The sequence below is a fragment of the Mycobacterium sp. Soil_C_30 genome (genome assembly GCF_057656995.1).
Genome location: NZ_JBDGJH010000003.1, coordinates 340,313 through 396,602, shown reverse-complemented (window position 1 = coordinate 396,602; position 56,290 = coordinate 340,313). Strand labels below are relative to the sequence as shown.

Sequence of the window (56,290 nt, the reverse complement as noted above, 5' to 3'; positions counted from 1 at the left end):
GTGGGCGGTTTCACGTTCCAGGAGCTCAACCTCACCATCGACGACATCCGTGAGATCGGTGAAGCCGGCGCCGACCTCTCCTATGACTTCGTCAACCGGCCCGCCTATCACCACGCCCTGGCCACCGCGGACACCGAATTCCTGCGCCTGTGTCTGCGCACCACCCTCGAACTGGGCGTGGACCCGGCGTCACTGGTGCATGCACTGCAGAACCACGACGAGCTCACCTACGAGCTGCTGCACTGGTCGCACGGGCACCGCGACGACCACTTCACCTACAAGGGTTCGGAGATCACCGGCGAAGAGCTCGGTGCCTCCGTACGCGCCGATCTCACCCAGCACCTCACCGGTGAAAATGCCTCGTACAACCTGGTTTTCACCACCAACGGAATCGCCTGCACCACGGCCACCGTGATCGCGGCGGCCCTGGGTATCTCTGATCTGGACCGGATCGACGACCCCGTGGTGGTGGACCACGTCCGTCGGGCCCACCTGCTGCTGGCGATGTTCAACGCGTTGCAGCCGGGTGTTTTCGCACTGTCGGGCTGGGACATGTGCGGCATGCTCACGCTACCCACCTCCCAGGTCTCGCAGCTGCTGCAGGGCGGTGACACCCGGTGGATCAACCGCGCCGCGCACGATCTGATGGGTGTCAACCCCGACGCCACCCAGTCGTCGGCCGGAATGCCGCGCGGCAGAAGCCTTTACGGTTCCATCCCGGAGCAGCTGGCCGACGAGACCAGCTTCCTGCGCCAGCTGCAGGCCATCCTGCGGGTGCGTTCGCACTACGGCATCGCGACCAGCCGGCAGGTCGACATCCCGGAAGTGGCCCACCGCGGCATGCTCGTGCTGGTACACGAACTGGCCGGGGAGGGTCGCTATCAGCTGACGGTGCTCAACTTCGCCAACGAAGAGGTCTCTGGCTCGGTCCGTTCCGAGACGCTGCCGCCCGGTTCCACCGTGTCGGACATGTTCACCGGCAAGCACATCGCCAGTGTCGATGACCTGCACAGCTTCGCCGTGGAGATGCCCGCGCATCACGGGATGTCGCTTCTGGTCGAAGCTCCTGTCGAAGGGCCGGTGCTGGCATGACAGTTCAGCCGGGCACCGGCGTCATCCCGGTCACCCTCGATGACCGCTTCGCCCGCGAGCTGCCGGAAATGGCGGTTCGCTGGCAGGCTGAACCCGCACCGCACCCGCAGCTACTCGTGGTCAACGATGCCCTGGCCGTGGACCTGGGTCTGGATCCCGACTGGCTGCGCAGCCAGGACGGGCTGGGGTTTCTGGTGGGTGCCGCGGTGCCCTCGAACGCCGCGCCGGTGGCGCAGGCATACGCCGGCCACCAGTTCGGCAATCTGCAGCCACGGCTGGGGGACGGCCGGGCGCTGTTACTCGGGGAACTGCGCGGCCAGGACGACCGCGAGCGTGACCTTCATCTGAAGGGCTCGGGCCGCACGCCGTTCGCGCGCGGCGGCGACGGGTTGGCCGTGGTGGGTCCCATGCTGCGCGAGTACATCGTCAGTGAAGCCATGCACGCCTTGGGAATTCCGACCACCCGGTCGTTGGCGGTGGTGGCGACGGGCCGGCCGGTGCAACGGGAGACCGTGCAGCCCGGCGCGGTGCTGGCCCGGGTGGCGAGCAGTCACCTGCGGGTGGGCAGCTTTCAGTACGCGGCGTTGACCGGTGATCTCGGGCTGGTGCGCCGCCTCGCCGACCATGCGATCACCCGGCACCACCCGGCGGCCGCACAGGCCGACAACCCCTACCTGGCCTTGTTCGATGCGGTGATCGACGTTCAGGCCGCACTCGTGGCCCAGTGGATGATGGTCGGCTTCATCCACGGTGTGATGAACACCGACAACACCACCATCTCCGGCGAGACCATCGACTACGGCCCGTGCGCATTCATGGAGGCCTACGCCCCGGAGACGGTGTTCAGCTCGATCGATCAGTGGGGGCGCTACGCCTACGGCAATCAGCCGGCGATCATCGGCTGGAACCTGGCGCGGTTCGCCGAGACGCTGTTGCCGCTGCTGGCCGAGGAACCCGATGAGGCGATCACCATCGCCCAGAACTCCCTCACCGGTTTCCGGGCGCGCTACGAATCCGCGTGGTCGACGGGCATGCGTGCCAAACTCGGTCTGGCCGAGGGTCTTCCGGATGACCTCGTGGCAAGTCTCATCACCGATCTGCTCGCACAGCTGACGCAGAGTCGGGTCGACTTCACGTCGTTCTTCCGTCACCTGAGCGCCGCCGCCCGCGGCGACAACGAACCGTCCCGCGGCTTGTTCGTGGACTTGGCCACTGTCGATGCGTGGCTGGACCGCTGGCGCGCCCTGGGACCCGACGCCGAGTCGATGGATCGGGTCAACCCCCTCTACATCCCGCGCAATCATCTGGTCGAGGAGGCGCTGGCGGCGGCAACCGCAGGTGACACCGCACCGATGGAACGGTTGCTGGTCGCGCTCAGCGCACCCTACAACCAGCGGCCGGGACTGGAACGCTACGCCGAGCCGGCGCCGGATGATTTCGTGAACTACCGGACGTTCTGCGGCACTTGATCTTTCAGTCCGGTCGGACCGTACTCAGACAGAACGGGTGCCCCACCGGGTCGAGCAGTACCCGCCACTGCTCGGGTGCCGCCTGGACCTCGGCCTCGACCGCACCGATGGCTTTCGCCGCCGCCACCGCCTGTTCCAGGTCATCGACTGCGAGGTCGAGATGCATCTGCTTGTGCTGCGGCCCGTTCGGCCATGACGGCGCCTGGTACTCGTCGACCCGCATCAGGGTGACCATCGGACCAGCACCGGACAGTGAGATGACGCCCCGGTCCGGAGTGGCGAAAAACTCCTCCAGACCCAGTAAGTCGCAGTAAAACCGCACCAGGGCATCCGGATTCGGACAGTCGATGGATATCGACGCCAGGTATCCCACGGGAACGCTCATACCGTTCAGACTAACGTTCGCGGTAGCGCCGGGGCACCGACCAGGGACGGCCGAACACCTCGTCGAACGATTCGGGATCGAATGGGCTGTCCCCGCCCGCGGGGAAGCTGGTCAACTCACCGAAGACGACACGATTGTCTGCGCCGTCCGGAACCGCATACAGGTCGACGCGCACGAAATCGGTGTCTGCGCCCAATCGCTGCGCGATGTCGATCATCTCGGCCAGGCAGGCAGGCCGGGAAGGCTCCGGATCCGCCCACGGCAGGCCTCCCCTCAGCGGAAGATGCCGCCAGTCGGGCTGGAAGAAATCCTGGGTGCGCCGGCCGAACCGCCCACTGTCCACCTGCACGAAGGCGCACTTGCCGTGGAAGACGAAGAATTTGTAGTCGTCGGGGACCGTCCCGTCGGGTCCGGCGAGCATCTCCTCGACGATGATGCGGCGGGGAATCTGCCCGTACACCCATTCCCGGTTGGGGCCCTGGCCGTAGAGCTGGGTCACCCAGCCGCGCGCGATCCTGATGATGTCCTCCCGAGGCGCGAACTCGGGCCGGACATGCTGATACACCCAGCTTCCCGGCTCCCGGGACAACCGGGCCTGCGCATCGGCACGGTCGGACACCACGATGGCGGCTCCGCTGCCGTGGGTGGGCTTGACCACGTAGGACTCGGGCAGGTCCACCTCGCGCAGCGCCGCGGGATCATCGACGACGGCGTACACCCGCGGCAGGTAGTGCTCCCCGACGGCGGCGGCGACGTAGGCGCGCACCGCCGCTTTGTCCGCGAACGTCACCACCAGCTGCCGGCGGTCGCGGAGCATCTTGTAACGCACCTTCTCCCGAAACGTCCGTGGACGCCTGGTGCGCCACAGACGCAGGACACGGACCAGGGCACTTCGCTCACGCCAGCGGACACTCACCGGCACATGCTACGGTCTCGGCGATCAGGCGCAGGGTATGACGGGTCGCTACGGGATCGTGCGCGGTGCTCTGCTGTGAAAAGTGCTCCACAGCAAGGATGTCGACGAACGGTGAAGACACACCCTCGTCGAGGTCGTTTCTACCGACGACGGCGAGCACCGGCGTGGGGAAGGCCCGAGCGGCCACCGCGGCGGGCAATTTGCCGCACAGCGTCTGACCGTCCAGTCTCCCCTCCCCGGTGATCACCAGATCGGCATCCTCGCACAGGGTCTCGAAGCCCAGTAGGTCGAGGAAGAAGTGCGCCCCGGAGACGATCCGGGCGCCCAGCAGCGCTGCCGCGAAACCACATCCCCCGGCCGTACCCGCCCCGGACAGCTCCGCAACCGCCGCCGCGTCGGTCCAGCCCGAACGGTGAAACGCCTGAATCAGGGTGTCGTATCCGGTTTCGAGCGCGTCGATCTCGGCCTGGGAAGCCCCTTTCTGAGGGCCGTACACCGCGGCCGCACCGGACGGGCCGGACAGTGGGTTGATCACATCGCCGGCCACCACCAGCTCCACGGCGGGCCTGGCGCTCCCCCACCTGACGGTGTGGATGGCCGCCAGGTTGCGCGCCGAGGCCACCAGCACTTCCCCGCCGACGTTCAGGAATTCACATCCAAGCGCTGCCAGCATGCCGATACCGGCGTCACTGCTGGCGCTGCCGCCGAGTGCCAGCACGACCCGGTGCACGCCGAGTTCGATCGCGCTCCGAATCGCCTGCCCGAAGCCGCGACTCGAGGCATCCAGCGGTGCCAGTCGCCCCTGCGGCAGCGTTGCCAGCCCGCACGTGTTGGCCACCTCCACCACCGCGGTGTCACCGCGGACGGCGATGACACTGCGATGAGGGGTTCCGAGCGCGGACTCCACGATGACCTCGTGAGCGGCGAAACCGGCGGCCAGAGCGGCGGCGACGCTCCCGTCGCCGCCGTCTGCCAGTGGCAGGGTGAGGACGTCCATGCCGGCCGCGGCGAACCCTTCGGCCAGGGTGTCGGCGACCTCCGAGGCCGTCAGGCTGCCCTTGAACTTGTCCGGCGCGATCAGCACGGTGCTCACTTCGTGGTACTCGCCAACACCGGTGCGTTGTGAGGCGCGGTCACCTGCTGTGGGGCCGCAGGCTCAGTAGGGTCGCTGCGCAGCGGCGGAACGTCTTTGCCGGCGAACACCTTTCGCGCCCGGTCGATGTCGACCTCACCGTTCCACTTGGCGACGAACAGCGTCGCGACGGCGTTGCCGATGAAGTTGACCAGCGCACGGCACTCCGACATGAACTTGTCGATGCCGAACACCAGCATGATACCGATGGCCGGGATGGTGCCCAAGGTGCTCAATGTGGCTGTGAGAGCGATGAATCCACCACCGGCCACCCCGGCGGCACCCTTGGAGGTCAACAACATGACGGCGAGCAGACCGATCTGCTGGCCGATCGACAGATCGGTGTTGGTGGCCTGGGCGATGTACAGCGCTGCCAGCGACAGATAGATGGCTGCGCCGTCGAGGTTGAAGCTGTAGCCGGTGGGCACCACCAGGCCCACCGTCGGCTTGCTGACACCGGCGTGCTCGAGCTTGCGCATCAGGGCAGGCAGCGCCGGTTCGGCGGTGGAGGTCCCCAGGATCAGCAGCAGCTCCTCCTTGAGATACCGGAGCATGTGGAAGATGTTGAGCCGCAGGTACGCCATCACGGAGCCGAGCACCACGAACACGAACAGGGCGGAGGTCACGTAGAACAGCAGGATCAGGCTGCCCAGGCTGGTCAGTGTCGAGACTCCGTACTTGCCGATGGCGTAGGCCATGGCCCCGAACGCGCCCAGGGGAGCCAGTTTCATGATGTAGCCCAGCACCTTGAACACGATGGCCGTCAGCCGGTTCACCGCATCCAGCACGGGTCCACCGATCTGGCCGACGGCGTTCAGCGCCACACCGAAGATCACCGCCAGGAAGATCACCTGCAGGATGTCGCCCTCGACGAACGGACCGAACACACTGTCGGGCACCAGATGGGTGATGAACTCCCACCATTGTTTCTCTTCGCCCGCGGTGATGAGTTTCTGCGCGGATTCACTGGCCTCGATGGTGTCGGGGTTGGCGTTCACCCCGTCGCCGAGCCGGAACAGGTTGATGGCCACCAGACCGGTGACCATCGCGAGGATGGTGCCCACCTGGAAGTAGGTCAGCGCTTTGATACCAGTCATGCCAACCTTTTTCAGGTCGGCGACGCTGGCGATACCGCCGACGATCGTCAGGAAGACGATCGGGCAGATCAGCATCTTCATCGCCGTGATGAACGTGGTGCCGATGGGCTCCATGGCCTCGCCGGTGGATGGCGAGAGCCATCCGACCAGGACGCCGGCGACGATGGCGATCAGCACCCAGAAATACAGCTGCCGGTACCACCGCTTCTTCTCACGTGCCGGCGTATCCGCCGGGTCGATGTCGATCATGGTGTCAACCTTCCCGATCAGGCGTGCGTGAGGGCAGGAGTGAGGGCGGCGACAATGGCATCGGTCATGGTGTCGGTGTCGGCGGTGCCGCCGATGTCACGCGTCAACACCCCGTTGCCCGTGGCGATCTCGATGGCCGCCTCGACACGGCGGGCTTCGTCGTGCAGACCGAAGTGATCCAGCATCAGTGCGGCGCTGGCGATGGCGCCGACAGGGTTGCTCACGCCACGGCCGGCGATGTCGGGGGCTGACCCGTGAACGGGCTCGAACATGCTCGGGAAGCGGCGCTCGGGGTTGAGGTTCGCACTCGCGGCCACGCCGAGGCTGCCTGCCAGCGCCGAACCCAGGTCGGACAGGATGTCGGCGTTGAGGTTCGAGGCCACCACCACCGACAGTTCTTCGGGATGCAGGATGAACTTCGCGCTCATCGCGTCCACCAGGACGCTCTCGGTCTCGACGTCGGGGTAGTCGGCTGCCACCCTGGCGAATACCTCGTCCCAGAGCACCATGCCGTACTGCTGCGCGTTGGATTTGGTGACACTGGAGACCTTCTTGACGCGGCGGGTCCGGGCCAGGTCGAACGCGAACCGCATGATCCGCTCGCAGCCCTTTTCGGTGAACAGCGCGGTTTGCAGCGCCACCTCGTTGCCCGGTCCGCGCCCGCTGAGGTTGCGGCCACCGAGCCCGGCGTATTCGCCTTCGCTGTTCTCCCGGACGACCACCCAGTCGAGTTCGGTGTCATCGGCCTTGCGCAGCGGGGACACCACTCCGGGCAGGAACCTGACCGGGCGGACGTTGGCCCACTGGTCGAAGTTCTGGGTGATGTTCAGCCGCAGCCCCCACAGGCTGACGTGGTCGGGCACGTTGCGCCAGCCGACCGCACCGAAGTAGATGGCGTCGAAGGATTTCAGGGTGTCCAGCCCGTCGTCGGCCATCATCATGCCGGTCTGCGCGTAATACTCACAGCCCCAAGGGAATTCGGTCCATGCGAAGGCGAAGCGGCCCTGTGACTGGTCGGCCAGCGCGTCGAGCACGCGTCGCCCCGCGGCCACCACCTCTTTCCCCACGCCGTCGGCCGGAATCGCCGCGATGCTGAAAACCTGATCTGCCATCTGTTCTCTCCCTGAATCCATTGTTGTGCGCGTCACACAGCGCGTAGATCCCATTAGCAGTCACAGTGGGGGCGAGCGTCCAAGACCAAAGTGCGATCCGGGGTATAGGCTGGCCCTATCGACGCAGCTGAGAGGGTCTGCTCGTGGACGTTCGCCAACTCAAGTTCTTCCTCGCCGTGGTGGACCACGGTGGTTTCAGCAGGGCCGCGGAACAGCTGATGGTGGCGCAGCCGTCGCTGTCTCAGGCCATCGCCGGTTTCGAGCGCGAACTCGGTACCCCGCTGTTCCACCGGGTGGGACGCGGTGTGGTGCTCAGCGAGGCGGGCAAGGCGCTGGTGGGCCCGGCCCGCACGGTCCTGCGCGACGTCGACGAGGCCGATGCGGCGATCCGTGAACTCCGGGGGCTGCGCGGTGGCCGGGTGGACCTGATCACCATGCCGTCACCGGGCATGGAACCGCTGACCACCATCTTGACCGAGTTCGCGCGAGAGCATCCCGACGTGACCATCAACGCCGAAGCCGGCTTCACCCCGGAGGAGATCCTGGACAGCGTCCGCAGCGGAGCCTGTGAGATCGGTGTCCTGGGTTCCCCGGAACCCACCCGGGCCCCCGACTTGACCGTGATTGCGCTGGAAAGCCAGGCGCTGGTGCTGATTTCGGGCCCGGATGATCCTGTGAGCCCGGGGCCCACCGTGCGCCGCGACGAGCTCGACGGTTGCCGGCTGATCGTCTCGCAGCGCGGTTCGCTGATGCGTGCGCTGGTCGACGAGGTGATCGCCGAGGGCACCCGGATCACCATCGCCGCCGAGATCGCGCACCGCACCTCGATCCTGCCGATGGTGCTCAACGGTCTGGGCCGTGCGGTCATGCCGTCGGCCTGGACCGAATCCGCGCGCCGCGCCGGAGCCCGCGTACAACGCATCGTCCCGGAGTCCTATCTGCACGTGGCCGCTGTCAGCCGGGGCAGGCACCTCACCGCGCCGGCCGCCGCGCTGATGGAGCAGGCCCGTCGTTACTCACGCTCGCCGTACTCGTCGAACCAGTAGGCGAGCTTGCCCCGGCGGCTGACCGCCCTGAGGCGTCGCTCTGCGGCAGCCCGGGTCTTGCTGGTGGTGACGATCAGCAACTCGTCACCGGTCTCGATCCGCGTATCGGGGAGTGGCACGAACGTGTGCCCGTCGCGGATGATCAGCGTGATCACGCTGGGATCCGGCAGCCGCAGTTCGAGCACGGTGACGTTGTGCAGCCGCGATTCCGGCTGCACGGTCATGGTGAGCAGTTCGGCGTCCAACACGTCCAGCGGTGCCGCCTCCACCTGGATCTCCCGGGTGGAGACGCGGGAGATCAGGCCCAAGCCCTGCGCCACCGGGCGCAGGCTCGGGCCCTGGATCAGCGTGAACACCACCACCAGGACGAACACGATGTTGAGCAGCCGGTAACTGTCGGGCACGCCGGCGACGATGGGAAACGTCGTCAACACGATGGGGACGGCGCCGCGCAGACCGGCGCAGGACAAGAAGAACTGCTCGCGCCAGGGAATGGTGAACCCGAGCAGCGACACCACCACCGACACCGGTCGCGCCACGAACAGCAGCACCAGGCCGATCACGATCGCCGGAACGACGTCGGGCAGCAGTTCACTGGGATCGATCAGCAGGCCCAGGATCACGAACAGCCCGATCTGCGCCAGCCAACCGAGCCCTTCGGCGAAGGACCGGGTGGCCGACCGGTGCGGCAATCCGCTGTTGGCCAGCACCACCGCGGCCAGGTAGGCCGCCAGGAATCCGCTGGCGTGCAGGCTGCCCGCGGCGGCGAACGCCACCATGCCCAGCCCGAAGATCGCGATGGGATAGAGCCCGGACGCCGGCAGGGCGACGCGGCGGATCAGCGTGGCACCCACGGCACCGCACGCCAGCCCGACGGCAGCACCGGCACCCAGCTCGTACACCAGATCGAAGGCCGCCCCGTCGGGTTCGAAGACGAACGGCACGACGCTGAACATCAGCACCAGGATGACGGCGGGCGCGTCGTTGAAGCCGGACTCGGCTTCCAGCAGCCCGGCCACCCGGCTGGGCAGCGGGATCATCCGCAGCACCGAGAACACCGCCGCGGCGTCGGTCGAGGACACGATGGCGCCCAGCAGCAACGCCAGCTGCCAGTCCATCCGCAGCAACACATGTGCCCCGGTCGCGGTGATCACGGTACTGACCACCACCCCGACCGTCGCCAGCATTCCCGCCGGTGCCAGCACTCTGCGGATGTCGCTGAACCGGGTGGTCAAACCGCCTTCGACCAGGATGACCGCCAGCGCGACGGTTCCGACATTGCGGGCCAGCTCGGCGTTATCGAAGTCCAGGCCGAGGATGTCCTCGCCGAGCAGCACACCGACCAGCAGGAAGAACAGCAGGGCCGGAAAACCCACCCGGGTCGCCACCCGCGTACCGACGATGCTGAACAGCAGGACCAGCCCGCCGATCAGCAATGCCAGGTACAGCTGCTGCAAAGTCAATGTCAGTCCTGTCGGGCCGCTGTCAGATGGCGCTTCGATGCGTGCCCAGTAAATCAGCACAGGGACTGCGCGGCCGCGCGTGAAGTGCGCGAAGATAACCAGGTGGCAGCGCGGAAACTGCGGATCGCTGTTGCCGGGGCAGGCAACGTCGGTCGCTCCGTCGCGCGCGAACTCCTGGACTACGGCCACAAGGTGCTGTTGATCGAGAAGGAGCGCCGCCGGTTCGACCCGCCGGCAGTGGCGGCGGCCGAATGGCTCATGGGCGACGCGTGCGAGCTGTCCACTCTCGAGGAGGCCGGCGCGCAGACGTGCGACGTGCTGATCGCGGCCACCGGTGACGACAAAGCGAATCTGGTGGTCGGCCTACTGGCCAAGACCGAGTTCGGCGTGTCCCGGGTGGTGGCCCGGATCAACGAGGTCCGCAACGAATGGTTGTTCAGCCAGGCCTGGGGTATCGACGTGGCCGTATCCACTCCCGGGGCGCTGGTGGCGGGGGTGGAGGGTGCGATCGACGTCGGCCACCTGGTGCGCCTGATGGGTTTCCGCGAAGGCCAGGCCGAGCTGACCAAACTGACCCTGCCCGACGACAACCCGCTTGTCGGTGCCCGGGTTGGCATGCTGGAACTGCCGGAGAACACCGCCCTGGTCACGGTGCTGCGGGGCAGCGAGGTCATTCTTCCCGCGGCCGATTACGTGCTCGAAGCCGGTGACGAGATGGTGTTCGTGGCCGACAGCTCCGCAGAGGGCTCGGTCCGGGACGCCATCCACGGCGCCGAGCTCTTGCGCGCTCGTCCTCCCGGAGGCTCGGACAGCGGCCTTTGACGGGTAGCATCGTCGTCGCAATGAGCGAGAACGTCCCTGGTGTCCGGACGACCGCCGACGGGACGAATTTCAACCATGTCTCCGCCGAAGCGCGTCGTCGTCGGACCTTCGCAGTAATCAGCCACCCCGACGCGGGTAAGTCGACGCTGACCGAAGCGTTGGTGTTGCACGCCCGGATCATCACCGAGGCCGGCGCCATCCACGGCAAGGCCGGTCGCCGGTCCACCGTTTCCGACTGGATGGACATGGAGAAGGCCCGTGGCATCTCCATCACGTCCACGGCGCTGCAGTTCCCGTACTCCACCAACGGCCAGGACTGCGTGATCAACCTGCTGGACACCCCTGGTCACGCCGACTTCTCCGAGGACACCTACCGGGTGCTGTCGGCGGTGGACTGCGCGGTGATGCTCATCGACGCCGCCAAGGGCCTGGAGCCGCAGACCCTCAAACTGTTCCAGGTGTGCAAACACCGGGGCATCCCGATCATCACGGTCATCAACAAGTGGGACCGCCCGGGCCGGCACGCCCTGGAACTGATGGACGAGATCAACGAGCGCATCGGCCTGAAGACCACGCCGCTGACGTGGCCGGTCGGTATCGCCGGAGACTTCAAGGGCGTGCTCGACCGGCGCACCGGCAATTTCATCCGCTTCACCCGCACCGCCGGCGGTGCCACCGCCGCACCCGAGGAACACATCACACCGGACCGCGCACACGACGCCGCGGGCATCGACTGGGACACCGCGGTCGAGGAATCCGAACTGCTCGAGGCCGACGACGCCGACTACGACGAGGCGTCCTTCCTGGGCGGCAGCTCCACTCCGGTGCTGTTCACCTCCGCGGCCCTGAACTTCGGCGTCAACCAGCTGCTGGACGTGCTGGTGCAGCTGGCCCCGTCGCCGTCGGGTGCGCTGGACGTCGACGGCAACCGGCGTTCGCCGGAGTCCCCGTTCAGCGCCTTCGTGTTCAAGGTGCAGGCCGGCATGGACTCCGCCCACCGCGACCGCATCGCCTACGCGCGGGTGTGCTCGGGCACCTTCCAGCGCGGTGACGTGCTGACCCACGCCGCCACCGGCAAGCCGTTCGTCACCAAGTACGCCCAGTCGGTGTTCGGGCAGAACCGCTCCACGCTCGACAGTGCGTGGCCCGGTGACGTCATCGGGCTCGCGAACGCCGCGGCACTGCGCCCTGGTGACACGTTGTACCGCGATGTCCCGGTGCACTACCCGCCGATTCCCAGCTTCTCCCCCGAACACTTCGCGGTGGCCCGCGGCACGGACCCCAGCAAACACAAGCAGTTCCGCAAGGGTATCGAGCAGCTGGAGCAGGAGGGGGTGGTCCAGGTGCTGCGCTCCGACCGGCGCGGTGACCAGTCCCCTGTGCTGGCCGCGGTCGGACCCATGCAGTTCGAGGTGGCCACCCATCGGATGGCGACCGAGCTGTCCGCACCGATCGCGCTCGAACCGCTGCCGTATCAGGTGGCCCGCGCGGTCGACCCGGCCGATGCCGACTTCGTGAACAGACAACCGTCGGCCGAGGTACTCACCCGCAGCGACGGGGTGATGCTCGCACTGTTCTCCACCAAATGGCGGCTCGAAGGTTTCCAGCGCGACAACCCCAAGGTGACGCTGCAGTCGCTGGTCGCCGCCGGCGACGATTGACGACTACCGGCTAGCAGGTAGTCAGGTTGGCGGCTGGCGTTGACGACGCCGGGATGCTGACCGAGCAAGGTGGTCGGCATGCCTACCATCACTTCCTCCACCGTGAGAACACCTGACGGCATCGACATCTTCTACAAGGACTGGGGCACCGGCCAGCCCATCGTCTTCAGCCACGGCTGGCCGCTGTCCAGTGATGACTGGGACAACCAGATGCTGTTCTTCCTGTCCCAGGGTTACCGGGTGATCGCCCACGACCGCCGCGGGCACGGCCGCTCGACCCAGGGCGCCGACGGCCACGACCTCGATCACTACGCCGACGATCTGGCCGCCCTCACCTCCGCGCTCGACCTGCGCGACGCCATTCACATCGGCCACTCCACCGGCGGCGGTGAGGTGGTGCGTTACCTGGCCCGCCACGGCGAGGACCGGGTATCGAAAGCTGTTCTCATCAGCGCGGTTCCGCCCCTGATGGTGCAGACCGACGCCAACCCCGAAGGCCTGCCCAAGTCGGTGTTCGACGACCTGCAGGCACAGTTGGCCGCCAACCGTTCGGTGTTCTACCGAGCCCTGCCGACCGGGCCGTTCTACAACTTCAACGGTGAATCCTCTGACGAACACGAGGCGATCATCGCCAACTGGTGGCGCCAGGGCATGATGGGAGGCGCCAAAGCCCATTACGACGGCATCGTGGCGTTCTCGCAGACCGACTTCACCGAAGACCTGAAGCAGATCTCCGTGCCCACCCTGGTGATGCACAGTGAGGACGATCAGATCGTGCCGTACGTGGCCTCGGGCCCCAAGTCGGCGAAGCTGCTCCAGAACGGAATCCTCAAGACGTACCAGGGTTTACCGCATGGCATGCCCACGACGCACGCGGACGTCATCAACGCTGACGTGCTGTCCTTCCTGAAGGGTTGACAACGGTGATCGGAGAACCGATCGACCGCGTGGAGGGCAAGGCGAAGGTCACCGGCCACGCCCGCTACACAGCGGACACGCCGGTGGCCGGACTGACCTACGCCGTGCTGGTGCAGGCCGACGTGCCACGTGGTGTGGTCACCGCCGCGTCGCTTCGCGCCAGCTCCGGCCGCGCCGCAGCCGTCCCAGGTGTGCTGCACGTCCTCACCCCGCTGAATTGTCCTGCGCTGCACGAGCCACCGCGGGAGCTCACCTGGGACCTGCCCATCGAACGCAGGCCGCCGCTGTCGGATCTGACCGTGGTGCACGTCGGCCAGCACATGGCGATGGTGGTCGCCGACACCTGGGAGACGGCCACCTACGCCGCTTCCCTGTTCGACCTGCGTTACGGGCCGGGTACCGATGGCGACGACGGCCGGATCCGGCGCGACAGCTACCTACCGGATCACTTCGTCAAACTCGAGGACGAGAAGCTGCAGGACCAGCGCGGGGCTGCCCCCTCCGAGGCCGCGCACCGGGTCGCGTCGCACTACACGACACCGATCAACGCCCACTACCCGATCGAACTGTCGGCCACCATCGCGCAGTGGGACGGCGACCACCTCATCCTGCACGACACCACCCGGTGGATCACCGGCGAAAGACGCGTCCTCGCAGCCTATCTCGATATGCCCGAAGACCACATCCGCATTCTGTCGCCGTTGGTCGGTGGCGCGTTCGGCTCCAAGAGCTTCCTGTGGATGCACGTCGCCCTGACCGCCGTTGCGGCCCGCGAAGTCGGGCGGCCCGTCAAGCTGGTACTGACACGCAATCAGATGTTCTCCTCCACCGGGCACCGGCCGCGCACCGCGCAGGACCTGGTGTTGGCCGCCGATGCGGCCGGGCACATCCTGAGCACCGAACACCACACCGAGACGGAGACCTCCACCGTCGCGCACTTCTGCGAGCCGGCGGGGTTGTCGAGCCGATTCCTGTACCGGTCACCGCATCTGGTGGTGTCACACCGCACCCAGCCGATCAACGCGCCGACGCCGTGTTTCATGCGCGGGCCGGGCGAGGCACCGGGGCTGTTCGCCCTCGAGGTGGCCATGGACGAGTTGGCCGTCGAGGCCGGAGTCGATCCGCTGGCACTGCGCATCCGCAATCATGCCGACCACGACCAGACCACCGGCCAGAGGTGGTCGGGCGCCCACCTGCTCGACTGCTATCACGCGGGCGCCGCCCGCTTCGGCTGGCAGGATCGACCCCTGACATCGCGTGCGTTGCAGCGCAACGGCACCCAGGTCGGGTGGGGAATGGCCACCGCCACCTATCCCGGCCGCCGGATGCCGGCGTCGTGCCGGGTGAGCACGCTGGCCGATGGGCGGGTACGGTTCGCGTCGGCCACCCACGAAGTGGGCACCGGCGTACGCACCGTGATGACCCAGATCGCCGCCGACGCCACCGGGTTTGGGCTCGAACGCGTCGAATTCGTCTCCGGCGACTCGCATTTCCCGGATGCACCCTATAGCGGCGCCTCCCAGACCAGCGCCACTGTGGGTTCGGCGGTACTGCAGGCGGCGCAGGAATGGCGCAGGCGCGCCGAGGCCGGCGAGGAACTCGACTTCACCGTCACCAGCACACCCGACGGCGGCGCCGGCGGGGTCTCGCAGTCCTTCGGTGCACATTTCTGCGAGGTCGAAGTCGACGAGCAGCTCGGCCGTGCGACGGTGACCCGCTGGGTGGCCGTGATGGACTGCGGGCGGGTGCTCAACCCCAAGCTGGCACGCAATCAGGTGATGGGCGGCATCACGTTCGGTCTCGGCATGGCATTGCTGGAAAGCGTTCCCTACGACAAGAATTCGTCACAGCTCATCGGCGAGTACTACGTACCCACCCACGCCGACCGTCCCGACTTCGACATCACCTTCGTCGACACTCCCGACTACGGCCTCGACCCGGTGGGCGTGCGCGGTATCGGCGAGATCGGCGCCTGCGGTGTCCCCGCCGCGATAGCCAACGCAGTCTTTCACGCCACCGGAAAGCGGGTGCGTGACCTTCCGATCACACTGGAGGACCTGATGATTCCCTACCCATCCCCGGATGTCCGATGAACATCGAACTGACCGTGAACGGCCACAGACACGACCTTGCGGTCGACGTCCGCACCACCCTGCTGGACGTGCTGCGCGAGCGGCTCGCCTCGACGGGCACCAAGAAGGGCTGTGACCACGGGCTCTGCGGCGCCTGCACCGTCGCGGTGAACGGGGAGCGTGTGGTGAGCTGCCTGACGTTGGCGGTGTCCGTGGACGGAGCCGAGGTGGTGACCATCGAGGGACTCGCCGACGGTGACACGTTGCATCCGCTGCAGGAGGCGTTCCTGGAACAGGACGGATTCCAGTGCGGCTATTGCACTCCGGGGCAGATCATGTCGGCGCATGCGATGCTGCGTGAGCACGCCCGGGGCGACCTCAGCGTGGCCTCGTTCGAAGCATCCGGGTCCGCCGCCTTGACAGCCTGCGAGATCAGAGAACGCATGGCGGGCAACATCTGCCGGTGCGGTGCGTATGCCAATATCGTCGCCGCGATCAGCACGGTGGCCGAAAGCGGCCGGCAGTGAAGACCTTCGATTTCCAGCGCGCCACCTCACCCGAGGACGCTGTGCGCCGCGTCACCGAGACCGGTGGCCGCTACTACGCCGGTGGCACCAATCTCCTCGATCTGATGAAGAACGGGGTCGAGCAGCCCGACACTCTGGTGGACCTGCGGCAGCTGAACCTGTCCGCCATCACCGCCACCCCGGACGGCGGCGTCATCATCGAAGCGGGCGTCACCAACTCCGCCGTCGCCAACCATCGGCTGATCCGCACCCAGTACCCGATGCTGTCGCAGGCCATCCTGAGCGGGGCGACCACCCAGCTGCGCAACATGGCCACCGCCGGCGGCAACCTGACCCAGCGCACCCGGTGCCCGTACTTCATGGACCCCGCGTTCGCCGCCTGCAACAAACGCCGGCCCGGTTCCGGGTGCGCGGCGCTGCACGGGTTCAACCGTGAACACGCCATCTTCGGCGCCGGCGACGACTGTGTGGCGGTGCACCCCTCCGACATGGCCGTCGCCCTGGCCGCACTCGACGCCACCGTTCAGATTCACGGTGCCGACGGGCGACGGAACATTGCCATCGCAGACTTCTTCCGGCTCCCCGGCACCACCCCGCAGCGTGACAACACGTTGCGGCCCGGCGACTTGATCACCGGTATCGAGCTGGCGCCCTCGCCGTTCGCCGCGCACTCGTGGTATCTCAAGGTCCGTGATCGGCACAGTTACGCCTTCGCCCTGGTATCGGTGGCCGCGGGCCTGGTGATCGACGACGGTGTGATCCGCGCGGCCGCACTGGCTCTCGGTGGTGTCGCGGCCGGCCCGTGGCGCGTTCGCGACGCCGAAGACGCCTTGATCGGTCAGCCGCCGGGCCCCCAGGCTTTTCACGCTGCGGCCGAGGCGGCATTACGCGGGGCAAAACCCCTGAGCCAGAACGGCTTCAAGGTCGACCTGGGCAAGCACAGTGTGGTCAGGGCGTTGACGCTGGCCGCGCAGAAGCGCTGAAGCAGCGCACGGCTCGACGGGCATGGAACAATCTGGCGACACCGCTTCGATGCAGGAGGCCGCCATGAGTGACGTACGGGTCGTGATCGCCGACGACGACGTCCTGTTACGCGAGGGACTGGCCAGCCTGCTGGAACGGTCCGGCTTCGAGATCGTCGGGCAGGCCGGCGACAGCGATTCGCTGCTGTCGGTGGTCCGGGCACACAAACCCGACCTCGTGGTCACCGACATCCGGATGCCGCCCACGCACACCAGCGAAGGCCTCGATGCCGCGCAGGTGATTCGAGCCGAGTTCCCCGATACCGCAATTCTGGTGCTGTCCGCGCACGTCGATGTGGACCATGCGATGGAGCTGCTGGCCGGCGGACGCGCCATCGGTTACCTGTTGAAGACCCGGGTCACCGATGTGGCCGACTTCGTCGACACGGTGGGACGGATCGCCGGGGGCGCCTCGATCGTCGACCCTGCGCTGGTCCAGGAACTCGTCTCAGCCCGTCGGCGCGATGACCCCCTGGCGGCGCTGAGCACCCGCGAACACGAGGTCCTGACGCTGATGGCCGAAGGACTGTCCAATGCCGGGATCGGCCGCCGGCTCTGGGTCACCGAAGGCACCGTGGAAAAGCACGTGCGCAGCATCCTGACCAAGCTGGATCTGCCGGAGACCGGCGATGATCACCGCCGGGTCCGCGCGGTGATCATGTACCTCGACTCCCGCTGACCATCCTGCGGATCGATTCCGGCGACAACGAGAATTTCGGCAGGAACCCCAGCGCCGGGCTGTCGGCGATGAGGTCGGCGAAATCCTGCTCCGAATGTGTCGAGATCAGGATCACCGACGGCTCCGGCGGGCCTGCCCGGTGCAAGGCCTCGGCCACGTCGAAACCGCTCTCGGCGCCCAGGTCGATGTCGAGCAGGATGACGTCGGGCTGCAGGTCCTGGCTGCAGCTCAGCGCTTCGGCTTCGGTGGTGGCCATACCCACCACGTCGATCCCCGCCCGTTCGAGCATGCTGCGCGCAGCCGCCCGGAAAGCGGCGCTGTCGTCGACTATCAGACAGCGCATCGGATCACCTTGTTGCCGCACATTTCCAGATTGTCAGAGCGTTGCGGCGGTGGCATTACCGCTACCGGGAAGATCTGGCCGAACCCCGGCCGGACCGGTGCTGAGCACTGTCTTCGGCCTTACGATCAGCGGGTGATGAGCATCGGCCCAGGCGATATCACGCCACCGGACCACACCGACGGGTCGCTACGCACCCGCTTGCTGGCATTGGTCCTACGCCCCACCGCACCGCCGTTGACGGCGGGCGTGGCCACCGCCGCGGTCCTGATCGCCGCCGAGGTCATGCTGGTGCACCTGCTCAAACAGGTGGCGCCGGAGAACGCCTTCGGTGCCGTCTTCCTGCTCGGCGTGCTGGTGGTCTCGGCGAGCTGGGGATTCGGCCTGGCCCTGGCCACCTCGCTGGCCAGCACGCTGGCCTACGTGTGGTTCCACGTCATGGAGGGCAGTGGCAGCCTCGCCCCGGCGGGTCTGCTGTTCCTGACCATTGCGCTGCTGTCCAATGTCCTGGTCGGGCAGGCGCGGCTGCGGGCGCTGGAAGCCGACCAACGTCGCCGCGAGGCCGACCTGTCCGCCGAGTTGGCGCGCATCATGTTGCGCGCCGCCGACCTGCCGGCCGCACTGGAGGCGGCCAGCGCCCGGATGGCCGAAGTACTGGAGATCCCGTACGCCACGCTGACCACCGAAACCGGACTGACCGGCGACGGCCACCACGTCGTCGCGCTCAGCGACGGGACTGCCCCGGTGGGCAGTCTGCTGGTACCGGCGACCCTGTCGAACGCACAGACCGAGCGCGTGCGCCGCTTGGTGCCGTCGCTGGACGCACTGTTGTCCGCGGCTCGCGACCGGGAGCAGATCAACGCCGCTGTCAGCAGCATGGCCGAGCAGCAGGCTGCGTTGCGGCGCGTCGCCACACTCGTCGCCCGCGGCGCCGACCCCACCGACATCTACCCCGTTGCCGTGGCGGAACTGGCACGCGGCCTGCGGGCCGAGCACGTGACGCTGGTGCGGTACGAATCCGACAGCGAGGCGCAAGTGCTGGCCGGTACCGATACCGATATGCACCGCAGCTTCTCCCCCGGCGAACGTGTCTCGCTGGTGGGTGACAGCGTGACCATCCGGATCAAGGACTCCGGCCGGCCGGCGCGCGTGGACGACTACAGCGGCGCCCTGGGCCCCATCGCGGCCCGTATCCACGAACTGGGCCTCGCCTCGGGGCTGGGCGCTCCGGTCACCGTGGACGGCCGGGTATGGGGTGCGCTGATCGTGGGCTCCACCCGGTCGACGTCGATGCCGCCCGAAACCGAGGCGCGCGTCTGCGATTTCGCCGACCTGGTGGCGACGGCGATCCTGAATGCGGAGACCCGCGCCGAACTCAAGGCCTCCCGGGCCCGTATCGTCGCCGCGGCCGATCAGGCCCGGCGCGGTTTCGAGCGTGACCTGCACGACGGCGCCCAACAGCGCATCGTCTCGCTCGGCCTCGAACTCGGCGCCATGCAGGCGTCCGTGGCTGCCGACAATCCGGAACTGGGCGCCCAGCTCAGCGGTGTGGTCGAGGCGTTGTCGGGGTTGTACGCCGACCTGCAGGAGCTGTCCCGCGGCATCCACCCGGCGATCCTGTCCCGCGGCGGCCTGGGACCCGCGATCAAGACCCTGGCGCGACGGTCCCCCGTGCCGGTCGAGTTGACGCTGGAAATCGATGGCAAGATCCCCGACTCGGTGGAGGTGGCCGCGTATTACGTTGTGGCCGAAGCACTCACCAACACCGCCAAGTACGCCCAGGCCTCCTTCGTCACCGTGCACGCCCGCGCCCACGGTGAACACCTGGAGCTGGCCATCACCGATGACGGTGTGGGCGGCGCCCACGCCGGCGGCGGCTCCGGCCTCATCGGGCTCAAGGACCGGGTGAACGCGCTGTCGGGTGAGCTCACGGTCAGCAGCCCACCCGGCGACGGGACCACCCTGTCGGTCTCGATCCCGCTAGCGCCCGACCACTGACGCCCGCTGCAGACGATCGTCGAGTTCGCTGACCGTGGCATTGCCGAGGTGCAGTCTGCGCAGTTCATCCAGAGCCGCCAGGCCGATCCGCCCTTCGGCGTCCTTGCGGACCACCAGCGTCGCCTGATCTCGGCCCCCGAGAACACCTTTCGGATCACCCAGCTCACGAATCCGGTAGCGGTGGTGCAGCCATTGCGGATGCCACAGCGGGACGACCACCCAGCGCTGTTCGGCGACCGCGCGGATGAAGCGGCCGAAGCACTGCTCTTCGGTACCGGCGCGGAACTCGTACCCGTGTTCCGCCAGACCGTACTCCTCGACCGCTCGCGCGGAGAACCGGCTGATGCCGGCGCCGGGATTGATGCCCTGGATCAGCCGTTCCATCTGTTGCAGGGCAACGGGTTTCCTCAGGTCCCCGATCTCGGCCACGTAATCCATGGGCACGTAGTCGGGCACACCCCAGATGCAGTACGGCTCGTACAGCACGGTGATCATGCTGACCTCACGCGCGAACGGGGCGAGGTACTGGCCGTGGCTGTGCGGTAGCCAGGCTGCGACCAGGACGTCGATGTCACCGCGGCGCAACCGGGCGAACATCTCCTCGTGCGGGGCAGCCGAGCGCTCGATCGCGTGGCCGTGTTCGGCCAGTATGCGCTCGACCTCCCAGGCCGCGGCGTCGTGGAAACTCAGGTCGATGTGCCCGACTCGGATCGGTTCGGTCATCTCTTCAGTCCACCGCACCCGGCGGGCTGAGCCAATGGGGGCTACCACCAAAATCGCAGGTGGGGAAACCCACCATCAGTGAGCCCGGACAGCGAGAAGTCGGCGCCGCCAAGGGCGATGGCCGCTGGCCGCATTCGTGACCGGCTGTGCGGCGAGGCGGCACAGCACACCGAAATGATCCGAGGGGAAGATCCTGGGCAGTGACTGCGAAATCGGTTCGCGGCCCAGCAGTTCGATGCTGTCCGGGGACCACGCCGTCCCTTTGACCAACACCCTGTCGAACCGCACGTGGCGATGCTTGTTCTTCATGTCGTAGCGCATGTGATTGATGGAGGTGTCCTCGGTGAACCCTGGATCATCGGGGCGCAGCACAGGCCAGATGTCACGGTACTCGGGGCGCAGCAGATGGTTCTCGTCGTCGCGCATGTTGAAATCGCCGAGCATGATCACGTGGTCCGCGCCGCGCAGAGCCCGGAACACACACCACAGTTGGCGCGCCCGCAGCCGTTTCGCCTTCTTGCTGCTCTCCAGGTGCAGCGAGACGATGGTCTGCGCCACGCCGTTGACGTCGAACTGCGCGCTCAGATATCCCCGGGCCAGATGCGTGGGCAGGCGGGTGTAGGTGGCGCGCCGGATCGGCAGCCGCGACAGCATAAGCATCCCGTACGGGCCCAGATCGCCGCCGGTGATGGCCACCCGCGCGTAATGCTTCCTGACCCAGGACTGCGCGAGGAAGATCTCGAGCGCCTGCTCGGTGACTTCCTGGAACACCATGACGTCGGGCAGTTCCCGGGACAGTAGAGCTGCGATGGCGCGGTAGCGTTGCGCGGCGTAGAGATCGTTGAACCAGATGTTGTACGTCGCCACCGTCAGATGGTCACACTCGACGGGGCGGGTGGCCGGCGCCCTGTCGCGCCAGCTGTCGGCATGCACGTCGAAATAGCCGACCGGTAGGGCGATCTGGTGACGGCGCAGCACGTCAACCGCCCGCCGGGTCGGCGCCTGGCGGGCGGCGCGCAAGGGTGGTGCTCAGGTCCACGTGGGGTTGATACCCGGCATCGGTGACACCCAATCGGATGTCCGGATTCGATCGCGCCCAGACGGGTAGCCGTTGGGGACCACCGAAAAACCGCCGACGAAACGGGAGGTGAGCCGCGTGTCCGCACACGTGGACGTCGACAGCGAACTGTGGGATGAATTCCACCGCGTTGTGAACATGACCTCGCGGGAGCTCTCGGAGTGGTTGCGCACCCGTGCGGCCACCGAGGACGCCGAGGAATTGCCCGACCAGGCCGGTAGCGAAACAGGTAAACACGTTCTGGCGATCCTGCAGAAACGCCGGACCGATCTGACCGACGACGACGTCCGGGTGATGCGCAACGTCGTCGACCGCATCCGTGCCGAGCGCGGCGACGAACCGGAACCCACTGCCGGTCAGGCGCACTGGCGCTACCGGCTGATGACACTCGGGCACGATCCCCTCAAGGAGGGACGATGATGGAACGCGGAAGCTCCAAACACAGTGCACGCGAGGACGACTCGCTCAAAGCCGAGCTACAGGGCACCATCAAGGGCAATCGCTCCAGTCGCGCCGAAGAGTGGCGTGATCCCGAGCCGCCTGCCGACGACGATCCCGACGTGCCGACCGCGGGCCCTACTGACCGCTGAGCGCCGTTGCCAGGCCGCGCGACACCGCGGCACGGTCGATGTCCTTCTTCGCGGTCAGAGGAAGTTCACCCACCGTCATGATGCGCTGTGGGATCTCGAACGGCGCCAGCAGGCTGCGGCAGTACTCGGTGAGTGCAGCCATGTCGACGGGTGCCGACGAGCGGGTGACCACCGCTGCGGCCACCTGTTCGCCATAGAGGTCGTCGGGCACCCCCACCACGGCGGCCTGGACGATACCGGGGAAGGTCAACAGGACCTGTTCGACGTGCTCCGGGGAGATCTTCTCGCCACCGCGGTTGATCAGGTTCTTGATCCGCCCGGTGACCACCAGGTTGCCGTCGAGGTCCAGCACGCCGAGATCGCCTGTCCGCAGCCAGCCGTCGCGGAACGGATCCGCGGGCTGTGTCCCGAGATACCCGCGCATCACCGTCGGTCCGCAGAACATGATCTCTCCTGACTCACCTGGGCCGCACTCGTTCCCGTCGCTGCCGACGACGCGCGCGACGAGTCCCGCGGGCGTTCCCACGGTGTGTAAACGCACCGGAAGCGCGTCGCCGGGCCGCACCGAACTGGCCTGGTGGGTGGTCTCGGTCATCCCGTACGCCGCCACCACCTGTGTGTCGAACCGCGCTTCCAGTTCGGTGACCAGATCCGGGCTCAGCGGCGCGCTGCAGCTGCGGATGAACCTCAGCGCCGGCAGCACATCACCGCGTTGCAGGACTATCCGGTGAATGGTCGGCACCGCGGTGTACCACGTCGCTCCCGCGGCCCTCATGTCGTCGGCGAACGTGTGCGCGGTGAACCTGCCGTGGCTCGGCAGCAGGACCGCTCCCCCGGCGGTGAGGGTGGCCAACAGCGCCGCCACCAGGCCGTGCCCGTGGAACAACGGCATCACCGCCACAGTGGCATCGGCCGCGCTGAGCGCGTAGCTGTCGACCACCGCCGCAACGCCGGCGGACAGGCCGGTGTGGGTCCAGGGCACCATCTTCGGCGTACCGGTCGTCCCGGAGGTCAGCATCACCAGCGCGTCGTCCCCGCCCAGACCCACCGGCCCCGCCACATCACGGAGTTCACCGACGGCGGCCTGCCCGTCGGCCAGCACGGTCCGTGCTCCCACCAGGTCGAGACGGCGGTGCCGCTCCTCGTCCGGCAGCGCGGGATCCAACGGGGCCGCCACCATCCCGGCGCTGGTGGCCGCCAACAGGTTCACCACATAGTCGACGCTGTTGCGGCCCTGGATCCCGATCACCTCACCCGGGCGCAGCCCCTGGCGCGTGAGCGCGGCGGCACGGACGGAAACCCGTTGCCCGAGTTCGGCATACGTGATCTGCTCGCGCTCGTCCCCGGCGATCAGTGCCGTCGACTGCGGCGCCGCATCGGCCAGCAGATCCGCCAAGTGTTGCCACATCAGCGTTGCGCCAGGTGGGTTTCACGGATGATCCCCGCGGTGCTGAGCCCGGCGATCTGCTCGTCGGTGTAGCCCAGGCCGGTCAGCACTTCGGTGCTGTGCTCACCCAGCAGTGGCGCACCCGTGATCTGCGGGGTGAAATCGGAGAACTTGACCGGGCTGCCGACGGTCAGGAACTTGCCGCGCCCCTCCTGCTCCACCTCCACGACGGTGCCACTGGCGCGCAGGGCGGGATCGTAGGCGATCTCCTTCATGCTGAGCACCGGCGCGCACGGCACGTCGTACCTGCGCAGGATGTCGACCGCTTCGTATTTGGTCTTGTCGGACAGCCACTTCTCGATATCGGCGAAGATGTCGAAAAGGTGTGGTTGCCGGGCGGCCGCCGTGCGGTAGGCGGGGTCGTCCACCCACTGCGGCTTGCCCAGCGCCTCACACGTCTTGGCCCAGTTCTGTTCCTGGATGGTGAAGTAGATGTAGGCGTTCGGATCATCCTGCCAGCCTTTGCATTTGAGCACCCAGCCGGGCTGCCCGCCGCCGCCGGCATTGCCGCCGCGGGGCACCGCGTCACCGAACGTGCCGTTGGGGTACTGCGGATACTCTTCCAGGTATCCGACCGCTTCGAGCCGTTCCTGGTCCCGCAGCTTCACTCGGCACAGGTTCAGTACGGCGTCCTGCATCGACACCGAGACCTTCTGTCCAACGCCGGTTTTCTCGCGAGCCAGCAGCGCTGTCAACAACCCGATCAGCAGGTGCATACCGGTGTTGCTGTCCCCGAGCGCCGCCGCACTCACCGTCGGCGGGCCGTCCCAGAACCCGGTGGTGGATGCGGCACCGCCGGCGGCCTGGGCGACGTTCTCGTAGACCTTCAGATCCTTCCAGGGGGACTCGTCGTTGAATCCCTTGACCGATCCGAAGATCAGACGCGGGTTGATCTCGTGAATGTGTTCCCAGGACAAGCCCATCCGATCCATCGCGCCGGGAGCGAAGTTCTCCACCAGGATGTCGGCGCCGCGGATCAGCTTCTCCATGACCTCGAGACCCTCCGGAGTCTTGGTGTTGATGGCCAGCGATTTCTTGTTGCTGTTGAGCATGGTGAAGTACAAAGCGTCCAGGTCCGGGACGTCGCGCAGTTGGTGCCGGGTCACGTCACCCCCGGTCACCCGCTCGACCTTGAGGACGTCGGCTCCGAACCAGGCGAGCATCTGCGTACAAGCCGGTCCGGCTTGCACGCCGGTGAAGTCGATGACCTTGATACCGGCCAGCGGTGCAGTCATGGCGATGTCCTTTCAGTGGGCAGCTTGCAGTGCGCTGCGCGGATTGAGGTTGGTCAGATGTCCGCTCTCGGTGCCGGCATGGATGTCGAGTTCGCAGTCGATGAGTGCCGGCCGCCGCGCGGCGATCGCTTCGGTGAGTGCGGACTGCAGTTCTGCGGAGGTACGCACGTGGTGGCCGGTGCCGCCGAACGCCTGGATGAGGTGTTCGTGATGGGCGCGGGCGGCCAGTACCGTCGGAGCGGGGTCAGGGGCCTCGGGGCCGCCGAAACGAGATGGGTCGTCGCCGCGGTACACCCCGCCGTTGTTGAGGATGACGACGGTGATGGGAAGCTGGTAACGGCAGATGGTTTCGATCTCCATGCCGCTGAATCCGAACGCGCTGTCACCCTCGATCGCCACCACCGGCTGGCCCGACTCCACCGCCGCGGCGATGGCGTATCCGAGGCCGATTCCCATGACGCCCCAGGTACCGCAATCGAGGCGGTGGCGTGGCACGGTCATGCCCAGCACGTTGCGCCCGATATCGAGGGTGTTGGCGCCTTCGTTGACGACGTACGCCTCCGGGTGGTCGCGCAACACGTCGCGCACTGCGCGCAGTGCGTTGTAGAACCGCATGGGTTCGGGGTCTTCGGCCAGTCGGGTCGCCATCTTGGCGTCGTTGACGCGGGTGCGTTCGGCCAGCTCGTGCCGCCAGGCCTGCGGACAGCTGACCGGGTGCCGGTCCAGGGTGTCCACCAGGGCGCTGAGCACCGAGCCGATGTCACCGGCCAGGGGCACCGCGGTCGGCTGGTTGCTGTCGAATTCCGCTGCATCGATGTCGATCTGGATGAACTTGGCGGTCGGCGCCCACTGCGGTGCCTCGCCGTGGGCGAGCAGCCAGTTCAGCCGCGCTCCGATCAGCAGCACCACGTCGGCCTCGGCCAACGCCAGTGAACGGGCCGCTGCAGCCGATTGCGGATGGTCGTCGGGCAGCAGGCCTTTGGCCATCGACATCGGGATGAACGGGATGCCGGTCTGCTCGACGAAGTTCGTGATGGTGTCGTCGGCCTGCGAGTACGCAGCGCCCTTGCCGAGGACGATCAGCGGTCGCTGCGCCTGGGCCAACAGGCCGATCGCCTCCAGGACGCTGCGGTGTGACGGGAATTGCGGTGGTGCAGGGTCGTTGACCTTCCACACCGATGCCGCACCGGCGGCGGCGTCGATGGTCTGCGCCAGCACCGATGCGGGGATGTCGAGGTACACCCCGCCGGGCCGGCCCGACACGGCGGTGCGGATGGCGCGGGCCACCCCTCGGCCGATGTCTTCCACCCGGTTGATGCGAAAGCTGGCCTTGGCGAACTGCTTTGCGGCGTTCATCTGATCCAGTTCTTCGTAATCGCCGCGCTGCAGATCTACGATCGCGCGGTCACTGGAGCCTGCGATGTGCACCATCGGGAAGCAGTTGACGGTGGCGTTGGCCAGCGCCACCATGCCGTTGAGGAAGCCGGGTCCCGAAACGGTCAGCAGGATGCCGGGTTTCTTGGTCAAGAAGCCCGCTGCCGCTGCGGCATGGCCGGCCGCGGACTCGTGCCGGAAGCCGATGTAACGGATTCCAGAGGCCTGAGCCAGCCGGGCGAGGTCGGTGATGGGGATGCCGACCACGCCGTAGATGGTCTCGACGTCGTTGAGCTCGAGCGCGTCGACAACGAGGTGGAAGCCGTCGGTCAAAGTGTCCGCGTGTTGCGCTGTCTCGGTCATGTACCGAGTGTCATGCGCGGTGGGCGGCAGAACCACCGGGCTGGCTGGACACCCTCAGGTAGTGCTAGCCGCCATTACCGCGGCCTCACCCGAATTCGATCACCTGGCGCACCGCCCGGCCGTCGGCGAGTTCATCCATCCCGTGGTTGATCTCGTCGAGGGTGATGGTCGCCGAGACCAGCGACTCGACGGGCAACCGGCCCGATCGCCACAACTCGACGAAACGGGGAATGTCGCGCGCCGGCACCGCCGAACCCAGGTAGCTGCCGATCAGCGACCTGCCTTCGGCCACGAACCCCAACGGGGACAACGTGATCCGCGCATCTGGGCGCGGCAGGCCGACGGTGATGGTGCGGCCGCCCGGCCCGGTGAGCGCGACGGCGGTCTCCAACGCCGCGGGATGGCCCACCGCCTCGATCACCACGGGAGCCTTGATCCCGGCCTCGACGGCTTCATCCGGGGTGTACACCTCATGCGCACCGGCAGCCGACGCGTCCGCGAGCTTGTCGGGTAGCCGGTCCACCCCGACCACGCGCACATCGTCGTGAGCCAGGGCGGTGAGCACCGCGGCCATCCCGACCCCGCCGAGGCCCACCACCACCACGGTCTGGCCGGCTCGCGGCTGCCCGGCGTTGAGCACCGCACCGCCGCCGGTGAGCACCGCACAGCCCAGCAGCGAAGCCACCGTCGGCGGCACATCCGCATCGACGGGCACCACCGACCGCCGGTCCACCACGGCATGCGTGGCAAACCCCGACACCCCGAGATGATGCAGAACCGGTTGCCCGGCCCGGTTCAGCCGGACCGCACCGCTCATCAGGGTGCCGGCACCGTTGGCGGCACTGCCGGGGATGCAGGGCGCCAAGCCGTCGGTGGCGCACGCCGAACACTCACCGCAGCGGGGCAGGAAGGTCATCACCACCCGCTGGCCGACCGACAGATCGGAGCTGCCCCCGACCTGCTCGACCACACCGGCGGCTTCATGGCCCAGCAGCATCGGCATCGGCCGGACCCGGTTGCCGTCGACGACGGACAGATCCGAGTGGCACAGCCCCGCGGCCTCGATGCGGATGAGCAGCTCACCCTCACCCGGTGCATCGAGTTCGAGCTCGGCGATGTGCAGCGGAGTGGAGTCGGTGTAGGGCCGCGAAAGCCCGATCTCGTCGAGCACTGCACCGCGAATGGAGATGGTCATGACTTTGCCTCCTAACTACGCCTAGCCTGCCGCACCTGCCAGACTGCAGCGCATGGACACCAACGAACGCGCCTTGACCAGCGCCGACTTCCCGGTGCACTGGCCGGTGCTGACCCGCTGGACCGACAACGACATGTTCGGCCACCTCAACAATGCGGTGTACTACGCGCTGTTCGACACCGCCATCAACGCCTGGATCAACACCAGTACCGGCGTGGACCCGTTGACGGCGCCGTGGCTGGGAGTGGTCGCCGAGTCCGGCTGCCGCTACTACGCCGAGCTGAAATTCCCCGACCCGCTGATGATCGGCCTGGCCGTGGCGAAGCTCGGCCGCAGCAGCGTCACGTACCGACTGAGCGCGTTTCAATCAGGGGCAGGCGAAACCGACCAGCAGCATCCGGTGGCCGCCGTCGGGCACTGGACCCACGTGTACGTCGACCGCACCACCCGCCGACCGGTGCCGATTCCCGACGTCATCCGTGCGCTGTTGGAGACCGCGGAACGCGATTAGCCACACAACCCCTGCAGCGTGCCGTTGAGCGCGTCGATCTCCTGCAGCCGCGCGGCCTGGGCCGGGTCGGTGTTCAGCGCGCCCGCCGTGGCGGCGGCACCGAAATCCATCAGGGCCTCACCGAACTTCTGCAGCGGTTCGGCCAGCTCAGCCGGGGTCGCCGGCGCCAGGCGCGCCAGCACGTACTGCCCGCCGCCGATCAGCGCCACCCTGGCGTTGGCCGCCGCGGCGAGCGCGCCGGTGACATCTCCACCGGAGGTGGCCAGGTTGGTGTTGGTGGCCACCCCGGTGCGGACCGTGGCGTACGCCGCGCAGGCGGTGTCCTTGGCCGACGCCTGCTGCTCGACGGTGTACTCGGGGACGCGCCCGGACCGCCACCAGGTGTACACCGACACCACCAGCGCGACAGCGCCCATCACACACGCCAACGCGGCCAGAATCACGGCGCCGCGCGATCGTTGCATGCCGTAGATCGTAGAGTTTGCCCATGCGGAGCGGTCGGTGGCTGGCGGCAGCGGTCTTCGTGCTGGCCGGCGGAGTGCTGGTCTTCGGCGCCGGCGCGGCACCCGCGTACGCCGAGCCACCGGCCGATCAGGACCCCGATCTGGTCGGTACCGCCGCCACCGGCCCGGTACCGCCGCAGCAACCGTTCTCGGTGGGTGACACCGCGGTCGATTCATTCGGCGGATTCCTGCCCGACGGAGTGCAACTGACCGCCTTCGACGTCGCCGACCCGATCATCGGCCGGTTGGATCCCGCGCTGCTGTCGGCGGTCCAGGAGGCCACCCGTGCCGCGGCCGCCGAGGGCGTCGAGATGCGCGTCAACTCGGGCTGGCGGTCCCGGGGTTTCCAGGAGCGGCTGTTCGACGACGGCGTGCGAACCTACGGAAGTGTCGAAGCGGCACAGCAATTCGTGGCCTCCCCGCAGACCTCCGCGCACGTAACCGGCAAAGCCGTCGACATCGGTCCACCGGAGGCAGCAGCGTGGATGTCACGCAACGGGCCGCGTTTCGGGTTGTGCCAGGTCTTCGCCAACGAACTGTGGCATTACGAGCTGACCGCCGACGGCCAGGGTGGGTGCCCGCCTATGCGACCGAACGCCGCAGGGTGAGCACGGTGATCTCACTGGGCGCGAACACCCGGAACGGCGGCCCCCAGAACCCGGTGCCCCGGCTGGTGTAGAGCTGCGTGCGGGCGCCGTGACGGCTCAGCCCGTGGACCACCGGCTGGTCAAGGCGAACCAGGACGTTGAACGGCCAGATCTGCCCGCCGTGGGTGTGCCCGGAGATCTGCAGATCCACGCCCGCCTCGACGGCCGCGGCCACCTGTTTGGGCTGGTGGGCCAACAGCAGCACCGGCGCCTGCGGGTCGGCGCCGGTCAAGGCGGTGGCCAGGTCGGCGCCGTGCCCGTCGAGTCCGGAGGCGGCGGCGGTGCGGTCGTCGACGCCGGCGATCACCAACGTGTCACCGCCCCGTTCGACCGTGATGTGCTTGTTGTGCAAGGCATCCCAGCCGATTCGCTGGAAGTGGTCGAGCCAGCCCTGCGCCTCGCTGAAGTACTCGTGGTTGCCGGTGACGTACACCTTGGCCAGCCTGCTGCGCACCCGGGCCAGCGGGGCAGCCTGCGCCTCACGGACCTCGACGGTGCCGTCGGCGACGTCACCGACATGGCAGACCACGTCCGCGTCCAGTTCGTTCACCCGGTCGATCACCGCCGCCGACCACGCGGCGCGGTCGATGGGCCCGTAGTGCGTGTCGGTGATCATCACGACACGCAGCCCGTCGAGCCCGGGCCCGAGCCGATCCAGCAGCACGTCGACCTCACGGGTGCGCGGCACCCGCATCGCCTCCCGGTTTCCCCACACCAGCAACACGGCCACCACGACCAGCACCGCGGCGGCGACCAGCCGTGACCGCACCGGGTCCGCCACACCCGCCGCAAACAGCACGGCACCGAGCACCTGGCCGATGACCGACCACACGAACAGCACCCACGCCGAGCCCAGTAGGACGTCCCCGGTGACCGCAGCCCAGTCCAGGTGCCGGCGGCCGTGCCCGAGTGTGGTCATGACGGGCAGCGCGACGAACATGGCGACCAGGACCAGGGTGCCCGTCACCACCACCGGGACAGGCCATGCGGCCGCGGGCGACAGAAGCGTCCACCAGGGCACCCCGAGCAGGATCGCCATGACGGTGAACACGATGGCCAGGCGCCGCCACCGGCGGCGACCGCGGGTTCTGGGCGCGGACTCGGCGCGGGCTTCCGACATTTCCGCCAGCGTACCGACGGTCAGCGGCCGCTCACCGGCGCCAGAAGTCGTATTCGTCACGCCCGGGCCGAAAGCCGGCGGCGGACACGATGTCCACGGCGACGTCGAAGTGCTGGCCCACCCGCAATGGCACGTGCGCGTCGCTGCCGAACGAGACGGCCCCGCCGCCCTCCTGGTACCACCACCGCATCAATGTCGCCGACGCGAGCGGGCTGGCGGTGTTGAGCTCCAGCGCCCGGCCCGAGGATGCCAATGCGCGGAACACCGCGCGGTACTCCTCCTCGTAGTCGGCTTCGACGTACTGCCCCTCAGCGCGAGGCCAGTAGCGGCGCGGATAGTCGCAGTGCGCGAGGACCTGGAAGACCCCGGAGCCCTCGACGAGATTCACCAGTTCGGCGAAGTAGTCACGCACCACCTCGGCGGCCGGGCGCAACCCGAAAACACGGTCGGTGTAGACCAACCGACCGTCATGCACGATCGAGTGCAACGAGCCGAGCACCCGGTCGAACTGCGCCTGGCGCAGCACAGTCGCGACACTGCCGGCGAAGTGGTGCGGCTCGCCGGCCTCGATCCCGGTCAGGATGCGCAGTTCGGGGAACAGGTCGCAGCACTCCTGCACGCTGGCCAGGTATCCGTCCAGATCGATGGGCGAAACCCTTTCCCGCCAGACGATTTCACCGTGCGGATGATCGTCGGCGCCCCATTCGGTGAAGTCGATGTGTTCGGTGAAGGCGACGGCGGGCAGACCTACTTCGACAGCACGCCGGCAGGTCTGCTTCATCGACGCGTGGATTCCGGTATCCCACGAGAATTCCGAGTGCACGTGATTGTCAGGAGGAAGCATCAGTGCGATCGTGCCATGCGTGAAGACACTGATCGACTTCGACAATGCCGTCGTGGTGGCACTGCCGGTACTGCCGGGCTTCGGCGAGTCGGGCCCACGCGTGTGCATGCTCATCGAAGGGCCGCAGGGGTGGGGTGAATTCAGCCCGCCCCATGACGCCGATGACCGGCACGCCGCTCGGTGGCTCACCGCGGCGGTCGAGCCAGGCACCGTGGGTTGGCCGGATCCCGTCCGCGGCCGGGTTCCCGTCGCGGTCGCGGTGCCCGCGGTCGATCCGGATGTGGCGCGCGATCTGGTGGTGTCATCGGGATGCCGCACCGCCGAAGTGACCGTCTGGGCGGGCAGCTTCGACGCTGACTGCTCGCGCGTGGAGGCGGTGCGCGATGCGCTGGGACCCGAGGGCCGGATTCGTTGCGTGGTGCGGGGCGACTGGGACGTCGAGGCCGCGGCGTCCGGGATAGCCGCCCTCCTCGGTGTCGCTGGCGCGCTCGAATATGTCGAACTCCCGGTGGACCGGGTGGATGAACTCGCCCAGGTCAGGCGCCGGGTCGATGTCCCGATCGCCGTCGACGTCGCCGGCGTCGAATCGTGGTCGACGCTGGGCGGTCACGCCGATATCGCCGTGTTGAGCTGCGCCGCCCTCGGAGGCGTGCGGCGTTCTCTGCGCGCCGCCGAGGCAACCGGCCTGCCGGGCGTGGTGCGGGCCGGGCACCAGTCGAGTGTCGGTTCGGCCGGTGCGGCGGCGCTGGCCGGAGCCCTGCCCGAGCTGCCACTGGACTGTGCGATCGCCCGTCCGAGCTGGGTGACCGCCGATGTGACCACCGAAACGCGCGCGCTGGTGCCGGTGGATGGCTTCGTACCCGTCGCTCCCATGCCACCGCGACCGGAACCCGAACTGCTGGCCCGGTGGGCGCTCACCGACGGCAACACCATCCGGTGGTGGCAAGCTCGCCTCGCCCGGGCGCGCTCGTTCTTGTGAGCTCGGTACAACACCGTCGGGGCCCACGGACTGCGCACTAAAGTCGACACAGACCGCAATCGAACGGACCGCCATGGACGAATACGACCCTGCAGCACTGCACCTACGTATCGCCGACCTGGCCCGCGAGTTGCACAACTGGTCCGGCGATGAAGGCAAAGTCGTCACAGATGAGCTCGTCGCGCAGGCCGTGAAAACCGTGCCTGGTGCCCAGTACGCCGGTCTGACCGTCGTCAGCCGCAAGCGGGAAGTGACGACGCAGGCTTCCACCGACCGTTATGCGCGCATTCTCGACGAGGTCCAGCAGCGGTTCCTCGAGGGTCCATGCCTGGTCGCCGCCTGGGAACACCACACCGTGCACGTCACCGACCTCGCCGAGGACCACCGGTGGCCCAGCTACCGACAAGCCGCGCTCGACCTGACACCGATCCGGTCGATCCTGGCCTTCGAACTGTTCACCAGCCGGCAACGGCTCGGTGCGCTGAACGTCTACGCCGACGCTCCGCGGGCCTTCGACAGCGACAGCGTGGACGTGGGTGTGGTGTTCGCGACGCACGCCGCGCTGGCCTGGGACAGCGCGCGCCGGGAGGAGAACTTCCGCAGTGCACTGATGAGCCGCGATGTGATCGGCCAGGCCAAAGGCATTCTGATGGAACGGTTCCGTATCGACGCGGTGAGCGCTTTCGAGCTGCTCAAGAAGCTCTCGCAGGAGTCGAACACCGCCCTCGCCGAAGTGGCGCAACGGGTCACGGAGACGTCGGCGCCGGATTGATCGTGGCCTGGGCGGCAGCTTCAGGACGCTCTCCGTTCCCGCACGGCACCGGCTGCGCTGCGCAGGGCGATGGGAACCTCGCCCCCGAGCAGCTCGAGAAGCCGCGCCAACAGCTCGTCGAGGTGGAGCCCGACAGTGGTGATCTCGTCCACCCCGAAACTCGCGAACAGCAGGCTGGGTTGGTCCACCACCAAGCGGGTCTCGCCGGCCCGATCGAGGTGGATCACCGTCCGCAACGGAGCGTGCAACATCACCGCCGGATCGTGCCGGAACATCCGTTCGGCGATGACGTGATTGCCCATCAGGTACTCGGTGGCTTGGCCTGTCGACGGTGAATCAGCCAGCGCCGCACCGATATCGCCGCGGTAGTACCGCATGAATCCGTGTGGTGCACTGTCTTCCGCGGCCATCACCGCCTCGTTCCAGGTGTGCGCGGCGGCGAAAGCGGCGTAGTCCACGATCGGTACCAGACGCTCGTAACGGCTCCGCACCTCGTCGTAGGAGCCGGGGACGACCACGGACAACCGGCGGGACAGGTGCTCCACGGTGGATACGTGAGATTGCATGGTCACCAGCCTCGCGTGCTGACCGGCGCGGCCACCACCGCGCTGCCCACAATTTCCAGGTAGTGCTAGCCCCCAAAACCGCGTGACAGCGCAAGGCCGCCCGTGGCAGGGTGGCGCCGGTGATCAGCGCAGACCAACAGGCCCGCCGAAGCCAGCGGGCGACTCAGGCAGCGGTCGACGCGGCCCGAGTTCTCGGGGTGCACGTCGACACCGGGGCGGTACTGCACGATGTGTTCTCGGTGGTCGTGCACCTGAGGCCTGCTCCCCTCGTGGCGCGGGTCCAGGTGGTGATACCCCTGGGCCTGACACCAGAGTCCCAATTGCGACGGCAGCAGCGCGAACTCGATGTCGTGGCGTGGCTCGATGAGCGGGACGTCCCGGTGATCGCTCCGTCCGCCTTGGTACCGCGAGCACCGGTGCGCCACAACGGCTTCGCGATGACGTTCTGGGACCTCGCCGACCTTGCCGACGACCACGCACCGTACTCCGGTGTCGATGTGGCCTACACCGCCGAACTGAACGCTGCGCTGGCGCGGTATCCCCACCCGCTGCCGTTCCTGGCCCCGTTCAACGTCGGCGTGCCCGGCATGCTCGCCGCACTGTCCCCCTCGGACCTGCTCACCGATGCCGATATCGCCCGTGCCCGAACCGAATACGAGACCCTGCGGCCGGCGCTGTGCGACGCTGCGGCGTTCAGTCGCGCCTTCCCTGGCATCGACGTACAGCCGCTGCACGGTGACGGCCCGTCGCACAACGTCATTCGCACCAGGAGCGGCATCAGATTCTCCGACTTCGAGGACGTCACCTGCGGTCCGGTCGAGTGGGATCTGGCGATGATGGGTCCCGACGCCAACGGTGCTTACGACGCAGCGGCGCGGCGGGTGGGTCTACGGACCACCGACCCGGGGATCCAGCAGGTGATGGATGCGGCCCGCACGTTGCAGTTCATCGCGTGTGCGGCGCTGATCCCCGAGCTGCCGGTGCTGGCGCAGGGGTTGGCGCCTGCAATCGAGGTATGGCGCGCCGGCCCGCCCTTGACCGGACTGTCATGAGCCCGAACCCAGCAGGATCTCGGCCAGACGGGTGGTGGTCTGCATCCCGTCCTCGAAACCACCGTCACCTTCGAGGGAGTTCATGATCGCCAGGGTGTACCGCTGGCCCGGGCCGGCGAAACCCACGCTGTTGACCACCCAGCCGCCCTGTTCCGGTGACCATCCGTTCTTGTTGCCGGGGGCCATGTCGGGCCCCGCGCCCCAGACTCCCCACTGTTGGTTGGCGTCGACGCCCTGCATCTCGGCGACGATCGCGGCAGTCTGCGCTGCCGGCAGTCTGCCGAGGGTGTAGTTCATCAACCGGTCGAGGTCGTCGGCGGTCGACTTCTGGAAACCCCAGTCCGGGTAGGTGTCACCGAAGCCCGGCTGCGGTCTCAGCCCGGTCATCCCGTAGGCCGGGAAATTGCGGTTGAACGCCATGTGGTCGGCGCCGCCGAACCGGGCCCACAATGCGTCCGCGGCATCACTGTCCGAAGAGTGCATCATGTCGGCCATCAGCTGACGGTCTTCTGCGGTGAGGCTGATCTGCCCTGCGGTGGCCCGGGTGAGCAGGTCGACCACCATGGCCAGTTTGATGGTCGATGCGGTCCAGATCATCGCCCCCGCCGCGCTGTTGCGGTGAGCCAGTCCCGTCGTCCGGTCCCGCAGCACATAGCCGACGGTGCCCGGCCGGGTTCGGAGGTACTCATCGGCCTGGGTTATCCGGGCGGCGAAATCCGCCCGGGCGGCCGGTGTCGGCGCGACGGCGAAAAGCACGCACATCAGCACCACCAGGAGCACCCGCCTCATGCGTCGACTGTCCCAGGCCGGGCGCTCACCGGCCGACAGGCGCGCTCATTCGACCGTGAAGTGCAGCTCTCCGACTCCGTCGATCCCTGCGTCCACTCGCTGGCCGCGGTCGATCCGCCCGACGCCCGACGGGGTACCCGTCATGATCAGGTCCCCGGGCTGCAGCGTGACCGAGGCGGACAGGTACGCGATGACATCGGCCACCGGCCAGATCTGGTCGGCCAGGTCACCTTCCTGTCGCAACTGATCATCGACACTGATCCAGATCCGGCCCCGGTCCGGGTGAACATCGGCCGCCGGCACCAGCTCCGACACCGGGCCGGAGGCGTCGAACCCCTTCGACAGATCCCACGGCCGGCGCGCCGCCTTGGCGGCGTCCTGCAGATCACGGCGGGTGAGGTCGACCCCGACGGCGTAACCCCAGACATGCTCGAGGGCGGTCGCCGACGGGATGTCGGCCCCGCCGGCACCTAGCGCCACCACCAGCTCGATCTCGTGATGGAGATTGGCCGTCTGCGGCGGATAGGGCGCGACGCCGGCCGGGCCACCTTGATACCCCTCGGTCACGGTGAAGACGGCATCGGCCGGCTTGGCGAAGTAGAACGGCGGCTCGCGGTCGGGGTCGGCGCCCATCTCGCGGGCGTGGTCGGCATAGTTGCGTCCGACGCAGTACACCCGCCGTACCGGGAACCGCTCGGTCGAATTCCGCACGGCGAGGGTCGGCTGGGCGATGGTGAACATAGGGCTACCTGCGACTTTCGCTCGACTTCAGATTGAATCCAATTGTGCCGTACCGGGTGTCAGCGCCCGCCGGCGGCCTTCTTTTCACGCCGATTCAAACCCGTAGCCATCCGGCAATTCCCCGTTAACGTCGAATACCAGGATCTTGCAACCACTTTCGAGGGGGAAGTGTCGATGACTGCTGCCACCGATGATGTTACGGCCACCGCTGTGCAGATTTCGCCGCTGTCCGGCTGGACCGGAGCCCTGATCAGCGGGGTCGATCTGGCGACACCGCTGACCGAACCCGAGAAGGCGGCGATCCGCGCCGCGCTGCACAAGTGGAAGGTGGTGTTCTTCCGGGATCAGACCCTCGATCACGCTGCACAGATCGCGTTCGGCGCTCAGTTCGGCGCGGTGACACCGGGACACCCCTACGAAGGTGACTCCGCCCCGCCCGGTTTCCCGCAGATCCACACGGTCTCACCCGCTGCCTACGATCACCGGTACGGCACCAAGTACCGCAAGCGGCAGAGTCCCAACGGTCCTGGTTGGCACGCCGACGTCACACCCCTGATCAATCCGCCGTCACATTCGATCCTGCGCGCCGAGGTGGTGCCACCGTTCGGCGGCGACACCCAGTTCACCAACGTCGCTGCCGTGTATCAGGGCCTGTCCGAGTCGGTCCGGGAGTTCATCGGCGAGCTGCGTGCCGAACACCGGTTCGGCACGCACGTCGGCGCCGACCGCAGCTCGGAGAAGATCGGCGATCTGGTGCGCTCCAATCCACTGGCTTCGGTGCACCCCGTGGTGCGGATCCATCCCGAGACCAAGGAACCGGTGGTCTACGTCAACCCGTCGTTCACCCGGGAGATCGTGGATCTGTCACCGCGCGAGAGCCGGCACATCCTGGATCTGCTGTTCGAGGAGATCGCCCGCCCCGAGTACTCGGTGCGGTTCAAGTGGGAGCCGGGCAGCGTCGCGTTCTGGGACAACCGGGCGGCGCTGCACCTGGCCCCACGCGATTTCGAGCACGTCGACGGCGACCGGGTACTGCACCGCATCACGCTGGTCGGCGACATCCCCGTTGGCCCCGACGGCCGTCAGTCGGAATCGATCTCAGGCGAGTTCTTCGGAGCAGCCTGACATGGCCACGGTGCTCCCCCGCGCGCGCAGCGCAGCGGTGCTGGTGGACCCGCGTGCGCTGATCAGCAAGCGGCAGCGGCGCCAGCTGGTGCCACGCTGGCTGCAACGCCTGTTCGGCCCGGTCCTGCTTGTCGCACTGTGGCAAATTCTTTCCACCACAGGTGTTTTCGATGAGCGGACCGTCCCGCCACCCACCCGGGTGCTGGCCGCGGCAGTGGACCTGATCGCGGCGGGTTCGCTGCAGGAGCACCTGGTCACGAGTCTGCTGAGGGTCGGCTACGGCGCGGTGTTCGGCATCGTCCTGGGTCTGGTCCTGGCACTGATCGCGGGGCTTTCCCGGATCGGCGAGAACTTCGTGGACGCCAACATGGAGGTTCTGCGCGCGGTACCGAACTTCGCGCTCGTTCCGTTGCTCATCGTCTGGTTCGGCATCAGCGAGGTCCCCAAGATCACGCTGATAACCCTCGCGGTGGCGGTCGCCATCTACATCAACACCTTCAGTGCGATCCGCAGCGTCGACGCCGGCCTGGTCGAGGCCGCCCGCTCGTTCGGCGCCGGGCGGGCCGAGCTGATCTACCGGGTCATCATCCCCGGTTCACTGCCCGGGTTCCTGGTGGGCCTGCGGCTGGCCCTGACCGCCTCCTGGCTGTCGCTGATTTTCGCCGAGACCATCAACGCCAAGAAGGGTCTGGGCCGCATGATGACCGACGCCCGCGAGTACTTCCAGATCGACGTGGTGTTCGTCCTCATCGCGGTGTACGCGATCCTCGGGCTCATCTCGATCCTCATCGTGCGCTTCCTGGAGGCGCGCCTGCTCACCTGGAGACGTGCGTATGACGGCGACTGAAACGCTCACCGAGACCGTCGTCATCGCCCGCGATGTCCGGAAGTCGTTCGGCGAGAACGTTGTTCTGGACGGACTCGACCTCGAGATCCGGTCAGGAGAGTTCGTTGCGCTGCTGGGCCGCAGCGGGTCGGGCAAGAGCACCTTCCTGCGGGCCCTCGGCGCGCTGGACGCCGAGTTCACCGGTGACGTCCGGGTTCCGGAACGCCGGGCCATCGTGTTCCAGGATCCGCGGCTGTTGCCATGGCAGCGGGTGCTGACGAACGTGACCATCGGCCTACCCGCCTCGGCGGCGGTACGGGCCAAGGCCCGCGCGGCACTCGACGAGGTGAACCTCGCCGACAAGGCCAAGGTCTGGCCGCGCACCCTCTCCGGCGGTGAAGCGCAGCGAGTCGCACTGGCGCGGGCCCTGGTTCGCGAACCACAGCTGCTGCTGCTCGACGAGCCGTTCGGCGCCCTGGATGCGCTCACCCGCATCAAGATGCACGGCCTGCTGGTCGACCTGTGCCGCAGGCACACCCCCGCGGTCCTGCTCGTCACCCACGACGTCGACGAAGCCATCTTGCTGGCCGACCGCGTCATCGTGCTGACCGATGGCGTCATCTCCCTGGATGTCGACGTCACGGTGCCCAAACCCCGGGCCCGCGACTCACACGAGTTCGCCACCCTGCGCCGGCAACTGCTCGCCGAACTCGGCGTCACCGGCGAAATCCAACTCTGAGGACGACCCCATGTCATATCTGAAAGTGTCTGCCCTGCTTGCTGTCTCGCTGCTCTCTGCAGCATGTGGACTGTCCGATGACGGCACGGAAGAGGCCATCGATTCCGTACAGATCGCCACCAACACCGACGTTCCCGCAGGCACCGCGATCGTGGTCGCCGAGCAGAACGCCACCCAGTCACTGCCGTGGAATCTCGCCGACGCCGGCAAGGACGCCCCCTACAGCGTCGAGTTCGCCGATTTCAGCGGCGGTGCGGCGGTGATCGAAGCGTTGCGTTCCGGCGCCGCGGACATCGGCTCGATCGGCGAAGCGCCGGTGCCGATCGCAGTGGACAGCGGTGTCACCGATCTGGTCACCATCGGCCTACAAGCCAATCCGGGCACGAGTGGTGGTTACTACCTGGTGGCCAAGCCCGACAGCGGGATCGACTCCATCGAAGACCTGCGCGGCAAACGGGTGGCCTACCCGCCGGGTTCCGGCCGCCACATGGTGACCGCGGCCCTGTTGAAGAAGCACGGGCTGGACCTGCGCACCGATGTGCAACCGGTGGAACTGGCCGGCGCAGAGGTGGTTCCGACCTTCGCGGCCGGTGCGGTCGAGGCGGCGATCGTCCTGGGCAACCAGTACTACCAGCTGGGTGAACCGCCGATCCTGGGCGACGGCACCGGAATCAACACCGGTATCCAGAGCCTGATCGTCCGCAAAGACGTTCTCGATGACCCCGCCAAGGCCGCGGCGATCGGTGACTACGTGGGACGCGCTGTGGCAGCCAACAATTGGAAGGACACCCACGCCGACGAGTGGATCAACGCCTATTACGTCGAGCAGCAGGGCATCACCTACGACCAGGGCAAGAAGCTCTACGAGGAGGACGGGGTGGCCTCCTACTACCCGATCGACGACGAGTCCACCGCCCTGTTCCAGACGGTCGCCGACGGGTTGCACGAGACCGGCACCACCAAGACGTTGGTGGACGTGACCCCGTACGTCGACGGCCGCTACAACGACATCGTCACCGCCCAGAACGAGCTCGACGGTGTGACACCCAAGCCGATCAACCAGTGACAAGGAGACCAGCCAGTGACCCAGGTAGCCAACACCGCGCAAGCCGTTGACGTCCGACCCCAATCAGGGTGGACCGGAGCCGAGATCCGGGGCGTCGACCTGACCCGGCCGCTGGATTCCGCGCAGATCGCGGACATCCGCGCCGCGCTGCTGAAATGGAAAGTGGTGTTCTTCCGCGATCAGTTCATCGACCACGACGATCACCTGCGTTTCGCATCGGCCTTCGGCGCACCGACACCGGCCCATCCACTGTTCGACTCGATCGCCGACGCGAACTACCCGACCATCTACCCGATCTTCCGGGACCGCTTCAAATCCCGCTACGGCGCCACCCGGGGATTCGACAAGCCGAACTGGCATGCCGATGTCACCGCGGCGGTCAACCCGCCGGCGGCCTCCATCTTGCGGGCGGAGGTGATCCCGCCCTACGGCGGTGACACCCAATGGTCGAACACCGTCGCGGCCTATGCCGGCCTGTCCGCACCGGTGCAGAGGCTGGCCGAGACACTTCGTGCGGTACACCGCTTTTCACCCCCGGACGGAACCACCGCCACCGAGGACTATCAGCGCCGGGTCAATCAGCGGCCACTGCTCACCGAGCATCCTGTGGTGCGGGTGCACCCCGAGACCGGTGAGAAAGCCCTGTACGTGAACCCCGGTTTCACCACCCACATCGTCGGCGTCTCACCACACGAGAGTCGGCGGCTGCTGGGCCTGTTCTACGACGAGCTCGCCCGGCCCGAGTACACCGTCCGGTTCAAGTGGGAGCCCGGCAGTATCGCGTTTTGGGACAACCGCTCCACCGTGCACCTGGCGCCCAGTGATCTGACCAGCGACCATGACCGCCGGCTCTACCGCATCACTCTGGTGGGCGACATTCCGGTGGGCCCGGACGGCGAACCGTCGGTGGCCCTGGACGGGGAACCGTTCGAAGCGATCTGAGGGCTCACGCCCGGTGTCGGACGCAACACCGGGTCCCGGCCGTCAACGCAGCTGCGGCAGCACGTCGCGCTGCCAGGCGGTGAAGAACCCCTTGATGTCGGGCCCCACCTGCTGCACGTACACCTCGTCGGCGCCGGCGTCGACGAACTCCCTGACCTGCGCGGCGTGCTTGTCCGGATCACTGCCACAGGTCACCGACTCGGCCACCTTGTCCGGCGGCACCAGTGTCATCGCATCGGCGAAATCCTTGGGGGACGGCAACGTCTGGGCCAGCCGGCCGGGCAGTTGTTCGTTGGCCCACAACCGATGGGCGACCTCGAGCGCCTTGTCGGCGTCGGCGTCCCAGCTGACCTTCGTCCCGGCTTGCACGGGTTTGTCGCCACCGCCACCGTCGCGGAACTGCTTGATCAGGTCGGCGTCCGGCATCGTGGTGCAGTAGCCGTCGCCCACCCGGGCCGCGAGGTCAACGGCCTTGGGCCCGAAGGCCGACACGTAGATCGGCACGGGTTCGTCGGGCACGGTGTAGATGCGCGCCTCTTCGACGTCGTAGTACTCACCGCGGTGGCTGATCTTCTTGCCCGTGTGCAGCCGCCGGATCACCTCGATGGCTTCCTCCAGCATCTCCAGGCGCACTGCCGGGGCCGGCCACTGGTCGCCGAGGACGTGCTCGTTGAGCGCCTCACCGGTGCCCACCCCCAGGACGAAGCGGCCGTTCAGTTGAACGGCGGCGGTGGCGGCGGCCTGGGCGACGATGGCCGGATGCATGCGGATCAGCGGGCAGGTGACCGCGGTGGACACCGGCAGCGACGTCACCTGCGAGAGTGCACCGATGACACCCCAGACGAACGCGCTCTGCCCCTGCTCGTCGTTCCACGGGTGAAAGTGATCCGAGATCCACAGCGCGTCGAACCCAGCATCCTCGGCGCGCTTGGCCTGGTCGATCAATTGTGACGGGGTGTACTGCTCACACGACAGGAAGTAACCGATCTTCGCCATGCGTGCCTATTACCCGCATGGCCGGGGCCCACACGTCGCTAGAACGGGCTGCTGTTCGACTGCCGCTTGGCGTCCTCGGGCCGCGGGCCGAACCGGCGGATGTAGTCGTCGTGGATGTGGGCGTCGCGTTTGCGTTTGATCACGTCGACGAGGTTGGGGTCCAGGCCGTGCTGCGCCAGCCGGTGCCGACGCCACACCTTGTTCAAGGCCAGCGCCATCAGCAACGCCCAGATGTAGATCGGCGCCGTCATCTCCAGACGCACGTAGAAGGACGCGGGGATGAGCCAGATCGGTCCGAGCACCAACAGTGGCGGGATGGCGAACCGGATCATGTGACGCCTGACGGCGCCCTGGCCGGCGAGATCCTCGGCCACCCATCGCTTCATGGAATCCGGCAACCGCTTGCCGTAGGAGAAGGCGATGTACTGCCAGACATTCGGTTTGTCGGCGGTCTTCGGTTTGTCGGCGGACATGGTGCTCCTGTGTCGTCGGGTCTAGTTTTCCAGGGCGCCGGCCGCGAGTGCGGCGGCGTTCACCCGGGTGAGGACGCGGTGCAGTTGCTCGAGTTCGGCCATGTCGACCCCGAGCCGGGCGATCACGGCGGGCGGGATGGCCACCGCCCGCTCACGCAGTTCCACCCCGGCCGCGGTGAGTTCGACGGCTGTGGAGCGCTCGTCGGCGACGCTCCGGGTGCGCGTGATGAACCCCAGCGCCTCGAGGCGTTTGAGCATGGGAGAAAGGGTGGCCGAATCGAGCTGCAAGGTGGTGGCGATCTGCTTCACCGACAGCGGCCCCGGACCGTCTTTGCGGCGGTCCCAGAGTGCGAGCATCACCAGATACTGCGGGTGCGTGAGACCCAGCGGTTCGAGCAGTGGACGGTAAACCGCAAGGACCGCGCGATTGGTGACCGCCAACGCGAAACAGACTTGCTGTTCGAGTGCGAGGGGGTCGGCCTCACGTACGGTCTCGATCGTCACGCTTAGATAGTACACTAATTGTTAGTGCCCTAACGATCTACGTGCCCAGCTCTCCCGAGATCCCACGTTCGATCTGAGCCCGCGCCCGCTCCGGCAGTACCACCAGCCCCTCCAGCTCTCGCCTCGCGAGGCCGTACGCCCGCTCGCGTTCCTGTTGCGTCGCCCCGTCGTCGGTGGCCATTCTCAGCAGGTTCTGCGCGCGCGCCACCCGCTGCTGGTCGTCCTCGGCGAAGTAGCTCCGCTTGCGGCGCGTCGCTTCGGCCTCGGCGACAGCGAACGCGCTGACGTAATCCTCGACCGCGGCGCGGTACTCGGCGGCGGCATCACGGTCGTCGAGCAGCGCCTCCGCGGTTGCGGGCCGCAGCAGATCGGCGCGCCACTTGGCCCGGTGGAAACGCTCGGTGACGGGCTCGGACATGTCGGTCATCAGCGGATAGTCCAGCAAGGTGACCGGGTCGAGCTCGTACTCCAGCCATCTGGTGTCGGTGCGATCATGCTCGCCGATCGTGCGCTGGATCGCGCGCCAGCGCGCAGCCTGGTTGGTCGACCCGGTTTCGGCGACCACGGCCGGGGCCGGTGCCGTCCCCTCCGGATCCGTCGCCTGTCTCCGGAATCTCGAGACGGCCTTCGAGCCCGCGAAGATGACGCCGATCAACGGAACCACGATGATCAGCAACTCGATCAGCCGGATGACCAGGCCCACTCCTCCAGGATGCCACCTGGTGCCGGCCTGCTACCTCATGTCAAGATGCGCGCCTGGTCGACGTCAGCCCAACGACAGCAGCGCCGCCTCCAGGGTGGGGTGCACATTGAGTACGTCGTCGAGCCCCACCAGCTTGAGCGGCCTGCTGGTCGCCGGACCGTCGGCGACCACAGCGAACCCGGCTTGCTCGCCGATCTGTTCCTTCGCCTTGACGAGCACCGTCATGCCGGCCGAGGCCAGAAAGGTGACCTTGCTGAGATCGATGACGAGCGCGCGCGGCGAGCCTGCCAGCGCGGTGCCGAGGGCGGTGCCGAGCAGCGGCGCGGTGAGCATGTCGACCACGTCGTGAACCTCCACCACTGTGATGCCCTCCACCACGTGTTCGTGCACGGCGAAACCACCGGATACGTCGTCCGTCATCACCTCTCCCCACGGTCGCCGTGCCTACCGTGCAGTATCTCAGCACACGGACCTGATGGGAGTATTGGGGACATGGACGTCCGAGCGCGCAACAACGTGCACGTTGTGGGGCGCGACGACGGGCCGACCATCGTTCTCGCGCACGGCTTCGGCTGCGATCAGAACCTGTGGCGTCTGGTGGTACCGAGGCTCGAGTCCGAGTTTCGTCTGGTGTTGTTCGATCATGTCGGGGCGGGATCATCGGATCCCGACGCCTGGGACGCCGCGCAATACACAACACTGCAGCGCTACGCCGACGACGTTCTGGAGATCGTGGACGGGTTGGGGCTGCGGGACGCCGTGTTCGTGGGGCACTCGGTGGCCGCCATGATCGGTGTCCTGGCCGCTGTCGCCGAACCGAGCGCCTTCCGCGGGCTGGTGCTGCTGACCCCGTCGCCCTGTTACCTCGATGACGACGGCTACCGCGGCGGCTTCTCCCGGCGCGACATCGACGAACTCCTCGAGTCGATGGAGAGCAACTACCTGGGGTGGGCCAGCGCCATGGCGCCGGCCATCATGGGCACCCCCGATCGTCCCGAACTCGGTGACGAGCTCACCGACAGCTTCTGCCGGACCGAACCGTCGCGGGCGCTGGCCTTCGCCCGCACCACCTTCCTGTCCGACAACCGAGCCGATCTCGCCAAGGTGCAGGTGCCCACCCTGGTCGTGGAATGCTCTGACGACACGTTGGCCCCCCGTGAGGTCGGTGCCTACGTCCGCGACCACATTCCCGGTAGCGAGCTGGTGACGCTTCAGGCCACCGGCCACTGCCCCCACCTGAGTGTGCCTGAAGCCACCGCGGCAACGATCGCCGCCTTCGCCCGACGCGCCTGATGTCCGATGCGGCGCGTGTGGACCTCGGCGACTTCTTCGACAACGCTCCCTGCGGGTTCGTCACCGCACAGCCCGACGGCCGGCTGACCGACGTGAACGCCACTTTGACAAGGTGGCTCGGTTTCACACGAGAGGATCTGCTGGGCAAGCGTTTTCCCGATCTGCTCAACGGCGGCGGGCGCATCCACTACGAAACGCACTTTGCGCCACTGCTCCAGATGCGGGGAGAGCTCAGCGGGATCACCGTCGATCTCGTGGCGGCCGACGACAGCCGTATCCCGGTTTTTGTCACCGCCAACGTCAAGTTAGGCCCGAACGGTGAGGCGGTGGCCCTGCGCATCACCGTGCAGGATGCCCGCGAACGCCGTTCCTACGAACGCGAACTCCTGCACGCGCGGCAGCGCGCCGACACCGAACGCGAACGGGCACAGGTACTCGCCGACACCCTGCAGCGTTCCCTGTTGCCGCCGAAGCTGACTCCGCCCGACGGGCTCGACGCCGCCGCTTACTACCACCCTTCGTCGGGAGACGATATCGGCGGCGACTTCTACGACCTGTTCCCGCTCAGCCGGCATCGGTGGGGCTTCTTCCTCGGCGATGTGTCGGGCAAGGGTGCCGGGGCTGCTGCCGTCACCTCTCTGACCCGCTACACCCTGCGAGCCGCCGCGGTCTACGACGACAACCCGACGAGGGTGCTGGCCAATCTCAACGCGGTGCTGCGGCCCGAATTCTCCACCGCGGATCCCCGGTTCTGCACCGTCATTTTCGGTGTGATCACGCCCTGCACAACGGGTTTCGATATCGACCTGGCCTCCGGTGGCCATCCTCCCGCCCTGTTGCTCACCGCAGACGGACACGCCCGCCACGTCGACCTGGCCGGCGGCCAGGGAATCGGCCTGTTGGACACGCCCCGCATCGTGGCGGCGCCGCTGCACTTGTCGCCCGGCGACACCCTGGTGCTCTACACCGATGGATTGACCGAAGCCAGAGTGGACGGGACGGGCCGGTTCGACGACGAACACGCGCTGTTGCGGTTCGCCGCCGAGCACGCGCCGGCCGCCGCGGCGGAGTTCGTCACCCTCACCCGCCGACTCCTGGCGAGTTTCGGTCAGGGGCTCGAAGACGACGCAGCCGTTCTGGCGCTGGGGGTCCCGCCGAGCCGGTGACGTCGGGCACAATCAGGTGATGGCCGATGTGCACCCGTTCCGCATCTCGATTCCCGATACCGTCTTGACCGATCTGCAAGGGCGGCTTCGCAATACCCGCTGGCCGGAGCCGGAACCGGTCGACGACTGGAGCCAGGGCATCCCGTTGGCCTACACCCGCGAGTTGGCCGGGTACTGGGCCGACGGCTACGACTGGCGAGCCAGGGAAACCGCACTCAACCGGTTCGACCAGTTCATCACCGAGATCGACGGCGTCGATATCCATTTCATCCACCAGCGCTCGCCCCAACCGGATGCCTTCCCGCTGATCATCACCCACGGGTGGCCGGGCTCGGTCGTCGAGTTCCAGAAAGTGATCGCCCCCCTCAACGACGCCGGCTTCGATGTGGTGTGCCCGTCGCTGCCCGGCTACGGCTTCTCGGGTAAACCCACCGCCACGGGCTGGGGGGTCGAACGGATCGCCGCCGCCTGGGAGACTCTGATGGTTCGGTTGGGCTACAACCGCTTTGGCGCCCAAGGCGGTGACTGGGGCGCGGCCGTCACCCGCCAGATCGGACGCAACGTCGGCCATTGCGTGGCGATCCACACCAACATGCCGATCGGCAGTCCGCCCGCCGAGGTGCTGGCCAACCCGTCAGAGGAGGACAAACGGGCCCTGGCACGCGTGGATCACTACCGGAAGTGGGACTCGGGCTATTCCAAGCAGCAGTCCACCCGGCCCCAGTCCCTGGGATACGGTCTGGTGGATTCCCCGGTGGCACAACTGGCCTGGATCGTCGAGAAATTCTGGTCCTGGATGGACTGCGACGGCCACCCCGAGAACGTGCTCACCCGCGATGAGTTGCTCGACAATGTGATGCTCTACTGGGCCACCGCGTCGGGCGCCTCCTCGGCACGGCTGTACTGGGAGAGTTTCACCAGCTTCGGCGGTGGCGAACCGGTCCGGCTGCCCACCGGTGTCGCGGCGTTCCCGAAGGAGATTCTGCAGGCGCCCCGCACGTGGTGTGAAGCCAACTACGCCAACATCACCCGTTGGACCAAGATGCCCCGCGGCGGTCACTTCGCAGCGTTCGAGCAGCCGGAACTGTTCGTCGACGACGTGCGGGCGTTCTTCGACAGCGTCCGTTAGACGGCCACTGCCCCCGCGGCACGATGCTGTTGGTGCACCTCGTTGAGGAATTTCGCCGCTTCGACCGAACACCGCCGGGCATGTGAGCTGTCCACCAGATCGAAGGCATGCCCGGCACGTGGAATCTCGCAGTACTGCACCGGGTTCCGCGACGTCGCCCGCAGCGCATCCCGGAAGGCGCGCGCCTCGTCGACGGGGATGACGACATCACTGTCGCCGTGGATGAGGAAGAACGGCGGTGCGTCTCGATGGATCCGGGCCATCGGTGACGCCGCCGAGAACACATCAGGGTACCGTTTCTGCTTGCGGCCCACCACAACTCGCTCCAGGAAGCCCTGGAAGTTCTCCCGCGCAGCCGTGGACCGGTCCTGCCAGTCGTACCGTCCGTAGATGCCGACCACCGCGTCCACCGACGTGTCGGCGTGCTCCAGCAGTTCGCCCCGGAACGCCGGGTCACCCGGGGTCAATCCGGCCAGCGCCGCCAGATGCCCGCCGGCCGAACAACCGGCGATCGCCACGAACCGGCGGTCACCGCCGAATCGGTCGACGTTGGCGCGCGCCCAGGCGATCGCGGCATTGACGTCGGCGATGTGCCGGGGCCAGCGATGCACGGGAGACACCCGGTAGTCCATTGTCAGACACACCCAGCCCTGCTTGACCAGGTGATGCAGCAGCGTGTGCCCCTGCAGCACGCGCGTGCCCTGCACCCAGGCGCCGCCCGGTACGAACAACAGCACCGGGGCCGGGCCCGGTGGCAGGTCGGGCCGGCGCCAGACGTCGAGCAGCTGTGCCGGGTGATCGCCGTAGCGCACGGAACTGCGGTAGAGACAGCGGCGCCGCTGCGCACTGGCGCGAAGAAACGGCGGGACCCGAGTGCCGCGGGTCTGCTCCGCCAGGTCCACGGCAGTGTCGATCACGGCCTCCGCGTCATCGGCCGGGGCCGCCGCGGCACCGGATCGGCGGTGGATCGCCGCCCGCATCGCCGTCGGGGCGTAGTGGCCGCCGTAGAGTGCCATCGCCGTCAGACCGGCGAAGGGCTCGAGGTGTTTTCCCACGACCGGCAATGACGAGTACAGCCGCGTCGAGGCCAACACGAGGTCAAAGGGATGCAGTGATGGAAGAGCCATGACAGCTCCTTCCCGCAGGAGGCAGTGTGACGCCGCCTGGCTGCAGCGTTGGCCCTGGCTACCCGTGTTCGCCGAAGCTCAAACCGCAAAGCCGTCACAATGCCGTCCACCCTCGGAAACGCGGCCGTTACCAGCCGTAACGGCGCCGTGACGGCCCACCGGCAGGACCAGAAATGGTCCACCGCCAGGGTCGTGATGTGGACTTGTCACCTCTGCCCGGACTGTTGTCACCGGTTCCCGAACGGCGCGGCCTGGCCCTGCTCGAACTCCTGACCGCCTCCGGCGGTGTCACCCACGGTGAGCTTCGCGCCTTGGACGCGCGCGGTGACCACGTCGCGGTGGCCGCCCTGGGCTCCGGCCGCGCCGCCGCGACGACGCGGCACGTCCTCGCGGCCGGCGGCCATCGCGTGGGCGAGTTACGCATCGGCGTCGGACGGGTGTCGGCCCACACGGTCACCGCTCTGACGCCTCATTTCGCCGCGGTCGCCGAGGTGGTGAGCCACCGACTGCGGTTGGGCCTGACCACCAGGGAGCACATCATCCTGAGCGCGCTGGCCGAGGGTTACACCAACGCCGAGATCGCACAACGGGAGTGCGTGGCCGTTCGCACGGTCACCACCCATGTGGAAGCCATCTTTCGCAAGCTCGGCGTCACCAACAGAGTCCAGGCGGCTCGAGTGGCCATGGACTGCGCCATGGTGCCGCGTCAGAGGTTCGGCGTGACGCCCGCCCACGGCCTGGCGGCCTCGTAGTTGGCGGCGGCGCGCAGCACGTCCGCATCGCCGCGGTGCCGGCCCGCGATCTGCAGACCCACCGGGCGTCCGTCGGCGGTGAAGCCGGCGGGTACCGAGATGGCCGGGGTGGTCGTCATGTTGAACGGGTAGGTGAGCAACCAACCGAGCAGCCTGCGTTGTAGCGATTGTCCGTCCAGCCACTCCGGCGCGAACCGGTCCAGGGGGAACGATGCGGTGGCCAGGGTGGGGCTGACCAGGAGGTCGTAGCGGCGCATGAAGGCGCTGAAGGTATCCCACATCCGGCCGCGGAAGGCTTCGGCCCGACCGATCTCGACAGCGGTGAGCGCCTCGGCCTGGGCGAAGATCTCGATCAGGTTGTCGTCGACCTGACCGTGCATCGACTTCCAGTCGAGCACGTCGTACTCGCAGGCATAACCGGGCACCCACAGCGCTTTCCACATCGCCTCCTCGGGGTCGCCCCAGTCCGGCGTCGCCTCCTCGACCACTGCGCCGAGCGATTCGAACACTTTGACGGCCTCGGCGCAGACGGCTGCGACCTCGGGGTCCACCTGCCCCAGGCCGAGATCGGGTGACCACGCCACGCGCCAACCCGCGATGTCACCGTTGACGGCCGCCGCGTAGTCGATCCCGTCGGCGGGAACGCTGTTCGGGTCGGAATCCGACGGCCCGGCCATCACCGAGAACATCAGCGCCGCATCGGCGACCGTCCGGGTGATCGGCCCGTGGAAGATGTGCGTGTAGTGCCTGCCGTCGAGCAGGGTGTGTGGGATCCGGCCCAGCGAGGGTTTGAACCCGACGACGCCGCACAACGCGGCGGGAATGCGCACCGAGCCGGCGCCGTCGGCCCCTTCGGCCAGCGGACCGAGGCCGGCGGCCACCGAGGCCGCCGCTCCCCCACTCGAACCGCCCGCCGTGTGGCCACGCGTCCACGGATTGTGAGTCGGGCCGTACAGGTGGCTGTCGGTGCCGCCGTAGTACCCGAATTCCGGTGCGTTGGTCTTGCCCAGGAACAGCCCGCCGGCTTCTTTCATCCGCGTCACCACGGTGGCGTCGTGTGTTCCGACGGTGCCGCCCAGGGGTTTCAACGAGGAATCGAAGGGCAGCCCCGCCATGGTGGTCAGACCCTTGATGGAGAACGGCACGCCGTGCAGCGGTCCGCGGGTGGTACCCGCGGCCAGTTCGGCCTGCAGTTCGGCGGCATCGGCCAGCACCTGATCCCGATCGAAGTGGATGTAGGCGTTGAGTTCGGGGTTGACGGCCTCGATCCGGTCGGCGAACGCGGTGGCCACCTCCGTCGGTGACAGCGACCCGGCCCGGATCTGGCCGGCGAGTTCGGTGGCAGGAGTCCAGCACAGTTCGCTAGCAGACATCGGCACAGCGTAGGAATTACCCGCGGCCCCACGCACCGGCGAAAATACGTATTCGAGACCACCTGTTGCGCGGTCCCACACACCTGGATAACGTTGCGCCTACCGCATGGGTTGCTTTATGTGCAACAGGAGCGCTGCATGACTGGTCGCAAGGTTGTCATCATCGGCGCGGGAATCGTCGGGACGTCGCTGGCCGATGAGCTGACCTCCCGCGGCTGCACCGACGTCACCGTCCTCGACCGCGGTCCGCTGTTCATCACCGGCGGCTCGACCTCCCACGCGCCCGGGCTGGTCTTCCAGACCAACGGATCGAAGACCATGAGCGAGTTCGCCCGCTACACGGTCGAGAAGTTCGTCGGCCTGAACGCGTTCAGCCAGGTGGGCGGGCTGGAAGTGGCCACCACCCCGGCCCGCTGGACCGACCTGCACCGCAAACTCGGCTGGGCCAGATCCTGGGGCATCCCTGGGCAGCTGCTGGACGCCCAGCAGTGCGCACAGCTTTATCCACTGCTCGACACCGACCGCATCCTCGGCGGTTTCCACACCCCCACCGACGGTCTGGCCAAGGCCTTGCTCGCCGCCACCGCCCAAGCCGAACGCGCCGGCGAGAACGGCGCGCGGTTCGTCGGCAACCAGGAAGTCTCCGACATCCTGGAACGCAGTGGCCGGGTGGTCGGTGTTCGCACCACCTCGGGTGACGAATTCGCCGCGGACGTGGTGGTCTCGGCCGCCGGGTTCTGGGGTGCGCAACTCGGCGCGAAGGTCGGCCTGACGGTGCCATTGGTACCGATGGCCCACCAGTTCGCCAAGACCGGCCCGGTGCGCGGCCTGCGGGGGCAGGATGAACCGGGCATGCCGATCTTGCGTCACCAGGACAAGGACCTGTACTACCGCGAATACGGCGACCGCCTCGGTATCGGGTTCTACGGGCACCGTCCGATGCCCGTGGACATGCGGACGTTGCCCACCGACACCGCCGGCCAGCCGATGCCGTCGATGCTGCCGTTCACCGAGGATGACTTCGCCCCGGCGTGGGCAGCCAGCACGGACCTACTCCCGGCGTTGGCCGATTCCACGGTCGACGAAGGCTTCAACGGGATCTTCTCCTTCACCCCCGACGGCTTCTCGATCATGGGCGAACACCGCGACCTGGCCGGCTTCTGGGTGGCGGAGGCCGTATGGGTGACCCACTCCGCCGGAGTGGCCAAGGCCATGGCCGAATGGATCGTCGACGGGACTCCGCGGACCGACGTCCACGAATGTGATCTCTACCGGTTCGAGGAGTGCGCCACGAGCCCGGAGTTCATCCTCACGACCAGCTCGCAGGGTTTTGTCGAGGTCTACGACATCATCCACCCGCATCAATACCGTTCCGAGCCACGCGATCTGCGGGTGAGCCCGTTCCACCGGAGGCAGACCGAACTCGGCGCCTTCTTCTTCGAGGGTGCGGGTTGGGAGCGACCGGCGTGGTACGACGCCAACGCCGCACTGGTGACCGAATTGGCTTCCCAGGGTATCGCTTTCCCCGAACGTGACGAGTGGTCGGGCCGGTTCTACTCGCCGATCTCGATCGCCGAGGCCCGGTGGACCCGCGAGCACGTCGCGCTGTACGACATGACGCCACTCACCCGCTACGAGGTGAGCGGCCCCGGTGCCTGCGCGTTCCTGCAAGCGCTGACCACCAACAACGTGGACAGAAAGCCCGGCGCAGTGTCGTACACGCTGATGCTCGACGAAACCGGGGGTATCCGAAGCGATCTCACGGTGGCGCGCCTCGATGCGGACCTGTTCCAGGTGGGCGCCAACGGCCCGCTGGACATGGACTGGATGCTCCGGCACCTGCCCGCCGGCGGCGTCACCGTGCGCGACATCACCGGCGGCACGTGCTGTCTCGGAGTGTGGGGGCCGCGGGCCCGCGATCTGGTGGCACCGCTGTGCGCGGCCGATATCTCGCACCAGGCCTTCGGCTACTTCACGGCGCGCCGCACGTTCATCGGGCCGGTGCCGGTGACGATGATGCGAGTTTCCTATGTGGGCGAATTGGGTTGGGAGATCTACACGTCCGCCGAGCACGGGCTCACGCTGTTCGACCTGCTCCACACCGAAGGCCGACGGCACCGGGTCATCACGGCGGGCCGGATCGCGTTCAACAGCCTGCGGATGGAGAAAGGCTACCGGTCCTGGGGCACCGATATGACCGCCGAGCACCAGCCCGCCGCGGCAGGTGTGGGTTTCGCGGTGTCGGACCGCAAGGCCGACTTCCTCGGCAAGGCTGCACTGGACAGATCCACCGCACCGGCAGAGGTGCTACGCAGCATCGTCTTCGACGACCCGCACGCCGTGGTGCTGGGCAAGGAGCCGGTCAGTATCGACGGGTCCGTGGTGGGGTACGTGACCAGCGCCGGTTATTCGGCCACCATCGGCCGCACCATCGCCTATGCCTGGTTACCCGCCGGGGTGGCTGCCGGTGATGCCGTCAGCGTCGCCTACCTGACCGACACCTACGCCGCGACGGTGGCCACTGAGCCCGTGGTCGACCCCGAGATGACGCTGATCCGGCGATGACTCGTCACCTCGAAGGTTGATGATGCTTACACTGGGACCCGCCATGGCTGCCGAGAATCCGTCCGAGAAGAGCCCGGCAGCCGTACAGTCCGTGGACCGCGCACTGATGGTGCTCGAGATCCTGGGCAAGCTGGGTACGGCCGGTGTCACGGAGATCGCTGCCGAGCTCGGCGTACACAAGTCCACGGTCTCTCGGCTGGTCGCTGTCCTGGAGTCCCGCGGGTTCGTCGAGCAGCTCTCCGACCGTGGCAAGTATCGGCTGGGCTTCGCGATCGTCCGGCTGGCCGGGTCCACCAGCGCCCGGATGGACCTGGCCAAGGAGAGTCAGCCCATCTGTGATGAGCTGGCCCAGCAGAGCGGGGAAACCACCAATCTGGCGATCCTCGACGGCGACCGGATCATCAACATCGTCGAATCCCACGGTCCCGCCGAGATCACGCTGCGTACCTGGGTGGGCCAGAACTGTCCGGCGCACGCCACCTCGAGCGGTAAGGCACTGCTGGCCGCACTGCCGCCGGCCGAGGTCCATGAGCGGCTCGGCTCGCAGCTGGCCAAGTTCACCGACAACACCATCGGCGACGAAGCCGAACTGGCCGCTGAACTCGACCGGGTACGCGACGCCGGCTGGGCCAGCGTCTGCGAGGAACTCGAGGTGGGTCTCAACGCCATCGGCGCGCCGGTGCGCGACGGTACCGGCAAAGTGGTTGCCGCTGTGAGCGTTTCGGGTCCGGCGTACCGGTTGAAGCCGGCCCGGTTCGATGAGGTGGCCACCATGGCCGTGCTCGCCGCCGCCCAGATCAGCCGAAGACTCGGCCACCTGGGCTGACGTCGCCGGCCCTTCGCGACCGGCACACCTGTTTTGACTCATTCCGCCCATGCGTGGACTCGCAATGTTGTTTAATACGCAACGCGTGCGCAATTCGCAACATGCAGAGTTGGGGCCAAGCCGGCCACACCACGACGCAAGGAGCCGATATGTCGCTCGACACAGGCGGTGCCGCCGAGTCCGCGGACACCACCGACCTCACCGAAACCGGGCCGCGGCAGGCTCACCCGCTGGCACCGATCACCGCCCCGGTGCACCCCAGGGACCCGAACCCCGGCCGTGACTGGGTGGTTTTCGGCGTCACCGGAGCCTTGTCCATCGGGTTTGTGGTCTGGGGACTGATCGATACCCCCAGCTTGGCGTCGGTGACGGCCGGCACCAAGAACTCATTGATCGAAGGACTGGGCTGGTTCTTCGTGCTGGCCGCGAGTTTCTTCGTCATCTATGTCCTGTGGCTGGCTGCCAGCAAGTACGGCCGGATCCCGCTGGGCTGTGACGACGAGCGGCCGGAGTTCCGGACCACATCGTGGATCGCGATGATGTTCAGCGCCGGAATGGGCATCGGCCTGATGTTCTGGGGCGTGGCCGAGCCGCTCAATCACTTCGTGACGCCACCGCCGGGCACCACCGAAGCCCAGTCCGACGCCGCGTTCCAGACCGCGATGGCCACCACGATGTTCCACTGGGGGCTGCATCCCTGGGCCATCTACGCGGTCGTCGGGCTCGCCATCGGCTACGGCATGTACCGCAAGGGGCGTTCCCAGCTGTTGTCGGCGGCATTCACCTCACTGTTCGGCGACCGCGCCAACGGCCCGGCCGGCAAGGTGATCGACATCCTGGCGATTTTCGCCACACTGTTCGGCTCGGCCGCGTCGCTGGGACTGGGCGCGCTGCAGATCGGCGACGGGCTCGAGTTCAGCGGGTGGGTGGGCACCGTCGGGACGCCGATCCTGGTCAGCATCATCGCCGTTCTCACCGTCGCCTTCATCCTCTCGGCGGTGTCGGGCATCGCCCGCGGTATCCAGTGGCTGTCCAACATCAACATGGTGCTGGCCCTGACCCTGGCGGTGTTCGTCTTCGTGGCCGGCCCAACCCTGTTGATCCTCAACCTCATTCCGAGTGCACTGGGCGACTACGTCCAGGATCTCGTCGGGATGAGTACGCGTACCGACGCCAACGGCGACGCCGAGTTGGCCGCATGGCTGTCCGGCTGGACCATCTTCTACTGGGCGTGGTGGGTGTCGTGGACACCGTTCGTCGGCATGTTCATCGCCCGCATCAGTCGCGGCCGCACCATCCGTCAGTTCGTCACCGGCGTGCTGCTGGTCCCGACTCTGGTGAGCTTGGTCTGGTTCTCGGTGTTCGGCGGTTCGGCGATCGAACGTCAACGCAGCGTGGGCGACATGGTGGGCCAGGACGGGTCCGTCGACAGCACCGGATCGCTGTTCACGCTGCTGGACACGATGCCCCTGGCCGGTGTCACCACAGTGCTGGTCATGGTCCTCGTCGCGATCTTCTTCGTCTCCGGCGCCGACGCCGCCTCGATCGTCATGGGTTCGCTGTCCGAGCGGGGTGCGCATGAACCGCGCCGCGCCACCGTGGTGTTCTGGGGGTCGCTGACCGGGGCCGTCGCGGCGATCATGCTCATCATCGGCGGGGGCGGAGCGGACGCATTGACGGGACTGCAGAACCTGACCATCGTGGCGGCTGTGCCGTTCGTCCTCGTGATGGTCCTGCTGTGTGTCGCGCTGTACAAGGACCTACGCAACGACCGGATCGTCGTGGTGAACCGCCGCAGCACCGAACTGGTCGAACGCGCGGTGGTCACCGGTGCCGGGCATTACGGTGACAACTTCGACTTGGTGACCCGGTACCACAAACTCGACTCGACGCCCCCGAAAGAGGGCCGCTAGCACCCGTTTTCAGAGATCGTCGGAGCGGCCGTCGCAGGACGCACAATCGGCCTCGTCGAAGCCGAAGGAACCGCAAGAGGGGCAGATGAAGTCGAGCATGGGAACCGCCTTCTGAGCACGCTGTGAACTGGGGCGCCGGTCGGCTCCGGCGTAGCTTGCCTTTACCCGACGGTGCTCGTGGTGAAACACCTGCTTTTCCCGGGACGAAATGGGGGTTGCTGTGTGGCGCCGGAGATGATTTGC

General features: G+C 67.4%; 56 protein-coding genes (1 of these 56 only partly in view). 30 read left to right on the top strand and 26 right to left on the bottom strand.

Features of this window, described 5'->3' with window-relative positions; all coding sequences use genetic code 11:
- Nucleotides 1-1,092 carry the 3' portion of a maltose alpha-D-glucosyltransferase gene (gene treS, locus AC3A6P_RS07615; RefSeq protein WP_487690350.1) on the top strand. It extends 1,170 nt beyond the left edge of the window, so 1,092 of the gene's 2,262 nt are visible here — the last part of the coding sequence; its start codon lies beyond the left edge, outside the window; its stop codon occupies nt 1,090-1,092.
- On the top strand, nt 1,089-2,561 hold the full coding sequence (locus AC3A6P_RS07610) for a protein adenylyltransferase SelO (protein ID WP_487690348.1): 1,473 nt from the start codon (nt 1,089-1,091) through the stop codon (nt 2,559-2,561). Before treS ends, AC3A6P_RS07610 begins: the two co-directional genes overlap by 4 nt.
- A 4-nt stretch (nt 2,562-2,565) precedes the next feature.
- Here AC3A6P_RS07610 and AC3A6P_RS07605 read toward each other — a convergent pair whose 3' ends face one another.
- Genes AC3A6P_RS07605 through AC3A6P_RS07585 form a run of 5 tightly spaced genes read right to left on the bottom strand, consistent with a single transcriptional unit; the run spans nt 2,566 to nt 7,452 of the window.
- Nucleotides 2,566-2,946 carry a VOC family protein gene (locus tag AC3A6P_RS07605; RefSeq protein ID WP_487690346.1) on the bottom strand — a complete coding sequence of 127 codons (381 nt, stop codon included), beginning with the start codon at nt 2,944-2,946 and terminating at the stop codon, nt 2,566-2,568.
- A 10-nt stretch (nt 2,947-2,956) separates the two neighbouring features.
- A complete protein-coding gene (locus AC3A6P_RS07600; protein WP_487690343.1) occupies nt 2,957-3,862 on the bottom strand; it encodes an ATP-grasp fold amidoligase family protein in 906 nt (301 codons plus the stop codon).
- The gene (locus AC3A6P_RS07595) at nt 3,843-4,955 is read right to left on the bottom strand and encodes a glycerate kinase (RefSeq protein WP_487690340.1); all 1,113 of its coding nucleotides are present in this window, start codon (nt 4,953-4,955) and stop codon (nt 3,843-3,845) included. The genes AC3A6P_RS07600 and AC3A6P_RS07595 overlap by 20 nt, the downstream gene beginning before the upstream one ends.
- Nucleotides 4,952-6,340, bottom strand: a complete 1,389-nt coding sequence (dctA, locus tag AC3A6P_RS07590) for a C4-dicarboxylate transporter DctA (RefSeq protein WP_487690338.1) — start codon at nt 6,338-6,340, stop codon at nt 4,952-4,954. The genes AC3A6P_RS07595 and dctA overlap by 4 nt, the downstream gene beginning before the upstream one ends.
- Before the next feature lie 17 nt (nt 6,341-6,357).
- A complete protein-coding gene (locus AC3A6P_RS07585; protein WP_487690336.1) occupies nt 6,358-7,452 on the bottom strand; it encodes a tartrate dehydrogenase in 1,095 nt (364 codons plus the stop codon).
- 143 nt (nt 7,453-7,595) lie between these two features.
- On the opposite strand from AC3A6P_RS07585, the gene AC3A6P_RS07580 reads away from it, so the two are divergent.
- Complete coding sequence (locus tag AC3A6P_RS07580; protein ID WP_487690333.1) at nt 7,596-8,498, top strand: LysR family transcriptional regulator; 903 nt, start codon at nt 7,596-7,598, stop codon at nt 8,496-8,498.
- Here the strand turns inward: AC3A6P_RS07580 and AC3A6P_RS07575 are convergent.
- Nucleotides 8,465-9,961 (bottom strand): potassium/proton antiporter, encoded by a 1,497-nt coding sequence (locus tag AC3A6P_RS07575; RefSeq protein ID WP_487690330.1) that lies wholly within the window; start codon nt 9,959-9,961, stop codon nt 8,465-8,467. The genes AC3A6P_RS07580 and AC3A6P_RS07575 overlap by 34 nt on opposite strands.
- 117 nt (nt 9,962-10,078) lie before the next feature.
- Here AC3A6P_RS07575 and AC3A6P_RS07570 point away from each other — a divergent pair, with 117 nt between their 5' ends.
- From AC3A6P_RS07570 to AC3A6P_RS07540, 7 genes are all read left to right on the top strand, one after another.
- A complete protein-coding gene (locus AC3A6P_RS07570) occupies nt 10,079-10,783 on the top strand; it encodes a potassium channel family protein (RefSeq protein ID WP_487690614.1) in 705 nt (234 codons plus the stop codon).
- Nucleotides 10,784-10,803: 20 nt separating this feature from the next.
- The gene (locus AC3A6P_RS07565) at nt 10,804-12,444 is read left to right on the top strand and encodes a peptide chain release factor 3 (protein WP_487690328.1); all 1,641 of its coding nucleotides are present in this window, start codon (nt 10,804-10,806) and stop codon (nt 12,442-12,444) included.
- 78 nt (nt 12,445-12,522) lie between these two features.
- Nucleotides 12,523-13,362: an alpha/beta fold hydrolase gene (locus AC3A6P_RS07560; protein WP_487690326.1), complete on the top strand. Its 840-nt coding sequence runs from the start codon at nt 12,523-12,525 to the stop codon at nt 13,360-13,362.
- 5 nt (nt 13,363-13,367) lie between these two features.
- Nucleotides 13,368-15,455 carry a xanthine dehydrogenase family protein molybdopterin-binding subunit gene (locus tag AC3A6P_RS07555; protein WP_487690323.1) on the top strand — a complete coding sequence of 696 codons (2,088 nt, stop codon included), beginning with the start codon at nt 13,368-13,370 and terminating at the stop codon, nt 15,453-15,455.
- Nucleotides 15,452-15,961, top strand: coding sequence for a (2Fe-2S)-binding protein (locus tag AC3A6P_RS07550; protein WP_487690322.1), 510 nt, complete (start codon nt 15,452-15,454; stop codon nt 15,959-15,961). Before AC3A6P_RS07555 ends, AC3A6P_RS07550 begins: the two co-directional genes overlap by 4 nt.
- On the top strand, nt 15,958-16,944 hold the full coding sequence (locus tag AC3A6P_RS07545; protein WP_487690319.1) for an FAD binding domain-containing protein: 987 nt from the start codon (nt 15,958-15,960) through the stop codon (nt 16,942-16,944). The genes AC3A6P_RS07550 and AC3A6P_RS07545 overlap by 4 nt, the downstream gene beginning before the upstream one ends.
- A 64-nt stretch (nt 16,945-17,008) precedes the next feature.
- Nucleotides 17,009-17,662: a response regulator transcription factor gene (locus AC3A6P_RS07540; protein ID WP_487690316.1), complete on the top strand. Its 654-nt coding sequence runs from the start codon at nt 17,009-17,011 to the stop codon at nt 17,660-17,662.
- On the opposite strand, the gene AC3A6P_RS07535 is transcribed toward AC3A6P_RS07540, so the two are convergent.
- Nucleotides 17,640-18,005, bottom strand: coding sequence for a response regulator (locus AC3A6P_RS07535; protein WP_487690313.1), 366 nt, complete (start codon nt 18,003-18,005; stop codon nt 17,640-17,642). The genes AC3A6P_RS07540 and AC3A6P_RS07535 overlap by 23 nt on opposite strands.
- A 135-nt stretch (nt 18,006-18,140) precedes the next feature.
- Between AC3A6P_RS07535 and AC3A6P_RS07530 the strand changes: the two genes are divergently transcribed.
- On the top strand, nt 18,141-20,000 hold the full coding sequence (locus tag AC3A6P_RS07530) for a sensor histidine kinase (RefSeq protein WP_487690311.1): 1,860 nt from the start codon (nt 18,141-18,143) through the stop codon (nt 19,998-20,000).
- Here the strand turns inward: AC3A6P_RS07530 and AC3A6P_RS07525 are convergent.
- Both AC3A6P_RS07525 and AC3A6P_RS07520 read right to left on the bottom strand, forming a co-directional pair.
- Nucleotides 19,983-20,723, bottom strand: a complete 741-nt coding sequence (locus tag AC3A6P_RS07525; protein WP_487690308.1) for a glycine betaine ABC transporter substrate-binding protein — start codon at nt 20,721-20,723, stop codon at nt 19,983-19,985. The two genes, AC3A6P_RS07530 and AC3A6P_RS07525, sit on opposite strands and share 18 nt — an antisense overlap.
- A gap of 75 nt (nt 20,724-20,798) precedes the next feature.
- On the bottom strand, nt 20,799-21,743 hold the full coding sequence (locus AC3A6P_RS07520) for an endonuclease/exonuclease/phosphatase family protein (RefSeq protein WP_487690305.1): 945 nt from the start codon (nt 21,741-21,743) through the stop codon (nt 20,799-20,801).
- 136 nt (nt 21,744-21,879) lie between these two features.
- Here AC3A6P_RS07520 and AC3A6P_RS07515 point away from each other — a divergent pair, with 136 nt between their 5' ends.
- A complete protein-coding gene (locus AC3A6P_RS07515; protein WP_487690303.1) occupies nt 21,880-22,221 on the top strand; it encodes a DUF3140 domain-containing protein in 342 nt (113 codons plus the stop codon).
- A complete protein-coding gene (locus AC3A6P_RS07510) occupies nt 22,218-22,391 on the top strand; it encodes a hypothetical protein (protein ID WP_487690632.1) in 174 nt (57 codons plus the stop codon). Before AC3A6P_RS07515 ends, AC3A6P_RS07510 begins: the two co-directional genes overlap by 4 nt.
- Here AC3A6P_RS07510 and AC3A6P_RS07505 read toward each other — a convergent pair.
- The 4 genes from AC3A6P_RS07505 to AC3A6P_RS07490 all read right to left on the bottom strand — a co-directional run bounded on the left by AC3A6P_RS07505 (nt 22,378) and on the right by AC3A6P_RS07490 (nt 28,005).
- Nucleotides 22,378-23,799, bottom strand: coding sequence for an AMP-binding protein (locus AC3A6P_RS07505; protein ID WP_487690300.1), 1,422 nt, complete (start codon nt 23,797-23,799; stop codon nt 22,378-22,380). The genes AC3A6P_RS07510 and AC3A6P_RS07505 overlap by 14 nt on opposite strands.
- A complete protein-coding gene (gene frc, locus AC3A6P_RS07500) occupies nt 23,799-25,073 on the bottom strand; it encodes a formyl-CoA transferase (protein ID WP_487690298.1) in 1,275 nt (424 codons plus the stop codon). The genes AC3A6P_RS07505 and frc overlap by 1 nt, the downstream gene beginning before the upstream one ends.
- Nucleotides 25,074-25,085: 12 nt before the next feature.
- The gene (gene oxc, locus AC3A6P_RS07495) at nt 25,086-26,810 is read right to left on the bottom strand and encodes an oxalyl-CoA decarboxylase (RefSeq protein WP_487690295.1); all 1,725 of its coding nucleotides are present in this window, start codon (nt 26,808-26,810) and stop codon (nt 25,086-25,088) included.
- Between the two features lie 85 nt (nt 26,811-26,895).
- Entirely contained in the window at nt 26,896-28,005 is a 1,110-nt protein-coding gene (locus tag AC3A6P_RS07490; RefSeq protein ID WP_487690293.1) for an alcohol dehydrogenase catalytic domain-containing protein, read from the bottom strand.
- A 52-nt stretch (nt 28,006-28,057) separates the two neighbouring features.
- Between AC3A6P_RS07490 and AC3A6P_RS07485 the strand changes: the two genes are divergently transcribed.
- Nucleotides 28,058-28,516 (top strand): acyl-CoA thioesterase, encoded by a 459-nt coding sequence (locus AC3A6P_RS07485; RefSeq protein ID WP_487690290.1) that lies wholly within the window; start codon nt 28,058-28,060, stop codon nt 28,514-28,516.
- On the opposite strand, the gene AC3A6P_RS07480 is transcribed toward AC3A6P_RS07485, so the two are convergent.
- Nucleotides 28,513-28,980: a hypothetical protein gene (locus tag AC3A6P_RS07480; protein ID WP_487690288.1), complete on the bottom strand. Its 468-nt coding sequence runs from the start codon at nt 28,978-28,980 to the stop codon at nt 28,513-28,515. The two genes, AC3A6P_RS07485 and AC3A6P_RS07480, sit on opposite strands and share 4 nt — an antisense overlap.
- 23 nt (nt 28,981-29,003) lie before the next feature.
- Here AC3A6P_RS07480 and AC3A6P_RS07475 point away from each other — a divergent pair, with 23 nt between their 5' ends.
- Complete coding sequence (locus AC3A6P_RS07475) at nt 29,004-29,627, top strand: M15 family metallopeptidase (protein ID WP_487690286.1); 624 nt, start codon at nt 29,004-29,006, stop codon at nt 29,625-29,627.
- Here the strand turns inward: AC3A6P_RS07475 and AC3A6P_RS07470 are convergent.
- On the bottom strand, nt 29,602-30,786 hold the full coding sequence (locus AC3A6P_RS07470) for a metallophosphoesterase (RefSeq protein ID WP_487690283.1): 1,185 nt from the start codon (nt 30,784-30,786) through the stop codon (nt 29,602-29,604). The genes AC3A6P_RS07475 and AC3A6P_RS07470 overlap by 26 nt on opposite strands.
- A gap of 31 nt (nt 30,787-30,817) precedes the next feature.
- Nucleotides 30,818-31,630, bottom strand: a complete 813-nt coding sequence (locus AC3A6P_RS07465) for a PHP domain-containing protein (protein ID WP_487690280.1) — start codon at nt 31,628-31,630, stop codon at nt 30,818-30,820.
- Nucleotides 31,631-31,649: 19 nt separating this feature from the next.
- On the opposite strand from AC3A6P_RS07465, the gene AC3A6P_RS07460 reads away from it, so the two are divergent.
- Nucleotides 31,650-32,609 carry an enolase C-terminal domain-like protein gene (locus tag AC3A6P_RS07460; RefSeq protein WP_487690278.1) on the top strand — a complete coding sequence of 320 codons (960 nt, stop codon included), beginning with the start codon at nt 31,650-31,652 and terminating at the stop codon, nt 32,607-32,609.
- A gap of 73 nt (nt 32,610-32,682) precedes the next feature.
- The gene (locus tag AC3A6P_RS07455) at nt 32,683-33,381 is read left to right on the top strand and encodes a GAF and ANTAR domain-containing protein (RefSeq protein ID WP_487690275.1); all 699 of its coding nucleotides are present in this window, start codon (nt 32,683-32,685) and stop codon (nt 33,379-33,381) included.
- Between the two features lie 20 nt (nt 33,382-33,401).
- On the opposite strand, the gene AC3A6P_RS07450 is transcribed toward AC3A6P_RS07455, so the two are convergent.
- On the bottom strand, nt 33,402-33,947 hold the full coding sequence (locus AC3A6P_RS07450; protein WP_487690272.1) for a DUF302 domain-containing protein: 546 nt from the start codon (nt 33,945-33,947) through the stop codon (nt 33,402-33,404).
- 119 nt (nt 33,948-34,066) lie between these two features.
- Here AC3A6P_RS07450 and AC3A6P_RS07445 point away from each other — a divergent pair, with 119 nt between their 5' ends.
- Nucleotides 34,067-34,999, top strand: a complete 933-nt coding sequence (locus tag AC3A6P_RS07445) for a phosphotransferase (RefSeq protein ID WP_487690270.1) — start codon at nt 34,067-34,069, stop codon at nt 34,997-34,999.
- On the opposite strand, the gene AC3A6P_RS07440 is transcribed toward AC3A6P_RS07445, so the two are convergent.
- Both AC3A6P_RS07440 and AC3A6P_RS07435 read right to left on the bottom strand, forming a co-directional pair.
- Entirely contained in the window at nt 34,994-35,788 is a 795-nt protein-coding gene (locus AC3A6P_RS07440; protein WP_487690268.1) for a serine hydrolase, read from the bottom strand. The two genes, AC3A6P_RS07445 and AC3A6P_RS07440, sit on opposite strands and share 6 nt — an antisense overlap.
- A 45-nt stretch (nt 35,789-35,833) precedes the next feature.
- Nucleotides 35,834-36,529, bottom strand: a complete 696-nt coding sequence (locus AC3A6P_RS07435) for a fumarylacetoacetate hydrolase family protein (RefSeq protein WP_487690265.1) — start codon at nt 36,527-36,529, stop codon at nt 35,834-35,836.
- A gap of 174 nt (nt 36,530-36,703) precedes the next feature.
- On the opposite strand from AC3A6P_RS07435, the gene AC3A6P_RS07430 reads away from it, so the two are divergent.
- From AC3A6P_RS07430 to AC3A6P_RS07410, 5 genes are read left to right on the top strand one after another with little or no spacing between them, the layout of a single operon-like run.
- Complete coding sequence (locus AC3A6P_RS07430) at nt 36,704-37,654, top strand: TauD/TfdA dioxygenase family protein (RefSeq protein ID WP_487690261.1); 951 nt, start codon at nt 36,704-36,706, stop codon at nt 37,652-37,654.
- Between the two features lies 1 nt (nt 37,655).
- Nucleotides 37,656-38,501 carry an ABC transporter permease gene (locus AC3A6P_RS07425; RefSeq protein ID WP_487690258.1) on the top strand — a complete coding sequence of 282 codons (846 nt, stop codon included), beginning with the start codon at nt 37,656-37,658 and terminating at the stop codon, nt 38,499-38,501.
- Nucleotides 38,488-39,219 carry an ABC transporter ATP-binding protein gene (locus AC3A6P_RS07420; protein ID WP_487690255.1) on the top strand — a complete coding sequence of 244 codons (732 nt, stop codon included), beginning with the start codon at nt 38,488-38,490 and terminating at the stop codon, nt 39,217-39,219. The genes AC3A6P_RS07425 and AC3A6P_RS07420 overlap by 14 nt, the downstream gene beginning before the upstream one ends.
- 10 nt (nt 39,220-39,229) lie before the next feature.
- Complete coding sequence (locus AC3A6P_RS07415; RefSeq protein WP_487690252.1) at nt 39,230-40,285, top strand: PhnD/SsuA/transferrin family substrate-binding protein; 1,056 nt, start codon at nt 39,230-39,232, stop codon at nt 40,283-40,285.
- Between the two features lie 15 nt (nt 40,286-40,300).
- On the top strand, nt 40,301-41,227 hold the full coding sequence (locus AC3A6P_RS07410) for a TauD/TfdA dioxygenase family protein (RefSeq protein ID WP_487690248.1): 927 nt from the start codon (nt 40,301-40,303) through the stop codon (nt 41,225-41,227).
- 42 nt (nt 41,228-41,269) lie between these two features.
- On the opposite strand, the gene AC3A6P_RS07405 is transcribed toward AC3A6P_RS07410, so the two are convergent.
- The 5 genes from AC3A6P_RS07405 to AC3A6P_RS07385 form a co-directional block, all read right to left on the bottom strand.
- A complete protein-coding gene (locus AC3A6P_RS07405) occupies nt 41,270-42,223 on the bottom strand; it encodes a TIGR03557 family F420-dependent LLM class oxidoreductase (RefSeq protein WP_487690245.1) in 954 nt (317 codons plus the stop codon).
- A 38-nt stretch (nt 42,224-42,261) separates the two neighbouring features.
- Nucleotides 42,262-42,696 (bottom strand): DUF5313 domain-containing protein, encoded by a 435-nt coding sequence (locus tag AC3A6P_RS07400; RefSeq protein ID WP_487690243.1) that lies wholly within the window; start codon nt 42,694-42,696, stop codon nt 42,262-42,264.
- A gap of 21 nt (nt 42,697-42,717) precedes the next feature.
- Nucleotides 42,718-43,194, bottom strand: coding sequence for a MarR family winged helix-turn-helix transcriptional regulator (locus AC3A6P_RS07395; RefSeq protein ID WP_487690612.1), 477 nt, complete (start codon nt 43,192-43,194; stop codon nt 42,718-42,720).
- 43 nt (nt 43,195-43,237) lie between these two features.
- On the bottom strand, nt 43,238-43,903 hold the full coding sequence (locus AC3A6P_RS07390; protein ID WP_487690240.1) for a hypothetical protein: 666 nt from the start codon (nt 43,901-43,903) through the stop codon (nt 43,238-43,240).
- A 63-nt stretch (nt 43,904-43,966) separates the two neighbouring features.
- Nucleotides 43,967-44,323 (bottom strand): STAS domain-containing protein, encoded by a 357-nt coding sequence (locus AC3A6P_RS07385; RefSeq protein WP_487690237.1) that lies wholly within the window; start codon nt 44,321-44,323, stop codon nt 43,967-43,969.
- Between the two features lie 72 nt (nt 44,324-44,395).
- On the opposite strand from AC3A6P_RS07385, the gene AC3A6P_RS07380 reads away from it, so the two are divergent.
- The 3 genes from AC3A6P_RS07380 to AC3A6P_RS07370 are packed head-to-tail and all read left to right on the top strand — an operon-like array spanning nt 44,396 to nt 47,491.
- On the top strand, nt 44,396-45,196 hold the full coding sequence (locus AC3A6P_RS07380) for an alpha/beta fold hydrolase (protein WP_487690234.1): 801 nt from the start codon (nt 44,396-44,398) through the stop codon (nt 45,194-45,196).
- Nucleotides 45,196-46,362 carry a SpoIIE family protein phosphatase gene (locus tag AC3A6P_RS07375; RefSeq protein WP_487690232.1) on the top strand — a complete coding sequence of 389 codons (1,167 nt, stop codon included), beginning with the start codon at nt 45,196-45,198 and terminating at the stop codon, nt 46,360-46,362. The genes AC3A6P_RS07380 and AC3A6P_RS07375 overlap by 1 nt, the downstream gene beginning before the upstream one ends.
- 19 nt (nt 46,363-46,381) lie before the next feature.
- Nucleotides 46,382-47,491: an epoxide hydrolase family protein gene (locus tag AC3A6P_RS07370; protein WP_487690229.1), complete on the top strand. Its 1,110-nt coding sequence runs from the start codon at nt 46,382-46,384 to the stop codon at nt 47,489-47,491.
- On the opposite strand, the gene AC3A6P_RS07365 is transcribed toward AC3A6P_RS07370, so the two are convergent.
- Nucleotides 47,488-48,618: an alpha/beta hydrolase fold domain-containing protein gene (locus AC3A6P_RS07365; RefSeq protein WP_487690226.1), complete on the bottom strand. Its 1,131-nt coding sequence runs from the start codon at nt 48,616-48,618 to the stop codon at nt 47,488-47,490. The genes AC3A6P_RS07370 and AC3A6P_RS07365 overlap by 4 nt on opposite strands.
- Nucleotides 48,619-48,815: 197 nt before the next feature.
- Between AC3A6P_RS07365 and AC3A6P_RS07360 the strand changes: the two genes are divergently transcribed.
- A complete protein-coding gene (locus AC3A6P_RS07360) occupies nt 48,816-49,370 on the top strand; it encodes a helix-turn-helix transcriptional regulator (protein ID WP_487690223.1) in 555 nt (184 codons plus the stop codon).
- Here AC3A6P_RS07360 and AC3A6P_RS07355 read toward each other — a convergent pair.
- A complete protein-coding gene (locus AC3A6P_RS07355; protein WP_487690220.1) occupies nt 49,325-50,743 on the bottom strand; it encodes an amidase in 1,419 nt (472 codons plus the stop codon). The two genes, AC3A6P_RS07360 and AC3A6P_RS07355, sit on opposite strands and share 46 nt — an antisense overlap.
- A gap of 138 nt (nt 50,744-50,881) precedes the next feature.
- Here AC3A6P_RS07355 and AC3A6P_RS07350 point away from each other — a divergent pair, with 138 nt between their 5' ends.
- The 3 genes from AC3A6P_RS07350 (at nt 50,882) to AC3A6P_RS07340 (ending at nt 56,047) form a co-directional block, all read left to right on the top strand.
- Nucleotides 50,882-53,308 carry a GcvT family protein gene (locus AC3A6P_RS07350; protein WP_487690216.1) on the top strand — a complete coding sequence of 809 codons (2,427 nt, stop codon included), beginning with the start codon at nt 50,882-50,884 and terminating at the stop codon, nt 53,306-53,308.
- Nucleotides 53,309-53,351: 43 nt separating this feature from the next.
- On the top strand, nt 53,352-54,134 hold the full coding sequence (locus AC3A6P_RS07345) for an IclR family transcriptional regulator (RefSeq protein WP_487690213.1): 783 nt from the start codon (nt 53,352-53,354) through the stop codon (nt 54,132-54,134).
- Between the two features lie 149 nt (nt 54,135-54,283).
- Nucleotides 54,284-56,047 (top strand): BCCT family transporter, encoded by a 1,764-nt coding sequence (locus AC3A6P_RS07340; protein WP_487690211.1) that lies wholly within the window; start codon nt 54,284-54,286, stop codon nt 56,045-56,047.
- Nucleotides 56,048-56,290: the final 243 nt, after the last annotated feature.

Coding starts and splice junctions, on each gene's coding strand:
- AC3A6P_RS07385 (WP_487690237.1), bottom strand. CDS start 44,323: ATGACGGACGACGTATCCGGTGGTTTCGCCGTGCACGAACACGTGGTG.
- AC3A6P_RS07340 (WP_487690211.1), top strand. CDS start 54,284: ATGTCGCTCGACACAGGCGGTGCCGCCGAGTCCGCGGACACCACCGAC.
- AC3A6P_RS07455 (WP_487690275.1), top strand. CDS start 32,683: ATGGACGAATACGACCCTGCAGCACTGCACCTACGTATCGCCGACCTG.
- AC3A6P_RS07510 (WP_487690632.1), top strand. CDS start 22,218: ATGATGGAACGCGGAAGCTCCAAACACAGTGCACGCGAGGACGACTCG.
- AC3A6P_RS07470 (WP_487690283.1), bottom strand. CDS start 30,786: ATGTCGGAAGCCCGCGCCGAGTCCGCGCCCAGAACCCGCGGTCGCCGC.
- AC3A6P_RS07585 (WP_487690336.1), bottom strand. CDS start 7,452: ATGGCAGATCAGGTTTTCAGCATCGCGGCGATTCCGGCCGACGGCGTG.
- AC3A6P_RS07525 (WP_487690308.1), bottom strand. CDS start 20,723: ATGACCGAACCGATCCGAGTCGGGCACATCGACCTGAGTTTCCACGAC.
- AC3A6P_RS07530 (WP_487690311.1), top strand. CDS start 18,141: ATGAGCATCGGCCCAGGCGATATCACGCCACCGGACCACACCGACGGG.
- AC3A6P_RS07415 (WP_487690252.1), top strand. CDS start 39,230: ATGTCATATCTGAAAGTGTCTGCCCTGCTTGCTGTCTCGCTGCTCTCT.
- AC3A6P_RS07550 (WP_487690322.1), top strand. CDS start 15,452: ATGAACATCGAACTGACCGTGAACGGCCACAGACACGACCTTGCGGTC.
- AC3A6P_RS07420 (WP_487690255.1), top strand. CDS start 38,488: ATGACGGCGACTGAAACGCTCACCGAGACCGTCGTCATCGCCCGCGAT.
- AC3A6P_RS07610 (WP_487690348.1), top strand. CDS start 1,089: ATGACAGTTCAGCCGGGCACCGGCGTCATCCCGGTCACCCTCGATGAC.
- AC3A6P_RS07475 (WP_487690286.1), top strand. CDS start 29,004: ATGCGGAGCGGTCGGTGGCTGGCGGCAGCGGTCTTCGTGCTGGCCGGC.
- AC3A6P_RS07430 (WP_487690261.1), top strand. CDS start 36,704: ATGACTGCTGCCACCGATGATGTTACGGCCACCGCTGTGCAGATTTCG.
- AC3A6P_RS07605 (WP_487690346.1), bottom strand. CDS start 2,946: ATGAGCGTTCCCGTGGGATACCTGGCGTCGATATCCATCGACTGTCCG.
- AC3A6P_RS07350 (WP_487690216.1), top strand. CDS start 50,882: ATGACTGGTCGCAAGGTTGTCATCATCGGCGCGGGAATCGTCGGGACG.
- AC3A6P_RS07425 (WP_487690258.1), top strand. CDS start 37,656: ATGGCCACGGTGCTCCCCCGCGCGCGCAGCGCAGCGGTGCTGGTGGAC.
- AC3A6P_RS07480 (WP_487690288.1), bottom strand. CDS start 28,980: ATGCAACGATCGCGCGGCGCCGTGATTCTGGCCGCGTTGGCGTGTGTG.
- AC3A6P_RS07400 (WP_487690243.1), bottom strand. CDS start 42,696: ATGTCCGCCGACAAACCGAAGACCGCCGACAAACCGAATGTCTGGCAG.
- AC3A6P_RS07485 (WP_487690290.1), top strand. CDS start 28,058: ATGGACACCAACGAACGCGCCTTGACCAGCGCCGACTTCCCGGTGCAC.
- AC3A6P_RS07370 (WP_487690229.1), top strand. CDS start 46,382: ATGGCCGATGTGCACCCGTTCCGCATCTCGATTCCCGATACCGTCTTG.
- AC3A6P_RS07565 (WP_487690328.1), top strand. CDS start 10,804: ATGAGCGAGAACGTCCCTGGTGTCCGGACGACCGCCGACGGGACGAAT.
- oxc (WP_487690295.1), bottom strand. CDS start 26,810: ATGACCGAGACAGCGCAACACGCGGACACTTTGACCGACGGCTTCCAC.
- frc (WP_487690298.1), bottom strand. CDS start 25,073: ATGACTGCACCGCTGGCCGGTATCAAGGTCATCGACTTCACCGGCGTG.
- AC3A6P_RS07535 (WP_487690313.1), bottom strand. CDS start 18,005: ATGCGCTGTCTGATAGTCGACGACAGCGCCGCTTTCCGGGCGGCTGCG.
- AC3A6P_RS07505 (WP_487690300.1), bottom strand. CDS start 23,799: ATGTGGCAACACTTGGCGGATCTGCTGGCCGATGCGGCGCCGCAGTCG.
- AC3A6P_RS07435 (WP_487690265.1), bottom strand. CDS start 36,529: ATGTTCACCATCGCCCAGCCGACCCTCGCCGTGCGGAATTCGACCGAG.
- AC3A6P_RS07380 (WP_487690234.1), top strand. CDS start 44,396: ATGGACGTCCGAGCGCGCAACAACGTGCACGTTGTGGGGCGCGACGAC.
- AC3A6P_RS07465 (WP_487690280.1), bottom strand. CDS start 31,630: ATGCTTCCTCCTGACAATCACGTGCACTCGGAATTCTCGTGGGATACC.
- AC3A6P_RS07560 (WP_487690326.1), top strand. CDS start 12,523: ATGCCTACCATCACTTCCTCCACCGTGAGAACACCTGACGGCATCGAC.
- AC3A6P_RS07440 (WP_487690268.1), bottom strand. CDS start 35,788: ATGAGGCGGGTGCTCCTGGTGGTGCTGATGTGCGTGCTTTTCGCCGTC.
- AC3A6P_RS07450 (WP_487690272.1), bottom strand. CDS start 33,947: ATGCAATCTCACGTATCCACCGTGGAGCACCTGTCCCGCCGGTTGTCC.
- AC3A6P_RS07375 (WP_487690232.1), top strand. CDS start 45,196: ATGTCCGATGCGGCGCGTGTGGACCTCGGCGACTTCTTCGACAACGCT.
- AC3A6P_RS07490 (WP_487690293.1), bottom strand. CDS start 28,005: ATGACCATCTCCATTCGCGGTGCAGTGCTCGACGAGATCGGGCTTTCG.
- AC3A6P_RS07345 (WP_487690213.1), top strand. CDS start 53,352: ATGGCTGCCGAGAATCCGTCCGAGAAGAGCCCGGCAGCCGTACAGTCC.
- dctA (WP_487690338.1), bottom strand. CDS start 6,340: ATGATCGACATCGACCCGGCGGATACGCCGGCACGTGAGAAGAAGCGG.
- AC3A6P_RS07355 (WP_487690220.1), bottom strand. CDS start 50,743: ATGTCTGCTAGCGAACTGTGCTGGACTCCTGCCACCGAACTCGCCGGC.
- AC3A6P_RS07365 (WP_487690226.1), bottom strand. CDS start 48,618: ATGGCTCTTCCATCACTGCATCCCTTTGACCTCGTGTTGGCCTCGACG.
- AC3A6P_RS07405 (WP_487690245.1), bottom strand. CDS start 42,223: ATGGCGAAGATCGGTTACTTCCTGTCGTGTGAGCAGTACACCCCGTCA.
- AC3A6P_RS07540 (WP_487690316.1), top strand. CDS start 17,009: ATGAGTGACGTACGGGTCGTGATCGCCGACGACGACGTCCTGTTACGC.